This window comes from Pseudodesulfovibrio halophilus DSM 5663 (genome assembly GCF_059568665.1).
In genome coordinates this window covers 346,923-404,593 of record NZ_JCANTV010000008.1, presented here as the reverse complement: position 1 = coordinate 404,593, position 57,671 = coordinate 346,923, and the positions used below count along the sequence as shown (strand labels likewise).

Annotated in this window: 52 protein-coding genes, 1 tRNA gene and 1 riboswitch (1 of these 54 only partly in view); of the genes, 35 read left to right on the top strand and 18 right to left on the bottom strand. The window is 59.6% G+C overall.

Going from position 1 to position 57,671, the window contains the following annotated elements; translation table 11 throughout:
- The 9 genes in view from BR24_RS04030 to BR24_RS03990 are tightly spaced (at most 15 nt apart) and all read left to right on the top strand, a layout consistent with a single transcriptional unit that may run on beyond the window.
- Positions 1-989, top strand: partial view of an MBOAT family O-acyltransferase gene (locus BR24_RS04030; protein ID WP_496540216.1) — the 3' portion only. 421 nt of this gene lie to the left of the window's left edge; 989 of the gene's 1,410 nt are visible here — the last part of the coding sequence; its start codon lies beyond the left edge, outside the window; its stop codon occupies positions 987-989.
- 13 nt (positions 990-1,002) lie between these two features.
- Positions 1,003-1,926 (top strand): hypothetical protein, encoded by a 924-nt coding sequence (locus tag BR24_RS04025; protein WP_496540215.1) that lies wholly within the window; start codon positions 1,003-1,005, stop codon positions 1,924-1,926.
- An 11-nt stretch (positions 1,927-1,937) separates the two neighbouring features.
- Positions 1,938-3,395, top strand: coding sequence for an MBOAT family O-acyltransferase (locus BR24_RS04020; RefSeq protein ID WP_496540214.1), 1,458 nt, complete (start codon positions 1,938-1,940; stop codon positions 3,393-3,395).
- A 4-nt stretch (positions 3,396-3,399) separates the two neighbouring features.
- Complete coding sequence (locus tag BR24_RS04015) at positions 3,400-4,578, top strand: hypothetical protein (protein WP_496540213.1); 1,179 nt, start codon at positions 3,400-3,402, stop codon at positions 4,576-4,578.
- Positions 4,579-4,583: 5 nt separating this feature from the next.
- Positions 4,584-5,708, top strand: coding sequence for a glycosyltransferase family protein (locus tag BR24_RS04010; RefSeq protein ID WP_496540212.1), 1,125 nt, complete (start codon positions 4,584-4,586; stop codon positions 5,706-5,708).
- Between the two features lie 9 nt (positions 5,709-5,717).
- The gene (locus tag BR24_RS04005; protein WP_496540211.1) at positions 5,718-6,527 is read left to right on the top strand and encodes a class I SAM-dependent methyltransferase; all 810 of its coding nucleotides are present in this window, start codon (positions 5,718-5,720) and stop codon (positions 6,525-6,527) included.
- Positions 6,528-6,530: 3 nt separating this feature from the next.
- Complete coding sequence (asnB, locus tag BR24_RS04000) at positions 6,531-8,438, top strand: asparagine synthase (glutamine-hydrolyzing) (protein ID WP_496540210.1); 1,908 nt, start codon at positions 6,531-6,533, stop codon at positions 8,436-8,438.
- Positions 8,439-8,442: 4 nt separating this feature from the next.
- Positions 8,443-9,546 carry a glycosyltransferase gene (locus tag BR24_RS03995; RefSeq protein ID WP_496540209.1) on the top strand — a complete coding sequence of 368 codons (1,104 nt, stop codon included), beginning with the start codon at positions 8,443-8,445 and terminating at the stop codon, positions 9,544-9,546.
- A gap of 15 nt (positions 9,547-9,561) precedes the next feature.
- A complete protein-coding gene (locus tag BR24_RS03990) occupies positions 9,562-10,848 on the top strand; it encodes an HAD-IIIA family hydrolase (RefSeq protein WP_496540208.1) in 1,287 nt (428 codons plus the stop codon).
- Positions 10,849-10,893: 45 nt separating this feature from the next.
- Here BR24_RS03990 and BR24_RS03985 read toward each other — a convergent pair whose 3' ends face one another.
- Complete coding sequence (locus BR24_RS03985) at positions 10,894-12,852, bottom strand: acyltransferase family protein (RefSeq protein ID WP_496540207.1); 1,959 nt, start codon at positions 12,850-12,852, stop codon at positions 10,894-10,896.
- Positions 12,853-13,570: 718 nt separating this feature from the next.
- Between BR24_RS03985 and BR24_RS03980 the strand changes: the two genes are divergently transcribed.
- Positions 13,571-14,188: a D-sedoheptulose-7-phosphate isomerase gene (locus tag BR24_RS03980; protein WP_496540206.1), complete on the top strand. Its 618-nt coding sequence runs from the start codon at positions 13,571-13,573 to the stop codon at positions 14,186-14,188.
- Between the two features lie 219 nt (positions 14,189-14,407).
- Here BR24_RS03980 and BR24_RS03975 read toward each other — a convergent pair whose 3' ends face one another.
- Positions 14,408-15,052 (bottom strand): cysteine hydrolase family protein, encoded by a 645-nt coding sequence (locus tag BR24_RS03975; protein WP_496540205.1) that lies wholly within the window; start codon positions 15,050-15,052, stop codon positions 14,408-14,410.
- Between the two features lie 95 nt (positions 15,053-15,147).
- On the opposite strand from BR24_RS03975, the gene BR24_RS03970 reads away from it, so the two are divergent.
- From BR24_RS03970 to BR24_RS03955, 4 genes are all read left to right on the top strand, one after another.
- A complete protein-coding gene (locus BR24_RS03970) occupies positions 15,148-16,113 on the top strand; it encodes a D-2-hydroxyacid dehydrogenase (protein WP_496540204.1) in 966 nt (321 codons plus the stop codon).
- An 86-nt stretch (positions 16,114-16,199) separates the two neighbouring features.
- Complete coding sequence (locus BR24_RS03965; protein WP_496540203.1) at positions 16,200-16,565, top strand: SpoIIAA family protein; 366 nt, start codon at positions 16,200-16,202, stop codon at positions 16,563-16,565.
- Between the two features lie 119 nt (positions 16,566-16,684).
- On the top strand, positions 16,685-17,569 hold the full coding sequence (locus BR24_RS03960) for a universal stress protein (protein WP_496540202.1): 885 nt from the start codon (positions 16,685-16,687) through the stop codon (positions 17,567-17,569).
- A gap of 78 nt (positions 17,570-17,647) precedes the next feature.
- Positions 17,648-18,217 carry a manganese efflux pump MntP gene (locus tag BR24_RS03955; protein WP_496540201.1) on the top strand — a complete coding sequence of 190 codons (570 nt, stop codon included), beginning with the start codon at positions 17,648-17,650 and terminating at the stop codon, positions 18,215-18,217.
- A 166-nt stretch (positions 18,218-18,383) separates the two neighbouring features.
- On the opposite strand, the gene BR24_RS03950 is transcribed toward BR24_RS03955, so the two are convergent.
- The 3 genes from BR24_RS03950 to BR24_RS03940 are packed head-to-tail and all read right to left on the bottom strand — an operon-like array spanning position 18,384 to position 20,815.
- The gene (locus BR24_RS03950; protein WP_496540200.1) at positions 18,384-20,240 is read right to left on the bottom strand and encodes a carbamoyltransferase family protein; all 1,857 of its coding nucleotides are present in this window, start codon (positions 20,238-20,240) and stop codon (positions 18,384-18,386) included.
- Between the two features lie 8 nt (positions 20,241-20,248).
- Positions 20,249-20,398 (bottom strand): DUF5989 family protein, encoded by a 150-nt coding sequence (locus tag BR24_RS03945; RefSeq protein WP_496540199.1) that lies wholly within the window; start codon positions 20,396-20,398, stop codon positions 20,249-20,251.
- Between the two features lie 9 nt (positions 20,399-20,407).
- Positions 20,408-20,815: an SxtJ family membrane protein gene (locus tag BR24_RS03940; protein ID WP_496540198.1), complete on the bottom strand. Its 408-nt coding sequence runs from the start codon at positions 20,813-20,815 to the stop codon at positions 20,408-20,410.
- A gap of 422 nt (positions 20,816-21,237) precedes the next feature.
- On the opposite strand from BR24_RS03940, the gene BR24_RS03935 reads away from it, so the two are divergent.
- Genes BR24_RS03935 through BR24_RS03905 form a run of 7 tightly spaced genes read left to right on the top strand, consistent with a single transcriptional unit; the run spans position 21,238 to position 28,376 of the window.
- Positions 21,238-21,849, top strand: coding sequence for a TetR/AcrR family transcriptional regulator (locus BR24_RS03935; RefSeq protein WP_496540197.1), 612 nt, complete (start codon positions 21,238-21,240; stop codon positions 21,847-21,849).
- Positions 21,843-23,966 (top strand): SulP family inorganic anion transporter, encoded by a 2,124-nt coding sequence (locus tag BR24_RS03930; RefSeq protein ID WP_496540196.1) that lies wholly within the window; start codon positions 21,843-21,845, stop codon positions 23,964-23,966. Before BR24_RS03935 ends, BR24_RS03930 begins: the two co-directional genes overlap by 7 nt.
- Positions 23,967-23,981: 15 nt before the next feature.
- Positions 23,982-25,184, top strand: coding sequence for a cytidylate kinase-like family protein (locus tag BR24_RS03925; RefSeq protein ID WP_496540195.1), 1,203 nt, complete (start codon positions 23,982-23,984; stop codon positions 25,182-25,184).
- Between the two features lie 21 nt (positions 25,185-25,205).
- Positions 25,206-26,942, top strand: coding sequence for a sensor histidine kinase (locus BR24_RS03920; RefSeq protein ID WP_496540194.1), 1,737 nt, complete (start codon positions 25,206-25,208; stop codon positions 26,940-26,942).
- A complete protein-coding gene (locus BR24_RS03915) occupies positions 26,939-27,283 on the top strand; it encodes a response regulator (protein ID WP_496540193.1) in 345 nt (114 codons plus the stop codon). The genes BR24_RS03920 and BR24_RS03915 overlap by 4 nt, the downstream gene beginning before the upstream one ends.
- 19 nt (positions 27,284-27,302) lie before the next feature.
- Positions 27,303-27,920, top strand: a complete 618-nt coding sequence (locus BR24_RS03910; protein ID WP_496540192.1) for a sensor histidine kinase — start codon at positions 27,303-27,305, stop codon at positions 27,918-27,920.
- Positions 27,921-27,947: 27 nt separating this feature from the next.
- Positions 27,948-28,376, top strand: a complete 429-nt coding sequence (locus BR24_RS03905) for a response regulator (protein WP_496540191.1) — start codon at positions 27,948-27,950, stop codon at positions 28,374-28,376.
- Between the two features lie 123 nt (positions 28,377-28,499).
- Here the strand turns inward: BR24_RS03905 and BR24_RS03900 are convergent, their stop codons facing one another.
- From BR24_RS03900 to BR24_RS03890, 3 genes are all read right to left on the bottom strand, one after another.
- Positions 28,500-29,222: an HD-GYP domain-containing protein gene (locus tag BR24_RS03900; RefSeq protein WP_496540190.1), complete on the bottom strand. Its 723-nt coding sequence runs from the start codon at positions 29,220-29,222 to the stop codon at positions 28,500-28,502.
- 70 nt (positions 29,223-29,292) lie between these two features.
- Positions 29,293-29,973 carry a queuosine precursor transporter gene (locus BR24_RS03895; RefSeq protein WP_496540355.1) on the bottom strand — a complete coding sequence of 227 codons (681 nt, stop codon included), beginning with the start codon at positions 29,971-29,973 and terminating at the stop codon, positions 29,293-29,295.
- A gap of 179 nt (positions 29,974-30,152) precedes the next feature.
- Positions 30,153-30,470, bottom strand: coding sequence for a hypothetical protein (locus BR24_RS03890; protein ID WP_496540189.1), 318 nt, complete (start codon positions 30,468-30,470; stop codon positions 30,153-30,155).
- 34 nt (positions 30,471-30,504) lie between these two features.
- Between BR24_RS03890 and rlmD the strand changes: the two genes are divergently transcribed.
- The 4 genes from rlmD to rpsI all read left to right on the top strand — a co-directional run bounded on the left by rlmD (position 30,505) and on the right by rpsI (position 34,377).
- Entirely contained in the window at positions 30,505-31,884 is a 1,380-nt protein-coding gene (rlmD, locus tag BR24_RS03885; protein ID WP_496540188.1) for a 23S rRNA (uracil(1939)-C(5))-methyltransferase RlmD, read from the top strand.
- An 83-nt stretch (positions 31,885-31,967) separates the two neighbouring features.
- Entirely contained in the window at positions 31,968-33,212 is a 1,245-nt protein-coding gene (locus tag BR24_RS03880; RefSeq protein ID WP_496540187.1) for an HD domain-containing protein, read from the top strand.
- 334 nt (positions 33,213-33,546) lie between these two features.
- The gene (gene rplM, locus BR24_RS03875; RefSeq protein WP_496540186.1) at positions 33,547-33,975 is read left to right on the top strand and encodes a 50S ribosomal protein L13; all 429 of its coding nucleotides are present in this window, start codon (positions 33,547-33,549) and stop codon (positions 33,973-33,975) included.
- Between the two features lie 9 nt (positions 33,976-33,984).
- On the top strand, positions 33,985-34,377 hold the full coding sequence (rpsI, locus tag BR24_RS03870) for a 30S ribosomal protein S9 (protein WP_211208186.1): 393 nt from the start codon (positions 33,985-33,987) through the stop codon (positions 34,375-34,377).
- A 422-nt stretch (positions 34,378-34,799) separates the two neighbouring features.
- Here the strand turns inward: rpsI and BR24_RS03865 are convergent, their stop codons facing one another.
- A complete protein-coding gene (locus BR24_RS03865) occupies positions 34,800-35,201 on the bottom strand; it encodes a hypothetical protein (protein ID WP_496540185.1) in 402 nt (133 codons plus the stop codon).
- Between the two features lie 53 nt (positions 35,202-35,254).
- On the bottom strand, positions 35,255-36,337 hold the full coding sequence (locus BR24_RS03860; protein WP_496540184.1) for a class I SAM-dependent methyltransferase: 1,083 nt from the start codon (positions 36,335-36,337) through the stop codon (positions 35,255-35,257).
- A 226-nt stretch (positions 36,338-36,563) separates the two neighbouring features.
- Between BR24_RS03860 and infA the strand changes: the two genes are divergently transcribed.
- Complete coding sequence (gene infA / locus BR24_RS03855; RefSeq protein WP_018125019.1) at positions 36,564-36,782, top strand: translation initiation factor IF-1; 219 nt, start codon at positions 36,564-36,566, stop codon at positions 36,780-36,782.
- Positions 36,783-36,928: 146 nt separating this feature from the next.
- On the opposite strand, the gene BR24_RS03850 is transcribed toward infA, so the two are convergent.
- The gene (locus tag BR24_RS03850) at positions 36,929-37,216 is read right to left on the bottom strand and encodes a hypothetical protein (protein ID WP_496540183.1); all 288 of its coding nucleotides are present in this window, start codon (positions 37,214-37,216) and stop codon (positions 36,929-36,931) included.
- 181 nt (positions 37,217-37,397) lie between these two features.
- Between BR24_RS03850 and BR24_RS03845 the strand changes: the two genes are divergently transcribed.
- Positions 37,398-37,491, top strand: a tRNA-Sec gene (locus tag BR24_RS03845).
- A gap of 62 nt (positions 37,492-37,553) precedes the next feature.
- Here the strand turns inward: BR24_RS03845 and BR24_RS03840 are convergent.
- On the bottom strand, positions 37,554-38,258 hold the full coding sequence (locus BR24_RS03840; RefSeq protein ID WP_496540182.1) for a substrate-binding periplasmic protein: 705 nt from the start codon (positions 38,256-38,258) through the stop codon (positions 37,554-37,556).
- Between the two features lie 243 nt (positions 38,259-38,501).
- Between BR24_RS03840 and BR24_RS03835 the strand changes: the two genes are divergently transcribed.
- The 3 genes from BR24_RS03835 to fsa all read left to right on the top strand — a co-directional run bounded on the left by BR24_RS03835 (position 38,502) and on the right by fsa (position 42,472).
- A complete protein-coding gene (locus tag BR24_RS03835; protein WP_496540181.1) occupies positions 38,502-39,707 on the top strand; it encodes an ABC transporter substrate-binding protein in 1,206 nt (401 codons plus the stop codon).
- The gene (locus tag BR24_RS03830; protein WP_496540180.1) at positions 39,679-41,742 is read left to right on the top strand and encodes an ATP-binding protein; all 2,064 of its coding nucleotides are present in this window, start codon (positions 39,679-39,681) and stop codon (positions 41,740-41,742) included. The genes BR24_RS03835 and BR24_RS03830 overlap by 29 nt, the downstream gene beginning before the upstream one ends.
- 85 nt (positions 41,743-41,827) lie before the next feature.
- Complete coding sequence (fsa, locus tag BR24_RS03825; RefSeq protein ID WP_496540179.1) at positions 41,828-42,472, top strand: fructose-6-phosphate aldolase; 645 nt, start codon at positions 41,828-41,830, stop codon at positions 42,470-42,472.
- A gap of 1,110 nt (positions 42,473-43,582) precedes the next feature.
- On the opposite strand, the gene BR24_RS03820 is transcribed toward fsa, so the two are convergent.
- The 6 genes from BR24_RS03820 to BR24_RS03795 form a co-directional block, all read right to left on the bottom strand.
- The gene (locus BR24_RS03820) at positions 43,583-44,086 is read right to left on the bottom strand and encodes a hydrogenase maturation protease (protein WP_496540178.1); all 504 of its coding nucleotides are present in this window, start codon (positions 44,084-44,086) and stop codon (positions 43,583-43,585) included.
- A 150-nt stretch (positions 44,087-44,236) separates the two neighbouring features.
- Positions 44,237-45,685, bottom strand: coding sequence for a Ni/Fe hydrogenase subunit alpha (locus BR24_RS03815; RefSeq protein ID WP_496540177.1), 1,449 nt, complete (start codon positions 45,683-45,685; stop codon positions 44,237-44,239).
- A 9-nt stretch (positions 45,686-45,694) separates the two neighbouring features.
- Complete coding sequence (locus BR24_RS03810; RefSeq protein WP_018125010.1) at positions 45,695-46,630, bottom strand: NADH-quinone oxidoreductase subunit B family protein; 936 nt, start codon at positions 46,628-46,630, stop codon at positions 45,695-45,697.
- A gap of 12 nt (positions 46,631-46,642) precedes the next feature.
- Entirely contained in the window at positions 46,643-47,068 is a 426-nt protein-coding gene (locus tag BR24_RS03805) for a hydrogenase iron-sulfur subunit (RefSeq protein ID WP_156816797.1), read from the bottom strand.
- A 15-nt stretch (positions 47,069-47,083) separates the two neighbouring features.
- The gene (locus BR24_RS03800) at positions 47,084-50,125 is read right to left on the bottom strand and encodes an FAD-dependent oxidoreductase (RefSeq protein ID WP_496540176.1); all 3,042 of its coding nucleotides are present in this window, start codon (positions 50,123-50,125) and stop codon (positions 47,084-47,086) included.
- Positions 50,126-50,162: 37 nt separating this feature from the next.
- Positions 50,163-51,461, bottom strand: a complete 1,299-nt coding sequence (locus BR24_RS03795) for a (Fe-S)-binding protein (RefSeq protein ID WP_496540175.1) — start codon at positions 51,459-51,461, stop codon at positions 50,163-50,165.
- 830 nt (positions 51,462-52,291) lie between these two features.
- Positions 52,292-52,396: riboswitch (TPP riboswitch) on the top strand.
- Between the two features lie 86 nt (positions 52,397-52,482).
- On the opposite strand from BR24_RS03795, the gene thiC reads away from it, so the two are divergent.
- From thiC to BR24_RS03770, 5 genes are all read left to right on the top strand, one after another.
- Positions 52,483-53,766, top strand: coding sequence for a phosphomethylpyrimidine synthase ThiC (thiC, locus tag BR24_RS03790; RefSeq protein ID WP_496540174.1), 1,284 nt, complete (start codon positions 52,483-52,485; stop codon positions 53,764-53,766).
- Positions 53,767-53,917: 151 nt separating this feature from the next.
- Positions 53,918-55,246 carry a sigma-54 interaction domain-containing protein gene (locus tag BR24_RS03785; protein ID WP_496540173.1) on the top strand — a complete coding sequence of 443 codons (1,329 nt, stop codon included), beginning with the start codon at positions 53,918-53,920 and terminating at the stop codon, positions 55,244-55,246.
- Between the two features lie 130 nt (positions 55,247-55,376).
- A complete protein-coding gene (locus tag BR24_RS03780) occupies positions 55,377-55,790 on the top strand; it encodes a NifB/NifX family molybdenum-iron cluster-binding protein (RefSeq protein WP_496540172.1) in 414 nt (137 codons plus the stop codon).
- Positions 55,787-56,146, top strand: coding sequence for a NifB/NifX family molybdenum-iron cluster-binding protein (locus BR24_RS03775; RefSeq protein WP_496540171.1), 360 nt, complete (start codon positions 55,787-55,789; stop codon positions 56,144-56,146). The genes BR24_RS03780 and BR24_RS03775 overlap by 4 nt, the downstream gene beginning before the upstream one ends.
- Positions 56,147-56,243: 97 nt before the next feature.
- Complete coding sequence (locus tag BR24_RS03770) at positions 56,244-57,503, top strand: iron-sulfur cluster carrier protein MrpORP (protein ID WP_496540170.1); 1,260 nt, start codon at positions 56,244-56,246, stop codon at positions 57,501-57,503.
- The last annotated feature ends 168 nt before the right edge of the window (positions 57,504-57,671 follow it).

Sequence of the window (57,671 nt, the reverse complement as noted above, 5' to 3'; positions counted from 1 at the left end):
TCGTCTCCTTCTTCCCACAGCTTGTCGCAGGACCTATCGAGCGTTCAAAGGATATCCTGCCCCAGCTCGACCTCAGCCGCGATTTCGACTTTGACAGGGTACTCTCAGGGCTTCGCCGCATCGGCTGGGGCTTTTTCAAGAAAGTTGTCATCGCCGACAGACTCTCCGTCATCGTCGATGCTGTCTATTCTGCCCCTGATGAACAGAAGGGGCCTCTTTTGGTATTTGCAACCCTATGTTTCTCGTTCCAGATATACTGCGATTTTTCCGGATACTGCGATATCGCCATTGGCGCGGCCAGGATACTTGGCATAAGACTGACCGAGAACTTCGCGCACCCTTACTTCTCCGAGTCGGTCTCGGAGTTTTGGCGACGCTGGCACATCACCCTGATGTCCTGGTTCCGTGATTATGTTTACATCCCACTGGGCGGGAACAGGGTTTCTCTTTTCCATCAGGTCAAGAACATTGCGATAGTATTCACTCTGAGCGGGCTCTGGCACGGAGCCAACATGACATTTGTCGTCTGGGGCGCCCTTCACGCGCTGTATCTTGCCTGCTCGCTGGTCTATAATAGAGCGCGCGGCGGAAAACCTCGCAAAGACGTCTCGCAGACATTCAGATTGCTCCGAATAGTGCGCACGTTCCTGTTGGTCAGCTTTGCATGGATATTCTTCAGGGCAGACACTCTTGATCAGGCAATGACGATCCTGCAGAACCTGACCTCAGGGTGGGCAGTGGCCACTTCTCCAGCAGTGTTCATGGAACTGATCATGGACGCGGGGTTGAATAAAATTGCCACATCCATAACCGTGTGCCTCACGGTGACGCTGCTGGCCATTCAGCTGTACCGTGGAACCAGAGATCTGGCCGACTTTGTCGAGAGCCAAACCGGATGGATACGAATCGCAACCGATACGTTCGTCATTTTCGGCACCATTCTTCTCGGTCAGTTCGGCCATAACGAATTCATATACTTTCAATTCTAAGGCAAGCTAGACTGTGCGAAACCACGTAAGATACGTCCTGATACTCGCCGGGCTATTCATACCGTTGCATTTGTTCTTCCACAGCCTTGGGACATGGGCAACTGGCATTACCAATCCAGTTGCGCGTCATGTGGAGAACCTTCTCTCGCTCTCCCCAGCCCCAAAGGTTTTGATACTGGGAGACTCGCACCCGACGTATGCCGTGGATACACGCCAGTTTGACCAATGGTTCAATGCCGCCTCGCCGGGAGAGAACGCAATCCAAACATACTACAAGGCAAAACACCTCCTCGATGCCGGTCTGGCTCCGCCCGAGGTCGTTTTACTGCCTCTCGATCCCCATACGAGAATGGATTACCGTGCTGACAGATTCGATCCCGAAGCCATCTGGGGGCGATATGTTGACTACATCGATCTGGGACTGCAAACCGGTAGTTACCTTGAGTATTTCGAAAAATTCATTCGGGGGGATGTCTTCTCGTACGCGGGAAGCGCCAACGACATAATCACGGCTCTGCGCATGCGCTCCCTCGGCACCAAGCCATCCGAGAAAGACGGGTACAGAAAGGATTCCTCATCCTTTGCCTCACTCTCTCCGAAACTACGTCTCAAGACCGCACGCAGGAAGGTTCAAAGGCATTTGACAGACGAGTCGAGCATCCTGGACGAATACATAGCCAAAACCGTCGCTCTCTTTCGTCGATCCGGCGCAAAGCCCGTCTTCATCCGCTATCCGCTAACTTCCGAATATCTGGAATATGCAAACGAGTCTGAGAGCGAGGGGCGCGACTTCCTTCTCGGAGCCCCCGTAATCGACTTCAGAAGACACTATCAGAACGCACAAGACCTTTTCAGGGACGCCGACCACATGAACACCAAGGGAGCCGAAATCTTCACCCGGGCTCTCAGCCGTGCCCTGAAAGACACTCTGCGCTAGGGAAAAGCTGCATGCTCTTCAATACATATATATACCTGCTCATTTTTCTGCCTACTGTCGTCGCGATCTTCTTTCTACTGGGGCGGCGGGTCGGCGCAAGGGCGCAGAGAGTGTGGCTGGTATGCGCGTCACTTTTCTTTTATGGCTGGTGGGAGCCTTCGTACCTGATCCTGCTGACAGCCTCCATCGTCGCCAACTTCCTGCTCGGCAAAGCCATTTCCCAAAACCCATCGAGCAACTCACGAAAAACGCTCTACCTGGCCGGGGGCGTAGTATTCAACGTGTCCCTGCTCGCGTTTTTCAAATACACCGATTTTCTGGTCGAAAACGTAAACATGCTTGCAGGCACCTCCATCACACAACCTCACATCATCCTGCCACTCGCTATCAGCTTCTTCACATTCCAACAGATCGCATACATCGTTGACATCTCGAAAAAACAGGCCAGAGAGGCTTCTTTCTCGCGGTATTGCCTGTTCGTCTGCTTTTTTCCGCAACTCATAGCAGGCCCCATCGTCCACCACACAGAGATGATGCCTCAATTCAACAAAAGGAACACATGCAGCCCCGACCCGGTCAAAACGGCTCAGGGGCTGGCGTTGATCGGCATGGGCCTCATGAAGAAAATCCTCATAGCCGATAATCTCTCCCATTGGGTCGCCATCGGATTCAATGCACCTGAAAGCCTGACTTTCGCCGGAGCATGGACAACCGCGCTCAGCTACACTTTTCAGCTGTATTTCGATTTTTGCGGCTACATGGACATGGCAACCGGGTCGGCGCTTCTGCTGAACATCCGACTGCCCCGCAACTTCCGCTCACCTTACAAGGCCCGCAGCATTCAAGAGTTCTGGAGACGCTGGCACATAACGCTGTCCCGCTTTCTTCGCGACTACATTTACATCCCTCTGGGAGGAAACCGGAAGACCTTCCCCCGGACGCTGGGCAACGTCTTCATCACGTTCCTGATAGGCGGCATCTGGCATGGTGCGGCATGGACGTTCGTTGTCTGGGGCGCGCTTCACGGAGCAGGTCTTGTTGTCCAGCGCCTGTGGGAGAGGTCCAGATTTCAGTTGCCCGGGTTTCTGGCATGGCTTCTCACATTTGTTTTCGTGGTCTTTTGCTGGGTGTTCTTCAGAGCCGACTCGATTACCGATGCCATGACGCTTATAGCGCGCATGACAGGTATCCACGGAATAAACCTTCCCTCGGCGCTCATCAGCCACCCTGTGACTGTGGGCCCGCTCACGTTACTCCCCGGAGGGACATTCCGCTCACTCGGCATCGACACGACGCTGATGCTGCTGCTTGCCGTCTCCTTTGTGGTGACGCTTTTCATGCCCGACTCCCGGACGATAGTGAACACATGGAAGCCGACCAGAGTGAAGGCCATATTGGTCGGCTGCATGTTCGCCGCAGCGTTGATTCTGCTCAACCAGCCTTCCGAATTCATATATTTCCAATTCTAGTACCATGACAAAATACACCTCATTCAATCGTACGGTACTCGTCACCCTGGTCATCTGCCTGATACCTTCGCTGCTCAATCTGCTTTTCGTAGCCCGGGTTGGCGAGATGATGCCCATCAAAGAAGCCGCAGCCCTGCAGAACAAGCGAGGTGGGCTCTACGGCCCCGCATTCTACCAGAACGCCTATGCCTACAAGCTGGCCCTCCACGAAATCAGAAAGCCGGATATCCTTGTCATGGGGTCATCGCGTACCATGCAGTTCCGCAACTTCTTCTTCACCCGACCCATGACAAATGCGGGCGGGGCGATACACTACATTGAAGAAGCAGAGCAGTTCCTTGAGGATGCCCTCCCACTGCATACCCCAAAACTTGTGCTGCTCGGGTTGGATTTCTGGTGGTTTCATCCAGAGCGAACCCCTTCGAACTTCGTTCATCACAGGCTAAAGGGAGACGAGGTGACCACCAAGAAACTCACGCTCCCAACTCGTCTCGTGTTGCAAGGGAAGATTTCCCCCGCATACTATGCCGAACATCTGGTTTCCGCTCCCGGCCCCTCCCCTTTCATCAACTCTCGCAGCATTGGGCTCAACGCCATAATGCATGCCAACGGTTTCAGGCAGGACGGCTCCTACTTTTACGGCGCCACCATCTTCGATGCAGAGTACGACTTTAAAGATGTACGCTTTAAAAATACCCGAAAAAGAATCGAAACAGGGGACGGGCGTTTCGCACACGCAGCAGATTTCGACAGCTCAAGGCTGGAGACCCTTCGATCGGTGGCAAGGCTCTGCAAAGAGCAAGGGATACGCCTTGTCCTCTTCATTCCTCCAATGGCACCCGCATGCCTGGAAACTATGAAAGAGACAAATGGATACGGATACGTTACAAAACTCATCAGCGCACTCAAGGGAGAAGGCTTTTCCGCGTTCGACTTCCACGACCCCTCGGCCCTGAATTCAAACCCATGCGAATTTATTGACGGCTTTCACCCCGGCGAGGTCATGGTGCAACGCATGCTGTTGACAATGGCCTTGCAAAGCGACGCCTTCGACGGTTTCGTTTCCACCAAGGCGCTGGAAGAATCCATCAAATCCAATGCCGGAAGAGTTCTTGTCCGGCGACCGGGTGACGAGTACCCGGCAAAAGAGCTGGACTTTCTGGACCTCGGCTGCACACGCTAACCACAATGCGAACACTTTATATATCACAATCAGTCATCCCCTCGCCAACCGTAGACTCCATCCATGTCATGCGGATGGCGGACGCAATGGCCTCGCAAGGACATGCCATCACGCTCGCGGCCCTTGACTGGGAGGGGCCCGGCCGGGCCGCTCAGGAGCCACGCGACTACTACGGCGTGTCCAACGATTTCGAGTTGGTTCAGCTCCCCTACACCCCTCCGCGAGGAAGCAGACTCCGGTACCTGCACTCCGCATGGCAGCTCTACCGGCAATGCAAAAAACTCATCAGAGCCACCGAACCGGATCTGGTCTACGGCCGCAACCTTATGGGCTGTCTGGCTTCGGCCAAGTGCGGCATCCCCACTGTTTACGAATCTCACATGCCCGTCTGGCAAGGACGACTCGAGTCCGTGCTTTTTGCAAGGCTGGTGGCTTCCCCTCACTTTCGGAGGCTGGTGGTAATCTCCGAACGGCTCAGAAAAATGTATCTGGAGCGCGGTATTCTCTCCGAAAGCGCGATCACGGTTGCCCATGACGCAGCAGACATATATGATGATGCACCCCCGACAGAACCGTGGCCGGGAAGACGCTCTGCCCTTCAGGTCGGGTACACCGGGAGCCTGTTTCCGGGACGCGGGATTTCAATTGTCATGGAGATGGCCAACCGAATGCCCGAAGTGGACTTTCATCTTATCGGGGGGCTCAGAAAAGACCTCGAGAACTGGCAGTCCAAACCGACCCCGGTCAACGTACATTTTCACGGCTATATCGCCCCTGCTGAAGTAGTCAGGTATCGCGCTGCATGCGACGTCTTGCTGGCTCCCTACCAGAGGCGGGTTACAATTGACGGAACAGGCAACACAGTCGACTACATGTCACCCTTGAAGATATTCGAATACATGTCGAGCAGGCGTGCCATCATTGCATCAGACCTGCCGGTCTTGCGTGAGATTCTGTCAGATGACTCTGCTGTTCTGGTGGCCCCGGACACCCCGCAAGAGTGGATCCGCGCACTGGAGAGTCTCAAGGATGCCCCGAAGAGGCAGCAGCTTGCCGACAGAGCGTACGAAGACTTTACTCGGGAATACACATGGCAAAAGCGGGCTCACAATGTTTTGGATGGGCTATAAGGCACGAAAATGAGCAGCAACAGATTTTCATTTGGCAAGAACTGGAAAGACTTCAGCCGCCTTCTAGATGATGCGCAGATACATGAGGCCGAGAAAGGCTTGACGTCTCTCCTCGGTGCCGAAGGGCTCAAGGGCAGGAGTTTTCTCGATATCGGCTGCGGAAGCGGCTTGTCCTCGCTTGCCGCAATTCGCCTCGGTGCCGCCAGCGTCACTTCATTTGATTTCGATCAGGACTCCGTTGAATGCACGCTGTCGTTAAAAGACCGCTTTTACCCTGACAATGACAGCTGGACAGCAACGAAAGGCGACGCGCTCGATGAGAACTACATCCGCTCTCTGGGCAGCTTCGACATCGTCTACTCATGGGGCGTTCTGCACCACACCGGGGACATGTGGACCGGGCTCGCAAATGCCGCTCCGGCAGTCAGGCCCGGCGGCCGACTGTTGGTTGCCATTTACAACGATCAAGGGTGGCCATCCTCTTTGTGGAAAAAAATAAAGAGCTTATACAACAGGCTCCCCGCCGCAGTTCGTCCTGTTCTCGTTTTTCTTTGCGCGACACGGCTCTGGGGCCCTACCATGATCCGGGACCTCCTTAGAGGAAAGCCGATGCACACCTGGCGAAACTATTCTTCCCACCGCGGCATGTCCGCAATGCACGACCTGATTGACTGGGTTGGAGGGTGGCCTTTTGAAGTAGCCACCCCCGGAGAGGTCTTCGAATTCTACCGGCAGCGAGGATTCAGCCTCGAACGCCTCGTCAGCACCAATGGAATTGGATGCAATGAGTTCCTCTTCCGAAAAGACGGGGCTGAGTAGCCAATGTGCGGAATAGCCGGCTACTGGTCACGCGCCGTCGCGGCGAGCGATTCCGGCAGGGAAATCCTCGAACGAATGACCCGCTCCCTGCGCCACCGGGGCCCAGATGCCTCCGGGCACTGGGTTGACCGGGCGCAAGGCATTGCCCTCGGGCACCGACGCCTTTCAATTCTCGATCTCTCTGATGGCGGACGGCAGCCAATGGAATCTTCCTGCGGCAGATTTGTCATCAGCTACAACGGAGAGGTATACAATTTCTCCGACCTCAGGAAGGAACTCGAGCAGAGCGGGCACAGCTTCAGAAGCGGAACCGACACTGAAGTGATTCTCGAGGCGGTCTCGCTCTGGGGGCTCGAAAAGGCGGTCAAGCGCTTCATTGGCATGTTCGCCTTCGGTTTATGGGACAAGCGGGAAAGGACCCTTTCCCTTTGCCGGGACAGGCTGGGCATCAAGCCGCTTTTCTACAGCATGACCGGGGACGCCTTCGTGTTCGGTTCTGAACTCAAGGCCATGCTCGCCTACCCGGAGATGAAGCCCGAGATCAATCCCGACGCGCTGGCAGCGTACTTTCGTCATAACTATGTCCCGCAGCCACATTGCATCTTCAGGGACTATCACAAGGTGTCTCCGGGGACCATTGTCACCTTTGATACGAACACGTCACGGGTCGACACTGCTGCCTATTGGAATCTTGAAGACATCTGGACGCGGCCGTCTTCAGGGCAACGCTTCCACCTTGATCCAGAGGATGCGGCCGACCACCTTGAGGCCCTGCTGAACGACGCCGTAGGCCGTCGCATGATCGCAGACGTTCCTCTTGGCGCCTTCCTCTCCGGTGGCATAGACTCCTCGACTGTCGCCGCACTCATGCAGGCTCAGAGTTCCACCCCGATCAAAACATTCTGCATCGGCTTTGAAGACAGCAGGTTCAACGAAGCAGATCACGCCCGAGCTATTGCCAACCACCTGGGGACGGACCATACGGAGCTTGTCGTCACTCCCGACGACCTCCTGGAGTCCGTCAGGCTCGTGCCGGAATACTGGGACGAGCCCTTTGCAGACTCATCCCAAATTCCCACGCTGGCAGTATGCGCCATGGCCAGAAAAGACGTCACCGTCTCACTGAGCGGCGACGGCGGTGACGAGCTGTTCCTCGGTTATGAAAGATACAACTGGATCAGGCTCTGGAACAAGCTGTCGACGATCCCGCTTGGAGCCCGCAAACTCCTCTCCCGAGCAGGATCCCGACTCCCTGCGTGGGCTTGGCAGCTTATAGGCTCGAAAGGCCTCAAGTACCGGTGGCGGCTGAGCGGAGTGGAGTCGCGGGATTTCAAGGCATTCTATCAATACCTCGTGTCCCACCACAAGACGCCTGAAGACTTCGTGATAGGAGCGAAAGAGCCCGGGACAGCCTTCAACGCCCCGTTCAACATGAATGGGAGCATACGTCATCAGGCAGCGTATCTGGACCTGAAACAGTATATTCCGGACGACATCCTCACGAAGCTGGACCGGACGAGCATGGCTGTCAGCCTTGAAGCACGAGTCCCGCTGCTTGATCACCGCGTTGTGGAGTTTGCCGCCTCCCTGCCCGACGATTATAAAATCCGAGACGGGGAAAACAAGTGGCTTCTGCGAAAGGTTCTGGAACGCCATGTTCCCCGACAGCTGTTCGAAAGAGAGAAGAAAGGCTTTGCTGTCCCCATTGAACACTGGCTCAAGAAGGAGTTGCGCGACTGGTGCGAGAGCCTTCTCGACCCTGTACGCCTCAAGAACCACGGACTGCTCGACGTCCGACAAGTCAGGCGCATGTGGAATGAGTATCTGGATGGGGAGCGCAACTGGCACTATTATATATGGGACGTTCTCATGTTTCAGGCTTGGTATGAACGGTGGATGAACGGCCGGTAGGACCATGAAGATTCTTTTCTTGATACGATCGCTTGAAGTTGGCGGCGCCGAGCGCCAGCTTGCAACTCTCGCCAACGGCCTCGTCCGGGATGGCCACGAAGTGTTGGTAGCCGTTTTCTACGGAGGGGGAAGTCTGGAAGCGGACCTCGTGGACGTCCCTCTTTGCGACCTTGAGAAGAAGGGGCGTTGGGACCTGCCGGGTTTTTTGCTCAGACTGCGAGGCCTCATCGCCGACTTTCGTCCGGATCTGCTCCACAGCTATCTGGGCACTGCCAACCTTTTCTCCACCCTTTTTAAAAGAATGATCCCAGACGGAAACGTCATTTGGGGGCTTCGGGCCTCGGACATGGATTTGTCCCGGTACGGGAGAATCAACAGTCTTCACTGGCGCATTGAATGCGCCCTGTCGTCCCTGCCGAAACGTATCATCGCGAACTCCCGGGCAGGACTCGACTATGCGGCGAAGTGCGGCTTCCCGCGAGAGCGCATGACCGTCATCCCAAACGGCATCGACACGGACCGCTTCAAGCCAGCACCGGAAGCGGGGATGAGCCTTCGCACTCAGTGGGGGATCCCTTCGGAGGGGCGCCTTGTCGGACATGTGGGGCGACTGGACCCGATGAAGGACCACACGACCCTGCTGCAAGCCTTTGCTCGTATCACCCAAGAGGATAACAATGTTTTTCTCGCCTGTGCGGGCGACGGCCCGGCAGGCGCTCTCGACAGACTCAGGCAAGTAGCCACGGATCTGGGAGTCGGGGAAAAAGTTCTTTGGCTCGGACAGCGGCAGGATCTTCCGGAGGTCTATAATGCTTTCGACCTGCTCTGCCTCAGTTCCGCATACGGAGAGGGATTTCCCAATGTACTGGGTGAAGCCATGGCATGCGGCGTCCCTTGCGTGGCAACAGCCGTGGGCGACTCTGAGGCCATAATCGGCCCCACAGGGGAATGTGTTCCCCCCGGTCGCCCCGTCGAGCTTGCCCATGCAGTCGCAAGGACACTCCAAGCCCCACCCCAAGCAGCGACACTGCGAACTCGCATAGTCGAAAACTACAACAACGAAGCGTTGATTCGAAGAACCGAGGAGACGCTTGCAACGTTGTCGTAATATCCGGAGGAGACGATGAAACTCGTCATCATCGCCGGGGGCAAAGGAACCCGGCTCGGTCTGCAGGACATCCCGAAACCCATGGTTCCCGTCTGTGGCAAACCACTTCTCGAGCATCATGTTCGCCTCGCCGCAGCCTCCGGCATGGAGGAAGTTCTCATACTGAGCGGGCACCTTTCACATGTCATCCGCGACCACTTCGGCAACGGTGAAAACTTTGGGATCCCGATCACACACATAGAAGAAAGCACCCCACTCGGAACGGCCGGCTCCATCAATCAGCTCAAAAACAGTATCGACGAACGGTTCATGGTTCTCTATGGCGACATTTATGCCGACTTCGCCATGGAACGGATGATTGCGTACGACAGCAGAGAAGACAGCCTTGCCACCCTTTTAGTCCACCCCAACGATCACCCCTACGACAGTGACCTCGTGGAAGTCGACCGGAACGGAAGAGTCACCGCCTTCCTGCCAAAGCCACACCCGGAAGGGTTGATTTACAGAAATCTCGTCAATGCGGCGGTCTACATCCTTTCCCCCGATATCTTCTCCTTCATCCCCACGGTGGGAGCTTCGGATTTCGGGAGAGACGTTTTTCCGATGGCCGTGAACCATCCCGCCGGATTCAGAGCCTACCAGACTTCGGAGTACATCAAGGACATAGGCACTCCCGACAGGCTGGCAAAGGTCGAAGGCGCTCTGGAGACGGGGCTGCCTCCTATGCTCAACATGAAGAACAGGCAAAAAGCCATCTTTCTGGACCGCGACGGCGTACTCAACGAGGAAATCGGCGATCTGTCGTCGCCCGGCGATTTTCGTCTTCTTCCGGGGGCCGCGGAAGCCGTGGCAAGAATCAACGGCTCAGGCTATCTCGCAGTTGTCGTGACGAACCAGCCGGCCGTTGCCAAAGGATTCATGAGCCGCGAAACACTCGATTCCATTCACAAGACCATGGAAACACAGCTGGGAGAGAGGGGCGCCTACCTTGACGCCATATACTATTGCCCCCACCACCCCGAAAAAGGATTCAAGGGGGAAGTCCCGGAGCTGAAAAGACCATGCAACTGCCGCAAACCGGCTCCCGGGATGCTCCAACAGGCTGCCAAGGCCATGAATATCGACCTCTCGCAATCCTACATCATCGGCGACCGGCATGTCGATGTGGCGGCGGGCAAACAGTGCGGCACCCGAACAGTTCTTGTGAAAACCGGCTTCGGCGGCAGCGATGGTCAAAACGGATTCCACAAACCCGACCACATCGCGAACAACATCCTTCAGGCAACCGAGTACATCCTGTAACCATGGATGGAGCTCGCTGCCGCTCAGAAGGGACACCGACTTCGCCTACTGCCATATCTTGTTCAGCAGGAAGGACTGCAGGCGCTCATACTCATCCGATCTGACAAACTGCTCGGCCAGCAAGGAAGCACCGGTTGCGCTCAGGTGGTTGCTGTCCTTGTAAAGCATGACGCCACCCTGCCGTCTGGCGCACTCACCGTCAGAGCAAAGCGTTGAATCAAAATCCACATAGAGCACATGGTCGCTTGCGTCAGCGAGCCGCCTGACCCTCACATTGGCCTCACGATAGTCAGGGTCAAGTCGGTCATTAAGTACCGGCCACCACGGATAGCGCTCCCTGTAACGAAGGTAGTTGGCATGAGACACTTCGAATTTGGGAATCTGGCCCAGCAGGACGACCTTTTTGCCCTTCTCTACAAGGCGCGACACAAAGCTCTCGAGTTCGTAAAGATAAGTCTGGCTGCAATGCTCCGGATTCGGGGTGGTGTCGCAAATGAAGAACTCGTAACGACTCGCGATGAAGACGACATCGGCCCTTTCAACAACTCGACTCTCGAGTTTCCGGAGCTTGGTGGCGAATGCCGGATTATCCACCATGGAGTCCTCAACGTCCTGCGCCGCCGGGAGTCCACTCACCGCAAGGCTTACAAACCGTATTTCCGGCTTCTGCATTACGGGGAGGGCGTGAAGAAAATCCGTAAAGTGCATGGCATGGGAATCTCCTGTCAGCACAATGCCAACACTGCCGACGTCCTTCAGAAGAGGTCTGGCCTGGGCATTGTACTCCGCCATGTCCTCGTTGTAGAGATAGTCGAACGTGGTGACTTTCCTGCTCCCCGGATCCAAGTCTGCAAAACGTCCTTCAAGTCCGTCCGCCTGCCGGATAAACAGGCAGACACCCACCAGAACTACAGCCGGCAGTATCGCATACCGCACAGCAGTCCCCCAGAAGGAAAACCGCATGCAGCGAAAAGGCTGCTCGATAAACCGCCAGGACAGGACGGACGCGACTCCCGTCAGCAGTACCGCCATACCAATGAAGGGTAGCGAGAGCCTCTCTGATTCGCTGATTATCCGCATCGTTGCAAGTACAGGCCAATGCCACATGTACAATGAGTACGAGATCAGGCCTATAAAAACGACGCCCCTGAGAGCTAGAATACGCCCTGCCCACGAGTCCCTGCCCCCAAGGATGACGCACCCTGCCCCCAGACATGGGAGAAGGGAACTCACCCCGGGAAAAGGAGTCGCCCTGTCGAATGTCGTCACAGCCAGCACCAGCGCCGACACCCCGGCGACACTGAGAAGATTCCGTGCAGCGCGCCCCGAGGCAACGCCTCTTCCGAGCCCGAGATAACAGCCGACCAACAGACCCAAGGCCCGAGTTGGCAAAAGGTAATAGCTCCACTGTGCCAGAGCCGGATCCCGTCCCATCAATGAAGCAGCCGCCACAGACAGACACGCGCAAACAAGAATCCCACCCTTGACACTCCCGGAAGAGACCCCTTTGCCGAAGACGCCCCAGAGGATCAGCGGGTAAATGAAATAATACTGCTCCTCGACACTCAGCGACCACGTATGCAGCAACGGGAGAAACGAGCTCGGAAGCGCGAAGTATCCGCCATCAACCATGGCAAACCGTATGTTCGCGAGGCTGAAGATACTTGCTATCGAGGAGTTTGCCGCGGCTTCCATGTGAGGCGGGAAGTAGAGAAAATAGCCTGCGCCAAGCGTTGCGACAATCACCGTAAACAGTAAAGGGAGTATCCGCTTCATTCGCCGTGCGTAGAAGCTGAACAAAGAGAACCTGCCACCGGACATTTCCCTGCGGATGATGGTGGTAATCAAGTACCCGGATATGACGAAAAAGACGTCAACACCGACATACCCGCCCTGCAACCAACGCGAATCCAGATGGTGTACGATGACAGAAAGGACGGCGAATGCCCTCAGACCGTCAATCTCTGGACGATACTCGATTCTCTGCCTGCACTCGCTGCCCATTGAAACCTTTCACCCGCAGTAATAGCTGATACAGACCAGTCATCGTCTCAGCGACAATATCACCTGCTTTCCATGACGAAAGCCGAACACATATCAGGCTTCGACAGAGCAACGCAACAAGTATGACTGTACATTCATGCCGCATGGAGATCAGGAGCCACGCCCCCCTACCAACTCTTCCACCCTACAACATATCAATTTCAATGAGCTAATTATCAAACCAATCACACTATTCATGTCCACTTCTGCCCGAGATGCACTCTTGACAACATGGACTTGGACCTTCTCCCAAGGCGCAGACACTTCGTCACAGGTCTCTTCACATCATCACCAAACAATTTACCATACCCTCCAAACTCACCCGCTTTTCCAGCTTGAGGGCCAAACCATGCGAGAGGCAACGCCATGATTGCATTCCGGGCTTTTTTTTGGCACTGAGAAACGTTGCTGTAGTCACCTTCAAAGCCTCCGACCCAACCGGAACACGACATCCGGAGCATAGCGGGTTCTCCTGTCGTAAAGTGACAAGCAAACCTATCGCTTCAAAAACCGGGCCCACTTCTTCATGTGGCTTCGCTCAGAAATCCGGCCGACACAGAAGCGCGAAGCGAGCCCGCCCCCGGTCATCAATCACGGATGACTTTAACAGCAGCGAATTGATACGAGTTGGGCCGGTATCCGGCAGGTACAGCCCAAACCAAAAGGAGAGGCCATAGCAATGGCGACACTTCGAGAAGCCTACAGTGACGGTATGAGTGCTTCAGCTTTTGCCGCTGAATACATGCGCTATATCGCCAAGCTCGCAACATCTTGTGATTTTGATCAAATAGGCAGAATAGCTGAGACCCTGATGGAAGCCCGGGACACTGGCAAAACCGTTTTCTTCGTCGGCAACGGCGGAAGCGCATCGTCGGCGAGCCACTTCGCAAACGACCTTTCCGTTGGTGCTTCACGCATAGCGAACAAACCCGCGTTCAAGGCAATGAGCCTCACTGACAACATGGCCATCATCAGCGCTGTCGCCAACGACACTTCTTATGACGAAGTATACGCAAGCCAGCTTGAGCCGCTCATTGGCAGGGGAGATGTACTGATTGCGCTCTCGGTCAGCGGCAATTCTCCCAACATAGTCCGGGCCGTGGAGGTCGCAAGCCAGAAGGGAGCCATTGTTATCGGCTGCACCGGGTTCGACGGAGGGGCCCTGCGGAATGCGGCGGACCTGAGCTTTCACATCCCCACAGAAAAGGGCGAGTACGGCCCTGTCGAGGACATGTTTTCCATCCTCGATCACTGCGTTACAGCCTATTGCCTTCTTTCCGGGAAAGGGGACCTCTAGGAGGACAGCAGTCCTCTGGCCACAGCGCCGACAAAAAGTGCCATCGCTTTTCGAGCAGCTCTATTGCCTTCCCGCCAGTCAGAAACTGAAAGACCTCTTGTCCCTTTTAGAGAATCTGGGCCGAGCCGGGCGAGCCCCCGGTCCGGCAAGGAAACCCGTTTCTCAACGGCTCCGGGAAGTTGGAAGGGTCACTGAAGAAGCGCCACTCAAGGCCGGACGCTATCCGACCTCAGCCGCCACCTCGTCCGCCGTCAGGACAGAACAGCCGACCTTGACGAGGTCGTCGCAGTCCTTGTCCGTGATGCCCGCAATGCAGTCGCGCACGGCGACAACGCGGTAGTCGAGGCTGATGGCGTCGTAGATGGTCTGGCGAATGCAGTTGGGAAACCACGTGCCGGTGATGATGACCGTTTCGGCCAGCGTGTCGAGGATTCGCCACTCAAGCTGGGTCTTGAAGAAGGCGCTCCAGGAAGGCTTGTAGAGGATGCTTTCGTTCGGACCGAGGGGGAGAGGCTCACCGTAGATGAGCTCGGCGTCGTCCACCTGCGCGTCTTCGGGCAAAAGTCCGGCAGCGACCTGCGCCCCCCAAGTGTCCGGGACCACCAGCTGTCCTCCGGAACGAAGGAAGGTCCGGCGGCCGCGCTCGGCGTTGCTCCCGTCAGGATGATACAGCCGCACCACATGCGCCACCGGCATCTGCGCCTCGCGAAAGGAGCGCACCAGCCGGACGGTTCCCGGCAGAATCTCAAGGGCCTGCTCGGAGGACGCAGCGCCTTCCGGTTGCACGAAGTCGTTCTGCATATCCACCACTACCAGTACGCAGGATGAGAAATCCGGCCTTGTATATTCATCCTTCAAAAGCATCTCGATTCAATAGCACCGCCTCCCGAGAACCGCAATGGTCTGGCCTTCACATTGCTCCAATGATACGCTCCGGCTCCAAAACAAGGAGCACCGCCATGAAAATAGTCGTACTTGACGGATATACGTTGAACCCCGGAGACAACCCCTGGGACGAGATCGAAACCCACGGGACGCTGGAGGTGCACGACCGCACCCCCGAAAGCGATATCGTTCCGCGCGCCGCCGGAGCGGACGTGATCCTGACCAACAAAACGAAACTGCCTGCCGAGGTCATCGGCGAACTGCCGGACCTGAAATACATCAGCGTGCTTGCCACCGGATACGATGTCGTGGACATCAAGGCCGCCGCTGCCCGGGGGATTCCTGTCTCCAATGTTCCGGGCTACTCCACTCCCGCGGTGGCCCAGCATGTCATGGCCCTTCTGCTGGAGCTCGCCTCCCGCACCGGCGCCTATGACGCGTCCACCAAAAACGGAGGCTGGTCCGACCAGCCAGACTTCTGCAACATCGCCTTCGGGCAGACGGAACTGGCCGGAAAGACCCTCGGCATCATCGGATTTGGCGGCATCGGACAGGAGGCCGCGCGCCTCGGACACGCCTTCGGCATGAAGATTCTGGCCCACGCCCCGCGTCCCAAGCCGCAACCGGAGTGGGGAACCGTGGAGTTCGCGGACCTCGACACGGTCTTCGCCAACTCCGACGCCATCTCCCTGCACTGCCCCCAGACATCGGACAACAAGGAGTTCGTGAACGCCGACCTGTTGGGCCGCATGAAAGCCTCAGCGTTCCTCATCAACACGGCGCGCGGAACACTCGTCAATGAAGAGGATCTCGCTCGCGCCCTGGAGGCCGGAACCATCGCCGGAGCCGGACTGGACGTACTGGCGCAGGAACCGCCCGCAAAGGACAACCCGCTGATGCACGCGCCCAACTGCCTAATCACCCCGCACGTGGCGTGGGCCACGCTGGAGTCCAGACAGCGGCTCATGAAGATGACCGCCGAGAACATCCGCGCCTTTGCGCAGGGCGCCCCGGTCAACGTGGTCAACGACGCTTCCTAAGCACGGTGAAGCCTTGCACGCAGTGCCTCCCCGTGTCATACAATCGGACGAAACCGAAACGTCCGACCCATGACACGGGGGCAGGCATGATACGCATAATGGAACGCTCCGGAGAACGAACCATCGGCCTCGACTGTGACGGCACCATCTCCCTTTCGCGCTTCAACGAGGTCCTTCCCGTCATCGAGAAGGCCGTCGAAAGGCACGGTACCATCAACATGCTTTTCGTCATCAAGAACATCCGCGGCTACGGCTTCAGGGAATTCGCCGCCGACGTGAGCTTCTGCCTCAGACACTGGAACGACATCGAGCGGCTGGCCGTTGTCAGCAACCGCGACTGGTGGAAAGCAGCCACGAGCGTCGAAAACCTCCTCACCCCTTGGGAGGAACGCTACTTCGACCTTCACGAGCTCGACAGTGCGTGGCGCTGGATCGAAGGTGAAGACGGCTGACCCTGCCCAGCGCCCGCCCCCCTTGCGCTCAACAACGCATCGCCGCAGCAGCAGGAATCGCTTTCTATTTCCGGACACTTGTGTATCATGAAGGGTAGTACATCATCCTGGAGGCACCCTTGAAAAAGAACATCCTTGTCACCATTTCGGACGACGCCAGCGCGTCCTACTCCCTGCGCTTCGTCCGCAGTATATTCGACGACTTCTGCGACGTGGAGCTGACCCTCATGTACGTCACGCCCATGTCGGCGTCCTGGCAGGCCACCGACCCCGGCGCGGTGCCGGACGCTTCAGAGCTGCAGAAGATGAACCGCGTCAAGAAGAGCAAGGGGCAGGCGACCCTGAACAGTGCCAGCGAATGGATGCGCGACATCGCCGGGTGCAGCCTCGACAACGTCAAGACCAAGATCGTCCCCAGCCGCAAGGGCACCGTGCGCGAGATCATCGACGAATCCCGCAAGGGGCTCTACGATTGCACGGTCCTCGGCCGCAAGGCGTATACATGGTTCGAGGAGCTCTTCGAGGACAGCGTCTCCCACGGCCTGCTCTGGCGCGACATCGACTTCCCCATCTGGATATGCAAGCGCCCGCCCCACGAACCGCGAAAGGACGTCCTGCTCTGCGTGGACGGCTCCGAACCTTCGCTGCGCATGGCAGATCACGTCGGCTACATGCTTCAGGGGCAGGAGCGGCACTCCATCACGCTTGCGCACGTGGCGGAGAAGCGTCTGGATTTCGGGGGCGAAGTGGACAAAATGTTCTCCCGCGCCACCGACCTGCTGCGCGAAAACGGCATCTCGGAAGAGCGCATAGAGTACAAGGTGATGCGCTCCGACAACGTGGCGCGCGCCATCATGCGGGAAAACGGAGACGGACGGTACGCCGCCATAGCGCTCGGCAAGCGCGGCAACAAGCCGGGCGCCATGGACACCTTCTTTCCCAGCTCTCTCTCCATCCGCCTGCTGCGGCTGCTGGACGAGACGGCCCTCTGGATCAGCAAGTAGCGAGGCCACTGCCCCATACGGTGTTGTCGGTTCCACGTGCTTGCAAACCGGAGTGCTCCGTTCTATGAAGTGGCCCTCATGAGCAACACGGAACTCATCATTATTGCCATCGCGCTGGCCATGGACGCCTTTGCCGTGGCCGTGGCCACCGGGGTGGCTCTCAAGCGCGTCAGCCCCCGGCAGACTTTCCGCCTTTCATGGCACTTTGGTCTGTTTCAGGGCCTCATGCCCATCATAGGGTGGGTGCTCGGGGTGAAAGTTCGGGCGTTCATCGAGGCGTTCGACCACTGGATCGCCTTCGCCCTGCTCGGCTACATCGGCATCAAGATGATACACGAAGCCTTCGAGGACGAGGCCGAGGAACTCAAGGACCCCACCAAGGGCATGAGCCTGATCATGCTTTCCGTGGCCACCAGCATCGACGCGCTGGCGGTGGGCCTGAGCCTGTCGGTCCTCGGCGTTTCCGTGTGGTGGCCGGCGCTGGTCATCGGCCTTGTGGCGCTCGGCTTCACCTTCATGGGTTTGCAGATAGGCAAACGCGCCGCCCGCGCCCGGCTTCTCAGCACCTCGGCGGAAGTGATCGGCGGCATGGTCCTGCTCGCCATCGGCTTCAAGATTCTCTGGGATCACGGCGCGACACCCTTCTGACAGGCAACCACCGCCTCTCTTCCGAATCCCCACCTCACGACGCAAACATAATCGCCACGCTCTTGCATTCACAAGACCGTGGCGATCAAAAAGCTCCTGATACGAGCGGCTGCCCCGCCTGCACCCACCCTGTCGGCGCGGCTACGAAAAGAGCGGTACCCTCAAATCAATCCAGTTCGAAGTGTTCTCGCCAGTCGTCATGCTCCGTCCACTCCGGCTGCTCATGCTTGAGAAACAGGCAGTCGCCCAGCACGAGACAGTCCATTTCCGTGCGCATGAAACACCGGTAGGCATCTTCGGGGGTGCAGACGATGGGCTCGCCGCGCACATTGAAGCTGGTATTGACCACCATCGCGCACCCCTGTTCACGCCGGAAGGTATCGATCAGCCCCCAGTAACGGGGGTTGGTCCGAGCGGAGACGCTCTGGATTCTGGCAGAGTAGTCCACATGAGTCACCGCGGGCACGTCCGAACGCAAGACGTAGAGGCGCTCGTACATTGGCATCTCTTCGTAGCCGTCGGGCAGCGGCTTGCGCCGTGACTCTGCGACCGGAGCCACGACCAGCATGTATGGGGAAGGGCGGTCAAGCTCGAAATAGCTCGCGATCTCCTCTTCCATCACGGACGGCGCAAAGGGTCGAAATCCTTCACGGTACTTGATCTTGAGATTGAGCTTGCGCTGCATCTCCGGATGGCGGGGGTCACCGAGGATGCTGCGGTCGCCCAGGGCGCGGGGGCCGTATTCCATGCGCCCCTGAAACCAGCCGACGCACTTGCCTTCGGCCAGAAGGTCGGAAACATTTGAACAGAGCGAGTCGAAATCCTCAAAGCGTTCAAACGGCGCCCGGTAGCGCCTTGCGGTCCGTTCGATGCTTACGGGCCCGAACTCGGGGCCGAGGTAGCATCCCTGCATGGCATCGTGTTCATCCACCTGCCGCTCCGCTCCCTGCCAGATATGCCATCCGGCCATGGCTGCCCCGAGCGCACCGCCGGCGTCGCCCGCAGCGGGCTGGATCCACACGTCCTTGAATATCCCGCGCCTGATGAGCTTGCCGTTGGCTACGCAGTTGAGCGCCACGCCGCCTGCCATGACAAGGTTTTCGCAACCGGTGAGGTCACGGGCCGTCTCGGCCAGCGCGAAGACAGCTTCTTCGGTCACCTGCTGAATGACCAGGGCAAGGTCCATGTACTCCTGCCCTATCTCGCTTTCGGGTTGCCGTGCGGGAATACCGAAGAGCCTTTCCCACCGGTCGTTGCGGCACATGGTCAGGCCCGTGGCGTAGTTGAAATAGTCCATATTCAGCAGCATGGACCCGTCGGGGCGTAGATCGAGAAGCTCCTCGCGAACCAACTCCTTCCAGCGCCGGACTCGATCGGACTCGGCATTGCCGTATGGCGCGAGCCCCATGAGCTTATATTCTCCCGAGTTCACCCTGAACCCGCAAAAGGCCGTAAAGGCCGAATAAAGGAGACCGAGGGAATGGGGAAAATGCAGCTCCCTGAGAATGGATATATCCTTGCCGGACCCCTTGCCGATGGTCGTGGTAGCCCACTCGCCAACGCCGTCCACGGTGAGGATGGCGGCTTCCTCGAACGGGGAAGGGTAAAATGCGCTCGCCGCGTGTGACAGGTGGTGCTCAGGGAAAAGAATTCTCGGCCTGCCTTCGCCGAGCTTGTCCAACTCTTCGTTCAGCATACGGCGCATGAACAGCTTTTCCTTGATCCATACCGGGATGGCGGAAAGAAAGCTGCGGAGCCCTTTCGGGGCAAATCCGTTGTAAGTCTCGAGCAGTCTTTCGAACTTCAGATAGGGTTTGTCGTAAAAGGCCACTGCCTTCAGGTCCCCAAGCCGAAAGCCGCCCTCCTCCAGAACGAAAGCAGCCGCATTGGCGGGAAAACCGGAGTCGTGCTTCTTGCGCGTGAAGCGCTCTTCCTGAGCGGCGGCCACGATTTGTCCGTCGACGAGCAAAACCGCTGCCGAATCGTGGTAATAGGCGGATATCCCCAGAATGGCCTCGGGCAAGGGTCCTCCTAGAATACGGTATAGATGAACGGAGCGATGGCGGAACCGCTGGTCAACACGACGAGCGTCCCAAACAGCAGCAGCACGATAATGATCGGCAGCAGCCAGAACTTTTTGCGCTCTCTAAGGAAACCCCAGAGATCCTTAATAAAATCCATCTACTTCTCCTAGAAAGGATTTTGAATTTCTTTTGCGGTGAAGCGGTGCTCACGCACGACGAAGACGGAATCATTTCCTTTCTTCCATTTCCGCAGCGCCATCGGATCGTGTCCGAGCACCCTGCGCAGCAGGGCCAGCGGTGTCACGAGTCCAAAGAAGATCAGCGAGAGAATGACCTTGGACATGATGGTCCCGAGAAGATGGGAAAACGCGAACCAGCCCCGCGCGGGCAGGCGGAAAAGCCCGGGGGCGGCCATGGTCAGAACCAGCAACGCGGTCGCTGCGACAAACCACGCCTCCACCTCGGTTACGAAGCCGATGATGAGGCAGACGAGCGTCAACGCCATTCCGGTATCGACAGCCTGCCGTCTGCCCATGCGGGCGCTGTTTTCGCCATGGTCCTTGGTATCGATCATTTCACCCCCTGAAATATACCCGCACTTCATGCCTCATCCTCGGTGAAAAAACAACTCCCCGGGCGCCGCCCGCCTGCATTCCAGCAACACCTCGGTTTCTCCCGACAACTGACCGGAAAAGTCTCGAACAGGGGAAGCAGGCGCTTCGGCAGACGACCATTTCAATATATATGCCCGCTGCCCGAACTCCTTACGGCCGATCCCATCACCTAACAGGCTTAAATAATGCGGCATTTATTCATGCCCCAGCGTAGACCCTTCATATCGTTCAACGCCAACCAACTTTTCTGTATTCACAACACCCTCAATTCATTAACAATCGCACAAGACTTTGAGAAAATCGTCACATGCGCTTGACAAACAATTTGCCGTTTCATAAACCGACTGAGTGCTCAGTCGGTTTTTTACGAGGAGAATATTTGATGTCGAAGATGCCGAAGAAGAAGGAAGCCATCCTTAAGGCCGCCACGATGCTGTTCGCGAATAAGGGGTTCTCGGACACGTCCATGCATGAGCTCTCCGAGCTCACCGGTGCGGCGGAAGGCACCATCTTCTACCACTTCAAAAACAAAGAGCATCTCTTGCTCACGATACTGGAGGACACCAACGACAGTATCGTGGAGGCGTTCGACAGGTTTTTCGACGGACGGGAGTTCGAGGACGGCATGCACATGGTGAAGGAAATGATCTCCTTCTATCTGTACCTAGCCGGGCTCATGGAATTCCAGTTCCTGCTGCTGCAGAGGCATTTCCTTTATCGTTTCGCGCTGGAGAACAAGGACTTCCGGGAAAACCTGGAAGCCATCTACAACTGCATCGCGGACATGTTCGAAAAAGGAATCCTCAGGGGGCAGGAGGACGGCTCCGTCGGCGACGTGCATCCGCGAAAGACCGCGCTGATGCTGTTCACCATGGTGGACGGCATGGTACGGTTCAAGAGCTTCAATCTCTACGACGCGGGAGCCCTGTTCAACGACCTGATGACCTCATGCGAACGAATGCTCAAGCCTGATGGAGAAAATGCACCATGTTGAGCCGCATACTCCCATTCCTCGAGTGGTTCAAGGGGTATTCCCTGAGCGACCTGAGGACGGACGTTCTGGCGGGTGTGACCGTCGCACTTGTCCTGATCCCGCAGTCCATGGCTTACGCACAGCTGGCCGGACTGCCCGCATACTACGGACTCTACGCCTCCTTCCTGCCGCCGCTCGTCGCCGCTCTGTTCGGCTCCAGCCGCCAGCTGGCAACCGGCCCGGTGGCAGTGGTCTCACTCATGACAGCCGCATCGCTGGAACCGCTGGCCACCGCAGGCAGTGAAGGGTTCATCGCCTATGCGGTCATGCTCGCCTTCCTCGTGGGCCTGTTTCAGTTCCTGCTCGGCGTGCTCAGGCTCGGCCTTGTGGTGAACTTCCTGTCCCACCCGGTCGTCAACGGCTTCACCAACGCCGCGGCCATCATCATCGCCTCCTCCCAGCTTTCCAAGCTCTTCGGGGTGTACGTGGACAAGGCGGCCCACCACTATGAAACCATCATCCGCGTGGTGGAAAGCGCCTTCCATTACACCCACTGGCCCACACTGGCCATGGGCGTGCTGTCCATCGCCATCATGGTGGGACTCAAGAAGATCAACCCGCGCATTCCCAACGTGCTGGTTGCGGTGGTCATAACCACCGTTCTCTCGTGGTCGCTGGGCTTCAACCACGACGCGCGCGTTGACGTCAGCTCCATCAAGTACCCAGAGTTCCGTGAGAAGGTCGTGGCATTCAACCAGACCGTCACCTCCATCCACCAGCTCGGCGAACAGCGCGCCGGCATCAACGAACAGATCGACGACGCCAAGGAAAACAACGACGCCATCGCCGTCATCGACGCCGAACACGACCTGAACGTCATCGCCACCAACATCGCCCGCCAGAAGCAGCACCAGCACGAAATTCGCAGCTGGCTTCGCGACCAGCTCTTCACCGGCGTCGAGACCGGCGGCGGACTGGTCTTCTACCCGCAGGACAGGCTGCCCTCGAGCGCAGAGGGCGACGGCCGCACCTGGCGCCTGAAGATCGGCAACAGCCAGGTGGACACATCCAACCTGAAGATGATGGGCGGCGGCGCGGTCGTCGGCACCATCCCGTCCGGCCTGCCCAAGCTGGCCATGCCGACCTTCGACTTCAAGATCATGCTGCGCCTGCTGCCGTTCGCCGCGATCATTTCGCTGCTCGGCTTCATGGAGGCCATCTCCATCGCCAAGGCCATGGCGGCCAAGACAGGTCAGCGTCTTGACCCGAACCAGGAGCTCATCGGTCAGGGCCTCGCCAACATGGCGGGCGCATGCGGACAGAGCTACCCGACCTCCGGCTCCTTCTCCCGCTCCGCAGTCAACCTGCAGGCAGGCGCGGTGTCAGGGCTCTCCAGCGTCGTGACCTCCCTCATGGTGGTCATCGTGCTGATGTTCTTCACCCCGCTGCTCTACCACCTCCCGCAGGCAGTGCTGGCATCCATCATCATGATGGCGGTCATCGGCCTCGTGAACGCCTCCGGCTTCATCCACGCATGGAAGGCCCAGTGGTACGACGGCGCCATCTCCGTTATCTCCTTCGTCTGCACGCTGGCCTTTGCGCCGCATCTGGACAAGGGGATCATGGTCGGCGTCGTGCTCTCTCTCGGCGTGTTCCTCTACAAGAACATGCGTCCGCGCGTCGCCACCCTCTCCCGGGCGGAAGACGAACACCTGCGCGACGCCACCGCCTATGGCCTCAAGGAATGCACCCACGTGGCCGTGGTCCGCTTCGACGGTCCGCTCTTCTTCGCCAACGCGAGCTTCCTGGAAGACCAGATCACTGCACGCATGATGGAGATGCCCGAACTCAAGCACATCATCATCGCCGCGGAAGGCATCAACGACATGGACGCCTCCGGCGAGGAAGCCCTGTCGCTGATCGTGGACCGCGTGCGCAGCGCCGGCATGGACGTGTCCCTCTCCGGCGTCAACGAATCGGTCATGGCCGTGCTGGAGCGCACCCACCTGCTGGAAAAAATCGGCGAGGACCATGTCTTCGCGAACACCGAGATGGCAGTCTGCGCAACGCATGAAACCGCACACAAGGACGGCGGCGAGAACGCCTGCCCCCTGACAACCGTGTGCCGACTCACGTAAAAAAGGAGTAGTTCCATGAGCATTGCATGCCTCTTCAGCGGCCTGTACTGCGAGGCCGACGAGATCGCCTCCATCGTACTGGACCGCACCGGCGCCCGCTCCGTGTCCGACCGTGAAGTCGTTGCCCGCGCAGCGTCCCTTTCCGGCATGGACGAAGACCGCATTGCCAAGGCGTTCTTCGCGGGAACGTCCATCTTCAACCGCTTCAGCCACGAGAAGGAGCGCTCCGTCTCCTGGCTCAGGCTCGCCGCGGCCGAGATACTCGCCGAAGGCGGCCCCATGGTGATGCACGGCTTCTCGGCCCAGCTTCCGCCCGATTCCGTGAGCCACGTGCTGCGCACCTGCATCATCGCAGGGCTGCAGCACCGCGCGGACGTGGCGGAAAAGGCCGGAGTCACTCAGGCCGAAGCCAAGCGCCACATCCACAAGGGCGACGAAGACCGCGCCGCATGGACCGAGGAAATTCGCGGTTCCAAGGACCCGTGGGACACCTCGCTCTATGATCTGGTCATCCCCGTGGACAAGACCGGCGTCGCCGACGCGGCCGAGCAGATCCTCACCCAGCTGGCCAACCCCGCGGTGAAACCCACGGCCGCCTCCGAGCGGGCCGTGCAGGACTTCCTGCTCGCGTCTCGCGTCGAGACCTTCCTCGGTTCCAACGGCCACCATGTGGAGGTGCACGCCAAGAATCAGGAAGTGACCATCGTCATCCACAAGAACGTGCTCATGCTGGAGCGCCTCGAACGCGAACTCAAGGAGCTCGCCGAAAAGGTCGAAGGGGTGAAATCGGTGGAGACCAAGGTCGGCCCGGACTTCCACAAGTCCGACATCTACCGCAAGGTGGACTTCGAGGTGCCGAGCAAGGTGCTTCTCGTCGATGACGAACGCGAATTCGTCCAGACTCTCTCCGAACGCCTGCTCCTGCGTGACATGGGTTCCGCGGTGGCGTATGATGGGGAATCGGCTCTGGATATCGTCTCCAACGACGACCCGGAAGTCATCGTGCTGGATCTCAAGATGCCCGGCATCGACGGCATCGAGGTGCTGCGCCGCATCAAGGAGAACCGTCCCGAGGTGCAGGTGATCATCCTGACCGGCCACGGCTCCGAAGAGGACCGCGACGTGTGCATGAAGCTGGGCGCCTTCGCCTACCTGCACAAGCCGGTGGATATCGAGACCCTGAGCGAGACCATCAAGAAGGCCAACGAGGCCCGATAAAACGATACTGCAGAGGTTTTCGTGAAGTCCCTGAAAAACATGCTCATCCCCAAGTTCTGGCACGCCGAGACGGAAGGCGTGGGCACGGGACGCTGGTTCCTGAACTATCGCCGCGCCTGGGCGATAGCCGTGGGGCTGCTGGCATGCGTGGCGATCATCCCGCTGCTCTTCGTGGCTTCCATGGACTATCGCGCCACCCGCAACGCGATCATGAGCGAAAACCTCCTGCGGACCACCAGGACCACATCCAACACGCGCCGCGCGGTGAGCTTCTTCCTTGAAGAGCGCCGCGCGGCGCTTGCCCTGGTGACGCGGACCGTGCCGGGCAGCGACCTGATGAGCGGAAAAGGGCTTTCCAACATCCTCTCCGGACTGCGCGAAGCCTTCGGCGGGTTCACGGACATCGGCCTCATCGACAACACCGGAACGCAGGTCGCCTACGTGGGCCCCTTCGACCTTGAAGGAAAGGACTACAGCGACCAGCCATGGTTCAAGGAGACCCTGCAGCAGGGGTCCTACATCAGCGACGTATTTCTCGGGTACCGGGATCTGCCCCACTTTGTCCTCGCCGTGCGGTTCACCATGGACAACGGCCGGGAAGCCATCCTGCGTACCACCATCGACATCAGCCTTTTCAAGAACCTGCTCTCCGGACTCAACCTCTCCGGCGACGGCGACGCGTTCATCGTCAACCGACAGGGCGTCCTGCAGGTCCCCTCGCGATATCACGGCGAGGTTCTGGAGCGCATGGACCTCCCCATTCCCGAGTACGCCTCCCACACCCGGTCCCTTGTACTCCAGAAGAGCTCGGGCGATCCGCTCATCACCGGCTATGCCTATGTCGAGGGCACGCCGTTCATCGTGATGATCGTCAAGCGGCAGGCCATGCTCATGAACTCCATGCACGAGGCCGTGGAGGAGATTCTCTGGATTTCCGGCCTGAGCGGGGTGACCATCATCGTGGTCATTCTGGCAGTGGCCACCTTCATGGTCGGACGCATCTACGAGGCCGAGCTGACGCGGGTCAAGGCGCAGCGCCAGATGGAGCACGCCAACCGGATGGCCTCCATCGGCCGGCTCGCCGCGGGCGTGGCCCACGAGATCAACAACCCGCTTGCAATCATCAACGAAAAGGCCGGCCTGCTGCGCGACCTCTTCACCTTCCGGGAAGAGTACAAGGGCGACGACAGGCTGGTGCGCATGGTGGACTCCATCATCTCCTCAGTGGAGCGGTGCGGCACCATCACCAAGCGCCTTCTGGGCTTCGCCCGGCAGGTGGACACCTTCATGGCTCCGCTGAACCTTGTCGGGGTCATCCGCGAAGTGTTGAGCTTCGTGCAGAAGGAAGCGGAATACCGCAGCATCGAGGTGCAGATTCACACGGAGAACGAGCTGCCCACCGTGATCTCGGACCGGGGCAAGCTGCAGCAGATATTCTTGAACCTGATCAACAACGCGTTTCAGGCCATGGATGACGGCGGCAGCCTCGACATCACCGTGCGCAGTCTCGGCAAGGACACGGCAGAACTGGTTTTCTCCGACGACGGGTGCGGCATCTCCCGCGAGAACCTGGAACGGGTATTCGAACCGTTCTTCTCCACCAAGAAGCAGACCAGCGGCACCGGACTGGGGCTGTCCATCACTTACGGGCTGGTCAACGAACTCGGCGGGGAGATGGAAGTTGTGAGCGAAGTGGGAACGGGGACGACCTTCATCATCCGGCTCCCGCTCAAAGACCAAGGCAAGGAACAGACGTGAAAATTCTTCTGGTAGACGACGAAGTCGAACTCATCTCGGCGCTGGCCGAGAGACTCTCCTTCCGGGGCATCGACGCGGACTGGGCGGACAATGGCGAGGACGCCATCGAGCTGGCCCGGAACAATGAATACGTAGTGGCGGTGCTGGACGTGAAGATGCCCGGCATGAGCGGACTCGAGCTGCAGGAGCGCCTGCAGAAGATCCGGCCCGGAATGCGTTACGTGTTCCTGTCCGGCCACGGGTCCCAGCAAGATTTCCGCGAGGGGTCCGCCAAGGCCTCCTCGTACCTCATGAAGCCGATCAACATCGATGAACTCATCGAACGGGTCAAGCAGGCCTAGATCGGGAGGATGTGAGAATATGGATACAGTGAATTCCGAGCGTGAACGGCTGCGTTTTTTCGGCCGGATCACGGCAGCGGCAACCCACGACCTCAAGAACGTCCTGGCAATCGTGAACGAAAACGCCGGACTGCTCGAAGACCTCTGCGCCCTCGCCGAACGCGGGCAACTTACCCCTGACCGACTGACACACGCCAGCGGGAGGATTAGGGAGCAGGTACAACGAGGCGACGGCATAATGCGCCGCCTCAACGACTTCGCGCACAGCACGGATCACGACGCGTCCCAGGTCGATCTCGGGGAGGCCGCGCTTCTGGCGTCGGGCCTGTGCAACCGGGTGGCCAAGCTGCACGAGACCTCGATCAAGGTCGAAGCCGAAACGAGCACTTCGGTGACGGCCTCGCGATTCGAGGTGATCCGGCTGGTCTGCGGGCTCATCGAGGCCGCCGTGAAAGCGACCGGGACAGCGGGAGGTGTATCCGTAACCACCCAAGCCGAGCCGCCTTCGGTGGCCGTTGCGGCCCCCGGGGGCACGACTGTGGAAACGGGGCCTCTGGCCCCCCTCGCGGAGAGCGTCGGAGCCGAGATCGTCAGCTCCGATCCCCATCACGTCGCTGTTCGGTTCAGCGGCGCGTAACCACAACTCAAGTAAAAGGAGCCTGATATGTCAGAAAAGGTCCTTCTCATAGACGACGAACCGGAATTCCTGGAAACCATGAGCGAGCGTCTGCGCCTGCGCGGCATGGACGTGGAGACCTGCACCAGCATCTCCGAAGCGCTGGACATCATGGCCGACGACCAGTTCGACGCCATCTTCCTCGACCTGCAGATGCCCGGCACCAACGGCATCGACAGCCTCAAGATGATCAAGAAGCTGCACCCGAGCCTGCAGGTCATCCTGCTGACCGGGCACGCCTCCGTGGAAAAGGGCATCGAAGCCATGAAGCTCGGTGCCATGGACTTCATCGAAAAGCCCGCGGACATCGACGTGCTCAGCGAAAAGGTCAGAAAGGCGCAGGCCAAGAAGATGCTGTTGGTCGAAGAGGCCACCGAGGAGCGCATCCACGACATCCTTCACGGACGCGGCTGGTAGCTTGGACTTTTGCCGTCCGGCTTCGCGGAGCCCCATTCGGCTCCGCGAAACCGGACGCGAAAAACTGTGCTCGCCTCGTGCGGTCTGTTGCGGCCAAATGACGTCTTGCGCGCACCAGACCAGCTACGCCCCTTCGCGACGTCGCCCCCTGACGGCGAACGAACGCACGCCGCTCTCCTCCACGCTCATGATCGCATCGAACACCGCACTCCTGTTCGCCAGCAGGCACGAAACGACCATGGGATCATATTGCGTGCCTGAGCACCGCCGAACCTCCCGACAGGCATCGACATAGCTCATCCCCTTGCGGTAGGGCCTGTCCTGCATCATGGCGGAAAGACCGTCAGCCACCGCGATGATCCTCGCTCCCGACGGGATCGCCTTGCCGGAGAGCCCGTCCGGATATCCACCCCCGTCCCAGCGCTCGTGATGCGCGCGGATCATATCCGCAACGCCGCCCTTGGCCGCAAACTCCGGCACAGGACGAACGATGTCCGCCCCTCGTCCGGGGTGCTCACGCACCATGGCCCACTCCTCTTCGCTCAGAGCGCCGGGCTTGTTCAACACGACATCGGGCAGGGCCAGCTTTCCGATATCGTGCAGATGCCCGGCAATATGAATAAGCTGCCGTTGCACGGATGAAGCCCCCATGCACTGCGCCAGCACCAGCGACACCTCCGCCACCTCGTCCGAGTGCGCCCATGTCCCGTGATCCCGCGCGTCGATCGCGTTACCCAGCGACTCCGCGAATTCGTGTAGCGTCACCCGGACATGGTCGCACCCCGACCCGAACAGCTTCTCTTCCAACGTGTACATGAGCCGCCTTTTATTGAATTTGAAACTCATTTTCAAGAAATTTCTACAAGAAAGCCCGCGCCGGCCAGACTGCCGACGCGGGCGTGTCATCAACGTTGAATCAGGCGTGAACGCCCTTCGGAAAGAGCCTCTTCGCGAGGTAGATGAACGGGGTGTCGAGCACCGCCACGGCGACCTTGATAACGTAGGTGGAGACCATGATCTCCATGAACACTCCCATGGGGAACAGCCCGTAGAAGGCGATGGTGCAGAAGATGGCGGAGTCCAGAAGCTGGCTCACGAGCGTGCTGGCGTTGTTGCGCAGCCAGAGATGCTTGCCGCCGGTGCTGGCCTTGATGCGGTGGAAGGCCCACACATCGTGCATTTGAGAAATGAGATAGGCCGCGAGGCTCGCCAGCGCGATGCGCGGCATGAACCCGAACAGCGCCTCCAGATGCGGGTGCGCGAAATCTTCCGCCCCGGGGATGAACTGCAACGCTAGCTGCATGTAGCCCGTCATGAGCAGCAGCGTCACGAAGCCCAGAAGGACCGCTTTCTTCGCGTCCTCCTTGCCGTGCAGCTCCCCGAGCATGTCGGTGGAAAGAAAGACGCTGGCGTACAGAATGTTGCCCAACGTTGTAGTCAGGCCGAACATTTCCACGGTCTTGAGGACCTGAAGATTGCATAGCAGCAGGTTGAAAACCACAAGGCCAAACAGGCCGGTGCGGCCGAAGAAACGGTACACGACAAGGACCATGGTCAGGTCCAGAAGGGCGAATCCAATCCAGAGCAGTTCGTTCATGGGCGGTGCCATGCACCTTTTTCCGGGTTGGGTCAAGCTTTTGCCCGATCGCAATCCGCGCGCCCCGCACCGCTTGTCGCAGGCCGAAATCGTCCGGGCCGCAATACAGCCGCGCTCTTTTTCGCCCCGGTCCCCTCACTGCCATCTGAAAGACCGTTCAAATCGGTCAAAACGTCGTCTCAGAGAATCTTCCTTGGCAAATGGGTTTCCGCGTTCTCCCCTTCCAGCGTGTACAGCCTGATCTTGGTGCTTCGCGGAAACTCTTTCTTGAGCAGCGTCTTCAAGAGCTTCTTCATCTTCTTGCGGGTGCTTTCAAACCGGTTCTGTTCGTAGCCGTTCTGAATGACTTCGAACAGATCGTCCTCCACACGCCGGATGAGCACGGAGCGGTTTCGCTTGTATGTGCGCATATCCAATGCGTGGCCATGCGGCAGTTTCTTGAGCCGCTCCATGACGGTTTCTATGGCAGTGGCCTTGTCGATCATGGATAAAGTCATAGACAGCGCCGGGGAAAGCTGTCAAACCCCGCTCATGAGCATAAAAAGAGGCGAAATAATAGAAGTGGCGATCCGCGATCTGGCATCAACCGGCAACGGAGTAGCGCGTCTGCCCGACGGCATGACGGTCTTTGTGGAGGGCGCACTGCCCGGTTCCCGCGTCAAGGCCAGCGTGCAGCGCGTAAAGAAACGGTATGCCGAAGCCCTCGCGGCCGAGGTGGTGGAACGCTCCCCTGTCGAAGTGAAGCCGGAATGTCCGCATTTTCCCGAGTGCGGCGGCTGCCTGCTGCAACACATGGCCCCGGCCGAACAGCTTGCGTGGAAGACCCGCCGCGTCTCCGACGCGCTCAAGCGCATCGGCGGCCTTGAAGATGTCCCGGCGCTGGACCCCATCGGCTCCCCCGGCATCTGGCGCTACCGCAACAAGATGGAATTCGTCTATGACGCCATGGAAGGGCAGCCCGTGGCCGGACTGCGCCGCAGAACCGATGCCTCCGTCATGCCGGTGCCGGAATGCCGCATCTGCACGGAAAAGACGGCCGCCATCCTGCGCCGCGCCAACGAACTGGGTCCCTCGCTCGGACGCATCGCCTACAACCCGAAGACGGGCAAAGGCTACCTGCGCCGCCTCGTCATCCGGCACCACGGCACCACCTCCGGCGAAGGCGAGCTGATGGTGCACCTCATCACCGCCACCGCGCGCGACCACTCCCCGGCGGAAAAACTTGGTCGCGCGCTACAAGCCGATTTCCCGGAGATAACCTCCTTCGTTCACTCCACCCGCAAGAGCCGCCGCGATCTGGCCTTCGGCGAGCGCATTCAGCAGGTCATGGGGCAGGACTCGGTGGAGGAGCGCCTCCGTCTTCCGGACGCCGAGGTTCGCTACCGGATATCACCCAACGCATTCTTCCAGCCCAACAGCGCGGCCGCAGAGCTCCTCTACGGCGCGGTCCGTCAGGCGGCCGATCCCGGCCCGGACGATACGGTCATGGACCTCTACTGCGGCACAGGCGGGCTGGCGCTGGCCCTCGCCGACAAGGCAAAGAAGGTGCTCGGATTCGAGCTTTCCAAAGACTCCGTGCGCGATGCCGTGCGCAACGCCGAGATCAACGGCTTCTCCAACTGCGAATTCCACGCCGGAACGTTGGAGCACGGCCTCGGACAGGTGAAAGGCGTGCCAGATCCGGACATCATCGTCACCGACCCGCCCCGCTCCGGTATGCACGAGACCATGGTGCGCGGCATCCTCGACATGCTGCCCCGCAAGGTCGTGGCGGTCTCCTGCGATCCGGCGACGCTGGCGCGCGACCTCGGCAGGCTCTCGCACGCCTACGCCGTGGAGAGCGTACAGCCCGTGGACCAGTTTCCGCATACCACCCATGTCGAGGCGGTCGCAGTGCTCAGGCGCAAATAGGCCGTCCGGATTTCGGGCATTCACAAACCGGGCCGCACCGTCTATGGTGAACGGATGAACCGGAAACCGCAGGATAACGCACCATGTCCGTGATCATTCGCAAGAGCCTTCTGGAACTGGTTTTCTCCGGCGCGTTCATGAAACGCTGGAACGACAAGCTGCGCCCCATGGAACTGGTGGAGGTGGACAAGCAGGCCCACAAGATGATCGTGGCGTGGGTCCTGTTCGTCATCAACTCCCGGGATATGGACGTTGCCAGACGGCGCGCACTCGGCGAGAGCATCGTGGAAGGCGGCATCTTCGACTACCTTTACCGGCTGGTCATCACGGACATCAAGCCGCCAGTGTTCTACCGCATCAAGGAGAACCGGGAGGACTACCGCAAGCTCACCTCGTGGGTCGTCTCGGAGCTGGCCCCGCGCCTTCAGCCACTGGGAGAGGGATTCCTGCGCCGCATGGGCGAGTTCCTCATGGAGCCGGAGGAGAAAGGGCTGGCCAGACGCATCCTGCGGGCCGCGCACCTCTACGCCAGCTGGTCCGAATTCAAGCTGCTCAAGAGCATCAACACCATGGACCACGAGCTCATGGAGATCGAACAGAGCTTCGTGGATCGCCTCAAGGACCTCCGCGACATCAGAGGCGTGGACGAGCTGCTGGACGACGAGAACACCACGCTGGGACGCTTCGCCAGAATGTGCGGGCGACTGCGCTTCCAGAAACGCTGGTCCCAGACCCCACGCGTGCCCGAGACCTCGGTGCTCGGTCACATGTTCATCGTGGCTGCCTACGGATGGTTCTTCAGTCAGGAAGTGGGCGCCTGCCGAGCGCGACAGCAGAACAACTTTTTCGCCGGGCTTGTGCACGACCTGCCCGAGCTGCTGACCCGGGACATCATCTCCCCGGTCAAGCAGTCGGCACCGGAAATTGCGGAGCTTATCCGTCAATATGAATTGTACGAGCTGGAAAAGGTCGTGCTGGCCCCGCTGCGGGACGGCGGGTACGAGGATGTTTCCGAGCGGATGGCCTACTTCCTCGGCCTCGACGTGGGCAGCGAATTCCAAGCCACCATCGTGCGCGACGGCAAGGTTCTGGCGGTGGCTGCTGACGAGCTGGCCGACAACAATCAGGACACGCTGGACCCCAAGGACGGGGAACTGCTCAAGATGTGCGACCGGCTGGCCGCGTTCATCGAGGCGCACACCGCCCTCAAGAACGGCATCTCCTCGGACCAGCTGCACCAGGCGCTGTTTCGCATACGCAACCATTACAAGGGCCGCACCACGGTTGCGGGCGTGCAGATAAACGCCCTGCTGGCAGACTTCGACTGACAAGCAGTCCCTTTACGACATGCAACGATTCCGGTGGCGCGAGCGCCGTCGGAGCGGGAGCGCAGTAAATTTTCCGGGTCCGCACGAAAAAAGGTTTTGCTTTTTGTCGCCAAACGATGTACTTGCACCGTCCGGACCCGAGAGGTTCATTTATCCGCAAGTCGGATTCTGACGCGAAGAAAGGCCCGGCATCGGCCGCATCCCGAATTTCCCCACCCCGTTACGGTCGGCACCGGGACATCGTTTCAACGCGTCGGGATATCGTCTTGTCGCTTGACATGCGGAGACAAACACCGTAACTGTCCCGTTCCCAGTTTGTGCAAGGAGCATTTTTATGAAGACATATAGTCCGACTCCGGAAGACGTGAAGAACGATTGGATCGTCGTGGACGCCACCGACAAGGTTCTCGGTCGCCTGGCCACCGAAATCGCCAATCGCCTGCGCGGCAAGCACAAGCCCGAATACTCCCACCACATGGACATGGGAGACTTCGTGGTTGTGATCAATGCCGAAAAGATCAAGGTCACCGGCGCGAAGCTGGATGACAAGATGTACTACAAGCACACCGGCTACCCGGGCGGCATCCGCGGCAAGAATCTGCGCGAGATGCTCGAGATCAAGCCGGAAAACGTCATCACCGCTGCGGTGAAGGGCATGCTGCCCAACAACCGTCTGGCCCGCCAGCAGCTGAAAAAGCTCAAGGTCTACGCCGGTTCCGAACACCCGCATGCGGCCCAGCAGCCCCAAACCCTGGAACTGTAATCGGGAGACATCATGAGCGATTTTAATTACGGCACCGGCAAGAGAAAGAATGCCATCGCCCGTACCCGCATTTACGCCGGTTCCGGGCAGATTCAGGTCAACGGAAAAGACTTCACCGAGTACTTTCCCCGCAAGACCCTCCAGATGGTCGTGCAGCAGCCGCTGCGCCTGACCAAGAAACTCGACAGCGTGGACGTCAAGATCCGCTGCTGTGGCGGCGGCGTCGCCGGACAGGCTCAGGCCGTCCGTCACGGCATCGCACGCGCCCTTTGCGAGCTCGACCCGGAACTCCGCGGCGTGCTCAAGAAGGCCGGATTCCTCACTCGCGACGCTCGTAAGAAAGAGCGTAAGAAGTACGGTCTCCGCGGCGCACGCGCCAGCTTCCAGTTCTCCAAGCGTTAAGCCGCTGGACATACGAAGCCTATTCAAAAGGCCGGAGCATCTGCTCCGGCCTTTTTTCATGCCCTCGGCACCTCCCGCTGTCCCCTCTGGTTTCCAGTAGGTAAAAAGCGCAGACCTTGTGCCTCCTCAAGAAAACCTCTCCGTGAGCGCATTTGGCGCCCCAGCCACGCCACGACGCCTGCAGGCGGACCGGGGAAGGCCACAGCAGCCACTCCACCGCTGCCGTTTCGCAGAGTCGTCGTTTCCGATTCTGCACACCACAGCTCATTATGCACATGCGGCTTGGCGACTTGAGGGACGCACTGCTCTCTCATGAGAGAAGCGCACGAGGCGGAAAGTCAGTAAAAAAAAGACCGGACCGCAGAGGCGGTCCGGTCACAAGAGCGAAATCGGGTCGTCAGTGAGTTCTGCCGAGAGGGAGGCTAGTCAGCCTTGCCGTAGGCCTCGTCGAGCTTGGACAATACAAACTCAACGCTTTCGGGCGCGTCCTCGTCAACGTCAAAACAGATCGCGTCCTGTCCCATGAGCCCTTCAGGGACGAAGTCACCCTGCTCATCCGGGTCGCTGACGAAATCCGCGTAGGAACAGACGGAGAGCCAGCGGCCGGAGGGATCGTCCACCACATCCACCAGCGCAAAAAGCGGCCGCTCCTGTCCAGCCTTGCGCGGCCGCAGAGAGTAGCTCACCCCCGGGCGCGCCACGAATTCACATTCCACGCCTTCCATGGCCTCCAGCGCGGCGCGGAAGCGTTCGAAACTGTCGCGGGAGAAACCCGGTTCCCAGCCGTCGAGAAATTCCTGAAGAGTCATCTTGGATTCGGTCATCGTTCTTTCCGTATGGTTGCGGTTTGGCGGTTTGGCGGTTCAGCCCCGCCGGATCATGCCCGGCAGCAGTAATGCAGGTTGAACGGGTCGTCGGGAATCGGGGATGTTCGTACATCGGAAAAGCCTGCTTCGGCAAGCATGGCCTCAGCCCGCTGCCTGCCCCACATCATGCCGAGTCCCGCGCCGCCCCCTTGGAGACCGACGGGCATGCAGTGCATCAGACTCACGGTATACAGAAACGCACCCATGGGGTGGTCGGCATTGCCACCAATGGAGCTTTCGGCAGCGATGTCCACCATGGAGAACACGCCACCCGGAGCGAGCAGCGAATGGATCGCAGCAAGCGCCCGAGCGGGTCGAGTCTGGTCGTGAATCGAATCAAAGGCGGTGATCCAATCGAACTTCCCGTCCGTCGCCGGTGCCATGCGCGTCACATCACGCAGGTCGTAGGCAACGTTCGCAAGTCCGGCCTCAGCAGCTTTCCACCCAGCGCGCCGGACCGAATCCCCGGAGACATCCACCCCGAGGAATTCGCTCCGGGGAAAGGCTCCGGCGAGTAAACGAAGCGCGGTTCCTTCGGAGCACCCGACATCCAGCACGCGAATACCTTTTTTCAGTCGTTCCACCATGGCACCTCGCTCAACAGAGGGAACGAACACATCCACAAGGGTCTGACGATGCTTCGCGACCGCCAGCTCATCCATGAACCTGTGAAAACGCGGATAGCGGTCATAGCCGACCCCCTCGCCGCTGCGAAACCCCTCGGCCACGTCGTCGTACACGCTGGCAGTCAGCAAGGGAATCTCCTGCATGTAGACCCCCATGTTTTCCGCCCCGGCCCGCTCAGTCAACAGGTCGGCGTGCGCTCCGGGCAGCAGGAAGCGCTCGGGGGCGCCTTCGGCCAGCTCCACCACGCCCCCCGAGACCATAACGCCAAGCCATTCGCGCACGTACCGCTCGTGAAGCCCGGCTGCCTCGGCAATGACCGAAGCCTCAGCTGGCTCACTCAGCTCATCCATCGCTTCGAACAGCCCCGCCCTATAGCCGAGCGCCATGGCCAGCGTGAGCGAAGACTCATTGAGCAGACCGACCAGGCGCCTGGAAAACGCATCTTTTCTTGCAGCCCTGTCGTGCATGATTCCTCCTTGCGCGTACCGGCGCAAACTACCATGATGCCCATGCGAACAACAGCCGTTTTCAGGCTCATGGCGCATTAGGATTGGACAATCCCGGCAATTTCTTATATGGGAAACTGGCCCTCAACGCACGGGGGCAACGACCAACAGCATTGTGCGCCGTATGCGCACTGGGTGACCCGGACGGGTGTCCGGTCGCCGTGAGAAACACAAACAGGGAGTCTCAATGGCCAAGGAAGAAGGAATCAAGGTTCAGGGAACCGTGGAAGAGGCACTGCCGAACGCAATGTTCAGGGTGGCCCTCGAAAACGGTCACGAAGTGCTCGCACACATCTCCGGCAAAATGCGCAAGTTCCGCATCCGCGTCATGCCCGGCGACACCGTCACCGTCGAGCTCAGCCCGTACGACCTGACCCGCGGACGCATCACCTTCCGTCCCCGTTAGCCGCCGGCGCGGCATTCCGGCCATATACACGATCCCCAGGGTCGCGGTACACAGTTTTCGGTAGCCCCTTCCGCCCGGCGGCGTGAAGGGGTCTTTTGCCGTGCCCGGCCTCAGAGGCGACAGGCACGCATCATCAGAAACCGAGACTATTCGCAGAACGGCCCCGTCCCCGGCGCAAGCCCGTTCAAATACGCGGCGGCCTCGTCGATTCTGCTCTCCGAAAGGTCGGCGCCGTTGCCGATCATGCGTTCCACGGTCTCCTTCCATGCCTCGGCATCCTTGATGCCCTGGAAGCGGCATATCCGCTTGGTGGAGTGACAGCTGCTGCAAGTGCTTCCGAGCTCTTCGCCGAGATCCGAAGAAGCACAGGCGCCAGCGCTGAACAAGCTGACGCAGAGGACCGCGCCCGCCATGGTTGCGATACTTCGTTTCATCAATTCCTCCGCCTGCTGTTTAGGTTGCCAGCCGAACCGATGTCCGACATTACCTCGTCATAGCAGAATCCAGCCTCTGTGGAAATGCTTCACGCAACCTTCGCAACGCTCGACCCATCGACGCATTCGCTCTTTTCCCTTGAACGCAATCCTCAAACCTGATAGCTAATTACCTCCGCTCGGAAGCGTTTCGTCACCGGTGTGGCGCCTGGACTTCAAATCCAGTGGACGGGCTAACCCTCGTCGGTAGGTTCGACTCCTATACGCTTCCGCCAATCACAAACAAAGCCCTTCGTCTTCGGACGAAGGGCTTCTTTCGTTCATGATCTTTTGGGATTCACGGGGTGATCGGCGACGCTGCATTCCCGTCCAGACGGTTCATTGCCTCCCTGAGCAGGCGGAGGCGGGCTGTCGTCCCCGGGAGATCACGCAACGCCAGGACCAGAGGCCGGTGGCCCAGAACCCTCAGCACTCTGATGGTTGCCACGCCCGATCGCGATGCTATGTGGAGCATCACCTTGGGGTCGGTTATGGCGGCGTCGATGCGTCCCTCGGACAGTTTCTTGAAGAGCAGCTCCTCGTTCGGAGTGCGGTCCACATTGTGCGGCCGCCGCGCGGCCTGTGCCGTGACCGTCGCCGGATAGTCGTACGTCTTTACCAGACCGACGCGGTGCCTGAAGACCTCCTGCAACTCGTCGGCCCTTATGTTGCTGTCTTTGCGGACCATTACCGCAACGCTCGACCACTCCACGGGAACCGACGCAATGAAGCCGTCATCGACCTCTTCCGGCCACGCAGGAAAATACCCGACATAGTCGCCTGTGCGCGCGACCATTCTGGCACGCGCCCAAGGGAGAAACGTCACCTCTAGCTTCACACCGAACGGCTTCAAGGCGTCCCGCAGCCGCTGGACAGAAGCACCGCCCTCAGCCAGTTCACCGCCACTGTAGGGCGGCCAGTACAACGAGGCGATCTTCCATATTTCGGCAGCACAGGCGGGCTTCGGCCACAGGAGTGCGGCCGACAGAGTGATCAGCAGCAAGACGTAACGCATAGACCCCCAATTTATTGAAGTATTCGGGACAGGGTTTCCATTCAAACAATTGTTACACGCAGTGCGCTACGCACTGCAAACGAAGCTGTAACACCCCTGCCGCAGAATACAGCCATAAACGACAGCCCGAAATGATATGGTTCCGTTATCTGCCAATTACGCTGAAATGAACTCACTTCTTGCGCAACCGCCACGTTTCAACGTATGTTTCCTAGAATGGAGAGAATGCCAATGCCACCAAGACTTGTCAGTTTATTCCATAAGGTGCTGCTGGGAATCACTCTCCCGCTGCTCCTCCTTCCCCTTCTCGGCCAAGCTCCCCCGGCAGCGGCGGATGAAGGCCCCGTCCTCATTGCCAGCATCTTTGCCCACTCCGGTCCGGCCGGAGAGGAAAACACGCCTAATTATCGCATGGTGCAGCTCGCCGTGAACAAAATCAACGAGTCCGGCGGACTGCTCGGAAGACGCGTGGAGCTGCTGGAGATTGACAACCAGAGTACCGCCCTCGGCTCGCGGGAAGCTGCAAGGGATGCTGTCAAGGCAGGCGTCGCAGCCGTCATCGGCCCCTCATGGAGTTCACACGCAATGGCCATGGCGCCGGTGCTGCAGAAGGCGGGCATCCCCATGATCGGCGCAACGACCACCGCCCCGGAGGTCACGCAGGTCGGGGATTACATTTTTCGAGTCTGCTACACCAATCGCCAGCAGGCGCTGGCATTGGCCCGCTTCGCCGCGCGGGACCTCAAGGCCGAATCCGCAGCGGTGCTGAGCATAGCAGGAGACGTCTACAGCGAGGGCCTTGCAGAGGCCTTTTCCCTAGAGTTCGAGAGGCTCGACGGCAATACCGTTGTCGAGCGGTCATACCTGCAAAGCTCGATGGACTTCTCAAGTCAGCTCGACGATGTGAAGGAGGCAAACCCGGACGTTGTCTTCGTTCCGGGGTTCGCCCGCGATTCAGGGCTTATTCTGAAGCAGGCCCGCAACATGGGCATGCAGATGCCTTTTCTCGGCGGTGACGGCTGGACCGCTCTGGAGCAGTATCCGTACCTTGATCCGGCCAACGGCGACAACTACTACACCTCGCACTGGCATCACAGCTCGGAGCATCCGCAAAGCCGCGACTTCGTCCGCATGCTGAAAAAAGAGCTGGGGCCGGACGCCCTCTCCCTCGTGGATTCGGGAAACCCCTGCGCCTACGACGCCATGATGGTCGTGGCGGACGCCATACGCCGGGCCGGCGACGCTTCATCCGAGTCGATACGCGATACGCTCCTTGCCACAAAAGAATATGCCGCCGTGACGGGAGCCATATCCTTCGACGGCTCACGCGATCCCCTCAAACCCCTCGTCATTCTGCAGATAACCCGAAGCGGAACCCGCTACATAAAAACGGACACCCCATCAGGATATGAAGAGTCTCTCCCGCAAGGTAACTGAATCCATCCTCCTGACCTTTCTGGGCATCAGCGCCCTGTTCGTGCTCGCCGCCGTGCCGGTTCAGCTGCACTGGACGCAGCAGAACATCGAGTCGGCCTGCTTCCTGCTCGACACACTGCTGACCCGCGATCAGGACAGCATTGCCAACGAGCTTTTCGAAAAGCGCATAAAGGCCCTGAAAATGCGCCTGGAGCAGATCGAGCGGGTGAAGAACATCCATCACATCACCCTTTATGACGACAGGGGCAAAGCGATCGCCACGGCGGGCAGCACAGACGAGCAAGCCGCTTTGCAAAGCACCATCACCCCTCCGACGCTTCCTTCGGGCGAACGTTTTCTCTATGAACGGCACGGAAGAACAATGGTCTTCACCAAGCCGGTGCGCGCCGTGGGCGAAACGTTGGGCTGGATCAGGCTCTCATACGACCTCGGCCCCGTCCTCTCCCAGACCACGACCTTCTATCTCTTCTTCGGATGCCTGCTGCTGATCACGCTGCTTTGCATGCTGACGCTGCTGCGCAAAAGGATCAACACTTCAGTCGTGCTGCCCGTACTGCGGCTGCGCGACTCCATGACCTCGCTCTACGCCGGAGAGGAAAAGCCGGACCTGCCCGAGAACATAGGGGACAAGGAGATTGCGGACCTCGTCCAGTCCTTCGGCGACATGGCCGAACGCCTCCACGCATCCTATCACGCAGTGGACGAAAAGAACCTGCAGCTCAGCCATGCGCTGGAGCAATCCGCACGGGTCGCCGACGCGCTCAGGGAAAGCGAGGCAAAATTCCGGGGCATCGTCACGCAGGCCCCGGTGGGCATCATGATGTTCGACAACAAAAGCACCGTCTCCAGCTGCAACCGCTATTTTGCCACCATAATGGGAGCAGGTGGACCGGAGCAGATCACAGGAATCAACATTCTCCGCGACATACGCAATGAAGCCGTGAAGGAGGCCGTGAGCAAGGCCATCACCGAGGGCAGAGCCAGCTACGAAGACTACTACACCTCCCTCACCGGTCAGCGTCGAGTCTACGTCCGCGCCAGACTCATCCGCATCACCGAAAGCACCCTGCTTGGCGTCTTCGAGGACCTGACCGAATACAAGGAGATTCTCAACGCTCTGAGCGAGAGCGAACACAACAAGCGACTCGCCGCGGAGAACCTCGCCGAGCTCAACAAGAACCTCGAGGAGACCGTGGCCGAGCGCACCCGCGATCTCCAACACAAAGCCGAGGAGCTGGAGGCCGCCAACCAGCGCCTGCGCGAGCTGGACGCCCTCAAGAGCACGTTCCTGTCATCCGTCTCTCACGAACTGCGCACCCCGCTGACCTCCATCCTCGGGTTCGCCAAAGTCACTCGCAAGAGCTTCACCCGCCACTTCTGGAGCCCCGAGCCGGACAGCTCCCTCAAGGCGGCAAGAGCCGCCACCATCGACGACAACCTGAGCATCATCATCGGGGAGGGGGAGCGCCTTTCCAGACTGGTGAACGACGTGCTCGACCTCACTCGCATCGAGTCAGGCAAGATGCTGTGGAACGACCGCACGATACACCCCCAGCGAGTCCTGTCCCACGCACTGGCCGTGACCAGAAACGAATTCAACGAGAACGTTCAGGTCAACGAACGCTTCGCCAAAGACCTCCCTCACGTCACCGTGGACCCGGACAAGCTGACACAGGTTGTCGTAAATCTCCTGCACAACGCCGCAAAATTCACGAATCAGGGGCAGGTGGAACTCATCGCCGACCGCGCGGAAACGAACGCAGGAACCATGCTGACCGTAACCGTCTCCGACACCGGCCCCGGCATCCCCGCAAACGAGCTTGGCGCGGTCTTCGAACGCTTTCATCAGGCAAGGAACTCCGCCGACGGACACAAACCTACAGGCTCCGGCCTCGGGCTGGCCATCTGCCGCCAGATAGTACTGCACTACGGCGGCGACATCCGGGCCGACTCCAGGCCCGGCCAAGGTACCAGTATCTCATTTATGCTCCCCGCCACCCCTGAGACCGAACTCCCGGAAGCAGACGCAACTTGACGCACACTCCCCCTACCCTTCGTCACGCATCTGTGGCAGAGTGTCAGGCAAAGTCGAAAATACTCACGACCATCGGAGGACCATCATGGAATTCTTTCTGGACACGGCAAGCCTCGACGAAATCGCTTCCGCCCGCAAACAGGGCCTTATAGACGGCGTCACCACGAACCCCACCCTGCTCTCCCGCGAAGGCGGCGACTGGCAGGAACAGGCCAAGAAAATCTGCGACACCGTCGACGGCCCGGTCAGCCTCGAAGTCGTCGGCACTACCGCTGAGGCCATGGTCCGCGAGGCCGAACACCTCGTCTCCTTCGGCGACAACGTGGTGGTCAAGATTCCCATGATCGCCGAAGGCCTCACCGCCACACGGGAACTCGAATCCCGAGGCATCCGCACCAACGTGACCCTCGTCTTCTCCGCCATGCAGGCCCTGCTCGCAGCCAAGGCCGGCGCCACCTACGTCAGCCCCTTCGTCGGCAGACTCGACGGCATAGGCCAGAACGGCATGGAAGTCGTCTCCCAGATACGCACCATCTTCGACAACTACGGCATGAATACCAAAATCCTCGTAGCCAGCGTGCGCTCCCCGAACCACGTGCTGGAAGGAGCACTGCTCGGGGCAGACGTCGCCACCGTGCCGTACAAGGTTATCACCCAACTCACCAAGCACCCGCTCACGGATTCAGGACTCGATTCGTTCCTGAACGATTGGAAGAAGCTCACGGAGTAGACAACCGAAAGGGCCTCCGGCGGGCCCTTCAGGCGGACCAAAGGGGCGGGCCCCCTTTGGAAACCCTGTGTTGTCAACGGCCTTGCAGCGGCAGGATTCACGGCGACGCCCGGTCCGCGACGATACGCCGCAACGCCGCTGACGAGTGATGAGGGGTGGGAGTCTTGGCTGACGAACTCTCTTAACCAAATTCAGTTCCAAGCAACTCCCTCAGCCAGAACACTCGCCCTCAGAACTCCCACCGAAATACCCTCTCTCGTCAAACAAGTACCGCAGCAATTGCCGGTCGAGGCATAGAGGATATTTTGACCGGTCACGCAGGTAACGGGTGGTGTTTGTAGCCACAAACGTTTCACCCGTAGCAGTGACCGCGTCATAGAGCCTCTCGCCGAGGGCGGCGGCGCACCCCAAAAGCGCAGTTTTTGCCTTCTTTTTTCTGCGCAAGCAAAAAAGAAGGTCGGCCGACAGGCCGAAGCCTGTAACCCATGCGGCAAACGATGCCTCCGGCGGGCCCTTCAGGCAGACCAAAGGGGCGGGCCCCCTTTGGAAACCCAGTGTTGTCAGCGGCCTTGCAGCGGCAGGATTCACGGCGACGCCCGGTCCGCGACGATACGCCGCAACGCCGCTGACGAGTGATGAGGGGTGGGGGTCTTGGCTGACGAACTCTCTTAACCAAATTCAGTTCCAAGCAACTCCCTCAGCCAAAACACTCCCCCTCAGAACTCCCACCGAAAAACCCTCTCCCGCCAAACAAGTACCGCAGCAATTGCCGGTAGAGGCATAGAGGATCTTTTGACCGGTCACGCAGGTACGGGTGGTGTTTGTAGCCACAAACGTTTCACCCGTAGCAGTGACCGCGTCATAGAGCCTCTCGCCGAGGGCGGCGGCGCACCCCAAAAGCGCAGTTTTTGCCTTCTTTTTTTCTGCGCAAGCAAAAAAGAAGGTCGGCCAAAAGGCCGAAACCTGCAACCCATGCGGCAAACGATGCCTCCCCACGAGCCGCACGGCCCGTTGACCAGTTTTCGACCCTTTTCTCCTCACAACAATATGAAAGCCCGGATTCCCCTGCGGGAATCCGGGCTTCTCAAATTCTTGCCGAGCTAGCAGCAATCAGCCGTTTTCAGGCATACACCACTGTTTTACCTTTTCGGCCATGGCCGGAAGCACGCCTTCGACTTCAGGGCTCATGGTCTCGTCCAGCTCGTCGGGGACGTAGCCGGTCTGGACCACGAGAATCTTCACGTCGATGCCCGTGTTCTCCTTCAGGTCCTTGAGCAGATTCACCGTGGGGAACATGTGCAGGGAGAAGTCGTTGACCTTTTTGGGGTCCATGCCGTCGATACTGATTTCCCAGAATTCTCCGGGCTCGCGGCCCTGTTCTTCGGTGGTGGCATCGATGACCACGACCCGTTCGGGCGGCGTGGGGGCCACGATGAGGTCGAAGAGGATGGTTCTGATGGAGGTGCCCACATCGAGCAGCCCCACGTCATCGGGGATCTCGGAGTCCTTTTCAAGCAATTCTACCACTCTCGGTCCGGCGGCGTCGTCGCCGATGAGAATGTTTCCGCAGCCGAACACCACCACGCGGGAGGTAAACATTTTTGACCAGTCCATGCGCTTTCTCACAGGTCGTGTGGCCGGAGCCACGTTAGCAGGTGCACGTCAGTAGCATAAATCAGTTTGAACCGCAGCCGTCGCCTGCGCGGAAAAAACAAGGGGGACCGACGTATCGGCCCCCCTGTCTGTCAGACGGGAAACCCGTCCTTACTTGTTGAAGGTGTCAAGGACGTTGCCCTGAGCGTCGACGATCTTCAGTTCCATGGCCATACCGCCATCCAGGCGGTGGGTAGCGCAGGACATTCACGGATCGTAGGCGCGTACCGCCATTTCGATGAGGTTCATGACCTCCTCGTCATACTGGCCGTCCTTGATGACCGCCTTGGCGGCCTGCTTGATGGACAGGTTCATGCCGGCGTTGTTGTGGGTGGTGCCCACAATCAGGTTGGCCTGCTCGACCATGCCGTCGCTGTCCGTCTTGTAGTGATGGATCAGGGTGCCGCGCGGGGCTTCCACGCAGCCGACGCCTTCCCCGGCCTGCGGCTTGATGCCTTCGGCGCGGATTTCGCGTCCCGTGATCTTGGGATCGTTGAGCAGTTCTTCCGCACGCTCGCAGCACTGCACCAGCTCGATGAGGCGGGCCCAGTGATACAGCAGGGTCAGGTGCGCGGGACGACCGAACTCCTTGCGGAATATCTCCAGTTCCTCCTGCGCCAGCGGCGTCTTCATCTGGTCGCAGACGTTGACGCGTGCAAGGCAGTTGGAGCGGTAGACGCCCACGGGGTCGTTTTCGTCCAGCTTAATGCCCCCGGCCTTCTTGATGTACGGGAACTTCAGGTAGGACCAGTCCTCGACGTGCTCCGCGATGTAGTCCTGATACTCGGAGTAGTCGAACTGATCGTAGGAGCCGTCGATGTTCATCAGGCGCAGCTGGCCGTCGTACAGCTCAAGAGAGCCGTTGCCGTCCACGGTTCCGATGTAGCCGGAGGGGAAGACGCCAAGCGTCTTCACGGCTTCCAGATACTTGGGGAACACGTTTTCGCGTGCGAACTTGATGGTGAACAGACAGAAGTCCTTGGCTTCCTTGACGACTTCCAGCAGTTCCTTGCGCTCGTCTTCCAGCAGCGGCTTGGAGAAGCCGCCGACAACCGCGGCGATGGGGTGGATAACCTTTCCGGCGAACTTTTCGAGCGCCATTTGGGTCTTGTAGCGCATGTGCACGACCTGTTTTGCCAGATCGGGCACGGCGCCGACCACGCCGACCACGTTGCGGACCGAGTAGTCCGCGTCAGGACCCATGACGAAGTCCGGGGCCGCGAGGAAGTAGAAGTGCAGGATCTTGTCCGGGATGTAGGCCAGCATCTGGCACAGTTCGCGGAGTTTCCTGCCGGTTTCGGGCACTTCGGCTCCGAGGCAGAGGTCGGCGGCCTTGTTGGACGCCAGGTGGTGCTGCCACGGGCATATACCGCAGATGCGGTTGACGATGCGGGAGACCTCTTCCACGGGTCTGCCCACAACGAACTTCTCGAATCCCCGCAGAGACATGACCTGCATCCGGGCATCGGCAACGTTTCCGTTGTCGTCGAGCATGATCTCGAACCCGGCGTGGCCCTCAATGCGGGTGATGGGAGCTACTCTCAGCGTTTTGCTCATCATTTACTCCTGTTAACCCAGTTTTTTCAGGACGCCGTGCCCGCCGTTGAAGCGGCAGAGATAGCCGCGACGGTCCGGCATGCGGGACGGGTCGTAGCCCACCGTCGCCAGTGCGCCGACGTAGTCCACGAGGGGAATGCGGTCGTCACGAACGGGACCGTAGCAGCCGCGGCAGGGCACGCGCGCGCTGATGCAGCGCGGCGCCTCGCCGGTCATGCCGGAACAGCCGGCCTTGGTGACCGGGCCGAGGCACATGAAGCCCTGCTCCAGCAGACAGCGCATCTCGCTGATGGGCTTTTCCGGGTCGTAGTCCGGGGTCTCAAGCATGCGCCTGATGTCGCCCATGCTCTTCTTGCGTTCCCTCTGGGTCGGACAGGTGTCGCAAACCGACTTTTCCGGGAGCTCCAGCACGTTCTTCTCGTCCAGCAGGGACAGAATGGCGGCGGCGATCCAGTCGGGATGCGGGGGACAACCGGGCAGCTTCAGGTCCACCTTGACGTGTTCGTCGAGGGCGGAGCAGCTTTCAAGCATGTCCGGGATATGGTTTCCTTTGACGTCCGGGTTCGGACCGGCTTCCGTGGTCGGAGAGTCGCGGTACACGAAGTCGCGGATTTCGTCGTTGGAATACATGTTGGCCAGCGCGGGGATGCCGCCGTCGGTGGCGCAGGTGCCCAGGGCGATCAGAATCTGCACGCGTTCGCGCATCTTCTTGAGCACCTCGAGGTGCTCTTCGTTCTTCACGCCGCCGGAGACGATGCCGACAACCGCTTCGGGGATGTCCAGCTCCGTGCCTTCACCGGTCTGGCCGTAGTATTTCTTGTCGATCAGCACGGGGATGTGCACGAACTCCAGCGAGGGGAGCAGGTCCACAAGCACGTCGCCGATGTTCAGTATGGCGATTTCGCAGCCCGAACAGGAGTTCAGCCACTCTTCTGCAATCTTGACCATTGCGAGTCCTCCTTAGGCTGCAGCCTTTTTGCTTTTCGCGGGGTTGGGACCAAGTTCCTTGATCTTCTCGGTGAACTTGGTGACCACTTCCGCAAAACGGGGAGCTTCCGCGGAGGAGACCCATTCGATGGCGAACCTTTCGGGATCGACGCCGAGGTCTTCCAGCAGCAGTTCGGTAGCTCCGGCCCTTGCCAATGCTTTATGATTACCATCCAGGTAATGACACTCTCCGAGGTGTCAGCCCATGACGATGACGCCGTCGGCGCCACCTTTGAGGGCGTCCACCACAAGGTCCGGATGGACCATGCCGGAGCACATCACCCGCACGGCTTTCATGTTCGGAGGATATTTCAACCTGGAAACACCGGCCAGGTCGCCACCGGCATATGCGCACCAGTTGCACAGAAAGCCGATGATTTTCGGTTCGAAGTCAGCCATTTTCAACTCCTTCGATTAGAGTCCTGCCAAGGCGGAGGTGACCTGCGCCTTGAGCTGGGCCATGGTGAAGCCGTTCACTTCCACGCCGCCCTTCGGGCAGGTGGCCATGCACACGCCGCATCCCTTGCACAGAGCCTTGTCGGTGGCGATCCTGCGGTGTTCCTTACCCTTCTCGTCCTCGAACGCTTCGAGGCTGATGGCGTTGTAGGGGCAGGTATCCACGCACAGGGCGCAGCCGTCGCACTGCTCGGTGACCTCGCTCTTGATGGAGTCGAGAGGCATCTCGGTGCGTGCCAGAATGACTCCGGCGCGGCTGCTGGCCGCCTGGGCCTGACCGATGGCTTCGTCGATGGGCTTGGGATAGTGACACAGACCGGCGACGAACAGGCCGTCGACGGACAGGTCCACGGGGCGGAGCTTCGGGTGAGCCTCGGTGAGGAACCCGTCGTCGCCCGTAGCGCATTTGTACAGCTCGACCAGTTCTCTCGTCTCGTTGGGCACGATGGCCGTGGCGAGGACGAGGTAGTCGGCCCTGATGTCCAGATCGCGACCCAGCATGGGATCGTTGACCTTCACGGAGACGGAGTCGCCGGAAGCGTCCACCTGCGGCAGGCTGCCCAGCGTGTACTTGATGAAGATCACGCCGAGCTTGCGGGCCTTGGTGTACAGGTCTTCACGCAGGCCGTAGGTGCGGATGTCGCGATTGAGCACGTAGACGTTCATCTCCGGCTTCTGTTCCTTGAGGCGAATGGCGCTCTCCACCGAGTGGGTGCAGCACACGCGGCTGCAGTAGGGGCGCTCTTCGTTGCGGGAACCGACGCACTGGATGAAGACCACGGAGTCGGCCTTGGCGGAGTCGCCGGAATCGAGCATCTTGTCGAATTCCAGATGCGTCTTCACGCGGTCGGACTGTCCGTAGCCGTATTCGTCCGGCTTGTATTCCTTGCCGCCGGTGGCGACCACGGCAACGCCGTACTTGACGGCCTTGGTCTCGCCGTCCACTTCCACCTCGCTCACGAAGTTGCCGACGGAACCGACGGCGGTCTTGAGCATAGCGTTTTTGAGCACGGTGATGTTCTCGTGGTTATCCACCTTGGCCGCCAGCTTCTCCACCTCGGGGCGAATCTCTTCGCCGCGCCAGGTCTGGGAGAGCGACCAGGCGTTGCCGCCGAGCATGTTGCTCTTTTCGAGCAGCACCACTTCGTAGCCCATGTCGGCGATGCCGAGGGCGGAAGTCATGCCGGACATGCCGCCGCCGACCACCAGCGCCTTCTGCGTGACGTCCACGGACATCTTGCTCAGGGGCTGGAGCAGGGCGGCCTTGGCAACGGCCATGCGGACCTGGTCCTTGGCCTTTTCGGTGGCTTTCTCGGGCTCGTTCTGGTGGACCCAGCTGTTCTGGTTGCGGATGTTCGCCATTTCAACGAGGTATTCGTTGAGGCCCGCTTCCTTCAGCGTCTCCTTGAACAGCGGCTCGTGGGTGCGCGGCGTACACGCGGCAACCACGATGCGGTTCAGGTTGTTGTCCTTGATCTTCTTGGAGATCAGCTCCTGCGTGTCGGTGGAACAGGTGAACATGTTGTTCTCCACCATCTGCACGCCGGGCAGGCTCGCGGCATATTCGGATACGGCCTTGACGTCCACGGTGCCCGCGATGTTGGTACCGCAGGAGCAGACGAACACGCCGATGCGCGGCTCCTCGCCGGAGATGTCGCGCTCTTCGGGCCAGACCTTTTCTTCGGTCATGGTGCCGCGCACTTCCGCCAGCCGCTTGGCCGCGGTGGCCGCTGCGGAGGAAGCATCGGTGACCGCCTGCGGGATGTCCATGGGAGCGTTGAACGCGCCCGAGGAGTAGATTCCCGCTCTGGAGGTGGACACCGGCTCGAAGGAGTTCGTTTCCACGAACCCGTACTTGTTCAGCTCGAAACCGGCGGTTTCGGACAGCTGCCTGGCGTCCTTGGGCGCTTCCATGCCGATGGACAGCACGACGAGGTCGTAGACGTCCTCGACCATGTTGCCGGACTTGTCGGCATACTGGATGACGGCACCCACGCCGTCGGGACCGGGCAGGATCGTATGCGGCCGTGCCTGCACGAAGTTGATCCCGTTGGTCTTGGCGCTTTCGTAGTATTTGTCGAATTCCTTACCGTGGCTGCGGATGTCCATGTACAGGATGGTCTGGTCAATGTCGCCGGTGGTGTGCTCGGCGGTGATGACAGACTGCTTGATGGCGTACATGCAGCACACGCTGGAGCAGAATCCGTTGCCGCAGCGATTGATGTCGCGCGAACCGACGCACTGCAGCCAAGCAATCTTTGCAGGCTCCTTGCCGTCCGAGGGACGGGTCAGGTGGCCGTGGCAGGGACCGGAGGAAGACAGCAGGCGCTCGTATTCGAGCGAGGTCACTACGTCGGGGAGTTCCTTGTAGTAGGTGTAATCCAGATCGGACGGGTCAAACGCCTTGAAACCGGGCGTGAGAATCACCGAACCGACGTTCAGGTCGACGATCTCTTCCTTGTCGTCGAACTTGATGGCTTCGGTGGGGCAGACCTTTTCACAGGCGCCGCACTTGCCCTTCTGGATCATGATGCAGGTTTCGCCGTCCAAAGCGTACTTCAGCGGCACGGACTGCCCGTAAGGAATGTAGGCAGCCTTTCTCTTGGAAAGACCGGCCTGATATTCGTCGTCAACTTTTTTGGGACATTTCGCGGCACACTCCCCGCACGCGATACATTTTTCCATGTCCACGTATCGGGGGGCCTTCTTTACCGTTACGGTGAAGTTGCCTTCATCGCCGGAAACGTTCTGAACCTCTGCCAGAGTATGCAACTCGATATTTAAGTGCCGACCGCACTCAACCAACTTGGGCGAGATGATTCACATCGCGCAGTCGTTGGTCGGGAAGGTCTTGTCCAGCTGCGCCATGACGCCGCCGATACCGGCACTCTTCTCGATCAAATGCACGTAATAACCGGAGTCGGCCAGATCAAGCGCCGTCTGAATACCGGCGATACCGCCGCCGACGACCATGACCGATCCAAGTTTATTCGCAGACATTGAGTCCTCCTTGGAATCTCGTTCCGTTCAGTTCCGCCTACAGGCCGACTTCCTTGAGGTCGTCGCCGAGGTACTCGCGCTCGTTCTCGCCCAGAATACCGAGCGAAAGGCAGATCAGCGTCCAGAGGTGGACCGTCTGATACTTGCCGTCGAAGTGATGCGCGAGATCGTGAACCTGGGAGTGGCAGTTGTGGCAAGGGGTGATGCAGTAGTCAGCGCCGGTGGCGATGATCTGATCGAACTTGCGCTTGCCGTAGTACCTGCGCGCTTCGGGGAATCCGCTCTGCAGGAATCCGCCCCCGCCGCCGCAACAGTAGTTGTTGGACTTGTTCGGGTGCATGTCGATGAAGTTTTCTTCACCGACAACCTGCTTCACGACGAAGCGAAGGTCCTCGGCAACGGGATCACCCAGAGACTTCCTGACCAGCTGGCAGGGGTCCTGAACGGTGAACTTGACGCCGAGTTCCTTGTTCCAGTCGGAGTTGACCGGGAGTTTTCCTTCACGGATCCACTGTGCATAGTAGCTGATGATGGATTCGAGCTCGAAAGGCACTTCCATGCCGAATTTTTGCAGTCCGGCCCGGACTGCGTAGAATTCGTGGCCTCACTCGGTGTTGAGCCAGCTCTTGACCCCGAGGTCGCTCACCGCGTCCATCTTCTTTTTGACAATGGCTTCCCAGTTCTCGTCCTCCGCTGCAAACAGGCAGTAGTTCTCAGCCGCCCAGCCAACGGTCCCGTAGGTCCAGTCGGCGCCGACGACATTGAGAATCTTCCAAAGAGGAACCATCTCGTCCGGCTCGGTGACCGGTTCGCGAGAGTTCTGGTTCAGATAGAAGTGAGCACCCTTGCGGTTGACGCTCACGTTCAGGTCCTTGCAGGACTCCTGGTCCTCGCAGACCTCTTCAAGGACGTCCTCCACGACGAACTTGAAGTCTTCCGAGCTGGCACCCATGGCGCTGGCGCCTTCGGTCCGGATGCCCTGATCGCAGGAACCGACAATGCCCTTGGGCTTGTTTTCGCGATCCTGCGCCGCGCGGGCGTTGTAGACCAGCTGCGGGATGTTGATCTGCATGGGGCATGCGTACACGCAACGCGTACACATGGTGCACATCCAGATCCATTTCGAATTGAGAATCTCCTCATCCATGCCCAACATGGCCATACGCAGGAATTTCCTGGGGTCCATTTCCTCCAGTCCGGTTGCCGGACAGCCGGAAGAACACAGACCGCACGTAAGGCACATGTTGAGGTTTCCGCCTTCCGGCAGAAGCTCCATGACCTTGTCCTTGAACGTGGATTTGACTCCACCTTCAAGAACGATTGCGGGTTCGCCCATACTCCTCACCTCATTGTTAAGGGTTTCCCACTGCATATAAAAGAACGGAATCCGTCCGAGAACATCCCTTCGGGAAAAGGGATGATTCATCCGGAAAACCGACTCGTTGCCAGCTCACTCCACTGAACTGAACAAACGAATGGATACGTCTTCATACTCAAAAAAGCCAAATCCGTAAATAGGCCGAAGATAGAAAAATGCTATCGTGACAACCCCTTGAAACCATCTATGCTCACCCATAACCCTAGGCAATGGCAGGTAAAACACGCTCCTCCAAGACCATTTGCGACTTTGACGAATCACCGCGAGGCCCTAACGTCCTTTTCGGCATAAAACCGGCTTGAGCAGTGCTTTTTTCTTGAAAAATCCTACACAACAGAGGGTTTTTCGCAATCAATGAAGGTCGACCGGGAATCCGCCGCCGCTCCCGGTGAGAGGCTCCATGACGCGGTCACTGCTCCGCGTGACCGCGCGGACCTGCGTAACCGGTCAAAAGAGCCTCTATGCCTCGACCGGCAATTGCTACGGTGCTTAATTGGCGAGAGAAGGTGCCTCTGGGAGTTCTGGAAGGAAGTGTCCGGACTGACGGCTAAGTGAATCCGCAAGCCAACAGGCACGGAACCAAAATCCCCGTCAGCGGAGTAGCAGCTTGAACACGGGCTGTGCGACCGCATGAACCCTGCGCCGCAACCCCGCTGACAACTCAGGGATTGCAAAGGGGCCCGCCCCTTTGCCGGGGCGTAGCGGCAGCCCCCACTGCCCGTCGAAGACCTCCCAGTCCGGAAGACGCGAAAACCATTGATCGCCGAATCAACTCTTGTTAGGTTTGCTTCTGACCGTAGGGGTGCCCTGTTGTGGGCTGAGAGTCGTATGATCGACAACCCTTGGAACCTGACCCGGCTTGTACCGGCGGAGGAAACGGCACTGCGAAGCGCATTCCTTCCTGTGTTCCACCTGCGGGTGGAATTTTTTTGCCTTTTTTCCGCCCATTTCTTTGAACTTGAAGAATTGGGAGTATTTCATGACACAACTGGAGATTGCCCGTTCCGGTAAGGTCTCGGACGCTTTGGCGTTTGTTGCCGAGTGGGAGGGATTGGATGTGGAGACGCTTCGGCGTTCCATGGCCGCGGGGCGGGTGAGCATTCCGCATAATCCGCTGCATGAAAAAAGCGAGCTTCGAGCCGTGGGCGAGGGGCTGAGCGTCAAGGTCAATGCGAACATTGGCGCGAGTCCGGACCATGAGGATGGTGAGCAGGAGCTGTTGAAGCTCCGTGCGGCGCTGGATGCGGGAGCTGATGCGGTGATGGACCTTTCCATTGCCGGGGAGCTGGGCAACCTGCGGCGGCAGACGCTGGAGCACTGCCCTGTTCCGGTGGGCACGGTACCCATCTATCAGGCTGCTGCGGACGTGACGGCCCGGGGCGGCGGCATCGTGGACATGACCATCGACGACCTGCTCAAGGTGGTTGAGGATCAGGCCCGTGAAGGCGTGGATTTCATGACGTTGCACACCGGATTCACGCTGGGTGCGCTGGAGCGCATGAAACAGGAAGGGCGCGTTCTGGATATTGTCAGCCGCGGCGGGTCGTTCCTTGCGTGCTGGATGGTGGCGAACGGGGCCGAGAATCCGCTGTATACGCATTTCGACAAGGTTCTGGAGATTGCGCGGGAGTATGATGTCACCCTGAGCCTGGGCGATGCGTGTCGTCCGGGCTGCCTTGCGGATGCCACTGACCGGACGCAAATCCATGAACTGATCACCCTTGGCGAGCAGACGCAGCAGGCTTGGGACGCGGGCGTACAGATCATCATCGAGGGGCCCGGACATGTGCCCATGAACCAGATTCGGGCCAACATGGAGCTTCAGAAGCGACTGTGCCACAACGCTCCCTTTTATGTGCTGGGACCGCTGGTCACGGACGTGGCCGCCGGGCGGGACCATGTGGCCTGCGCCATCGGCGGTGCCATCGCGGCGTGGTCCGGGGCAGACTTCCTCTGCTACGTCACCCCCAGCGAGCACCTCGCCCTGCCCGGTCCGGACGACGTATACGAGGGCGTGGCCGTGACCCGCATCGCCGCGCACGCCGCGGACATCGCGCGCGGCAACGAGCAGGCCGTGCAGCGCGACCGTGAAATGGCCAAGGCCCGTGCGGACATGGACTGGGAAGGCATGTACCGCCTGTGCCTTGATCCGGTCACGGCTCGCAGGATTCGAGACAGCCGCAGCCCCGAGGACGAGGACGTGTGCACCATGTGCGGCAAGTTCTGCGCCGTGAAACAGCTCAAGGAACACCTCGGTTCATAGCCTTCAGCGTCCGTTTCTCCTGAAACGGTCATTCATCGGCACTTCGGCAGGGAGTCGCCTACGGGCGGCTCCCTGAATAATTTTTACGGGAAACACGGAAAAACATATTTACGCACTTCACAGAGGACAATTTAAGGCTTATATCTCGCCCATGCCGTTTCCCAAGGACCTCCCGCTCGAGGACGTTTTTTCGTCCATCGCCGACGGCCTCTTCACGGTGGATGCAGACTGGAACATCACCTACTTCAACGAGGCCGCCGAGCGCATAACGGGCGTTCCCGCCGCAGAGGCCGTGGGCAACAAGTGCTGGGATGTTCTCCACTCAAGCCTCTGCGACGGGGACTGCGCTCTCGACTCATGCCTTGCCCACGGCGGCCGGATCACCAACAAGTCCATTTTCATCATTCGCCCCGACGGGGAAAAGCGCCCCGTGTCCATTTCGGCGTCGCCGCTGCGCAATGCCGAGGGGGAGGTTATCGGCGGCGTGGAGACTTTCCGCGACCTGACGGAAATCCACGCCATCCGGCGCGAAATGCGCGAGTCCTATTCCTTTGAGAGCATCGTGGGCAAGAGCGAGGCGCTGGATCGCATCTTCGGCATCCTGCCGCAGATCGCCAGAAGCGAATCCACGGTGCTGCTGCTGGGCGAGTCCGGCACCGGCAAGGAGCTCTTTGCACAGGCCATCCATCAACTCAGCGGACGCAAGGAAGGACCTTTCGTACCGGTCAACTGCGGCGCCCTTCCCGAAACGCTCCTCGAATCCGAACTGTTCGGCTACAAGGCCGGCGCCTTCACCGACGCACGGCGCGACAAGCCCGGCCGCTTCGAAACCGCGCAGGGCGGCACCATCTTTCTGGACGAGGTGGGCGACATGCCCGGCAAACTTCAGGTCAAGCTGCTGCGCGTGTTGCAGGAGAAGACCTTCGAGCCGCTGGGCGGCGTCACCCCGGTAAGCTCCGACGCCCGCGTCATCGCCGCCACCAACCGCGACCTCGACCTGTTGGTCAAGGAAGGGGACTTTCGGCAGGACCTGTTCTACCGGCTGAACGTGGTCACGCTGCGCCTGCCGCCCCTTCGGGAGCGTCGCGCGGACATCCCGCTGCTCGCCGACCACTTCGTGAAGCACTTCAACGCGGTGCAGGGAAAAGCTGTCGAGGGACTCTCGGAAGACGTCATGAGCATCCTCATGCGCCATGAGTTTCCCGGCAACGTTCGCGAGTTGGAGAACATCATCGAATTCGCGTTCATCCTGTGCCCGTCCGGCTTCGTTCAGGTGGAGCACCTGCCCGAACACCTTCGCCCCGAGCAGGACGCGCCTGCCGGGTCCATGCCCATGGGCACGCTTGAGGAGATCAAGTGCATGGCGGTCAAGGCCGCGCTGGAACGCAACGGCGGCAAGCGCATGGTCACCTGTCGCGAACTGGACATCTCCAAGGACACGCTCAGGCGCATGCTCGCCCGTTGCGGCGACGCTGACTGAGCGGGCGCAGAGTTCGCCCGCCCCTGCCCGTCGAGGCATTATTTTCGCCTTCCCGCCCTCCCCCAAAACACCTAAATAGCTGCAATACAAAACTTTTTAAACATGGCACGGCCTATGCTCATGCAGCGGCGTGAGTGAAAAGGAAACCAAGCTTCTCTGCCTTGCCTGTTACGGCGACCGGCTGGCGTCGGTCTTTGAAAACGCGCCCGAGCTGCGCCTCTTCACGGTGGAGAACGGTACATATAGCCCCGCAGGCCATTTATCCCTTCCCTCAAAGGACCCAACGGACAGGACATCCGCCATTTTGGCCTGCGGGGTGACGCATCTGCTCTGCGGAGCCATGTGCGGTCGCACCAGAAACCTCCTCGATGCTTCCGGGGTTGACGTCCTCTCCTGGCATGGAGGAAGCGTCGAGGAGGTTCTGGCTGCCTTCCGCAACGACACACTGGACAAACTCGCCCTGCCCGGATGCCGCAACAGGCCCGGAACGGCCATGTGCCGGGGCCGCGCCCGAGCGGGCAAAGGAAGGAGGAATCAGTCATGAAGATAGCCATCAGCAGCTCCGGCCCCGGACTGGAGAGCGCCCTGGATTCCCGCTTCGGCCGTGCGGCCGGGTTCGTGGTCTATGATACGGACAGCGGCGCGAACGACTACGTGGACAACACCCAGAACCTCAACGCGGCTCAGGGCGCGGGCATCCAGTCCGCCCAGAACGTGGCCGACACGGGCGCCGAAGTCGTCATCACCGGCCACGTGGGCCCCAAGGCCTTCCGCGCGCTGGACCACGCAGGCATCAAGATCTGCCTCGCCACCGAGGGATGCGTCGGCGATGCGGTTCACGCCTTCACCGAAGGGTCCATCAAGCCCGTGGACGGCCCGGACAAAGAAGGCCACTGGTAGCCGCGCGGCGCCCCGACGCGTTGACATCCGCGCACGAATGTCTATGTGAAGAAATCCGAACGCAGTATTCGGAAATACACACCTCAGGAGAACCACAATGAGTGAAGCCTGCAACAGCTGCAGTTCCGCCACCGAAGGCGGCTGCTCCTCCGGCGGATGCGCCGAAGGTCCCGAAGACCTCAAACTCAAGACCACCCTCTCGCGCATCAAGCACAAGATAGTCGTCATGTCCGGAAAAGGCGGCGTGGGCAAATCCACCGTCGCCACCAACATAGCCGTGGCCCTGTCACTGGCGGGCAAGAAGGTCGGCCTGCTGGACGTCGACGTCCACGGCCCCAGCATCCCCCGCCTGCTTTCGCTCGAAGGTCAGCAGCCCCACATCGGGGATCAGGTCATCGAACCCATCTCCTGGACCAAGAACCTCTGGGTCATGTCCCTCGGGTTCATGCTGCCCAGCAAGGCGGACGCCGTCATCTGGCGCGGTCCGGTGAAAATCGGCCTCATAAAGCAGTTCGTGCAGGACGTGGCCTGGGGCGATCTCGACTACCTCATCGTGGACTGCCCCCCGGGCACCGGTGACGAGCCGCTCTCCGCCCTCCAGACGCTGGGCCGCGACGCCAGCGCCGTCATCGTGACGACCCCGCAGGGCGTGGCGGTCGACGACGTGCGCCGTTCCGTGACCTTTGCCCGTCAGGTCGGCAACCCCATCCTCGGGCTGGTGGAGAACATGAGCGGCTTCGCCTGCCCGGATTGCGGCAGCGTGCACAACATATTCAATTCCGGCGGCGGCGAGGAATTATCGCGAGAAATGGGCATCCAGTTCCTCGGGCGAATCCCCCTCGATCCCGAAGTGGGCCGCTCCGCCGACGAAGGGTACCCCCTGCTCAAGGTGGACCACGACTCTCCCACCGCGCAGGCCATGAACAGCATCATCAAGCCCATGCTCGACCTGGGTGAAAGCCTTCAGGAAAACAGCCAGCTGCCCAAGGCTGAAGAGTTGCGCGACGAGCACGGCCGCATCCGCATCGCCATTCCCGTGGCTGCGGGCAGGCTCGCCCAACACTTCGGCCATTGCGAGCAGTTCGCCATGGTGGACGTCGACGCCGACACCGGCAGCATCATGTCCACCACCATGGAGACTCCGCCCCCGCACGAGCCCGGCGTCATCCCGCGCTGGGTGGCCGAACAGAAGGCCAACCTCGTGCTGGCAGGCGGTATGGGCGCCAAGGCGCAGACCCTGTTCACCGACGCCGGCGTTCGCGTCGTCACGGGCTGCCCCGCGGAGAATCCGGATGAACTGGTGAACAAGTTCATGGCCGGAGCACTGGTCACCGGCGACAACGCCTGCGATCACTAGGAGGCCCAGCCTCCGGGCGTCACAGCGACGCAGGCGGTTGACACTTTCGCGGTCCCGGCGGGCCGCGCTACCGACACCTCCTCTCACCCCGGGTCTCCCGACGGAGACCGAGGCTGGACAGAAGAAGGCCCCCGCACCGGACAATGCGGGGGCCTTCGCTGTATCAAA

Excerpts from the sequence above, each read along its gene's own strand:
- BR24_RS03970 (WP_496540204.1), top strand. The coding sequence starts at position 15,148 with ATGAAAATAGTCGTACTTGACGGATATACGTTGAACCCCGGAGACAAC.
- BR24_RS03965 (WP_496540203.1), top strand. The coding sequence starts at position 16,200 with ATGATACGCATAATGGAACGCTCCGGAGAACGAACCATCGGCCTCGAC.
- BR24_RS03820 (WP_496540178.1), bottom strand. The coding sequence starts at position 44,086 with ATGGACTGGTCAAAAATGTTTACCTCCCGCGTGGTGGTGTTCGGCTGC.
- BR24_RS04020 (WP_496540214.1), top strand. The coding sequence starts at position 1,938 with ATGCTCTTCAATACATATATATACCTGCTCATTTTTCTGCCTACTGTC.
- BR24_RS03975 (WP_496540205.1), bottom strand. The coding sequence starts at position 15,052 with ATGCTTTTGAAGGATGAATATACAAGGCCGGATTTCTCATCCTGCGTA.
- BR24_RS03910 (WP_496540192.1), top strand. The coding sequence starts at position 27,303 with ATGGATACAGTGAATTCCGAGCGTGAACGGCTGCGTTTTTTCGGCCGG.
- BR24_RS03940 (WP_496540198.1), bottom strand. The coding sequence starts at position 20,815 with ATGATCGATACCAAGGACCATGGCGAAAACAGCGCCCGCATGGGCAGA.
- infA (WP_018125019.1), top strand. The coding sequence starts at position 36,564 with ATGGCCAAGGAAGAAGGAATCAAGGTTCAGGGAACCGTGGAAGAGGCA.
- BR24_RS03770 (WP_496540170.1), top strand. The coding sequence starts at position 56,244 with ATGAGTGAAGCCTGCAACAGCTGCAGTTCCGCCACCGAAGGCGGCTGC.
- BR24_RS03935 (WP_496540197.1), top strand. The coding sequence starts at position 21,238 with ATGTCGAAGATGCCGAAGAAGAAGGAAGCCATCCTTAAGGCCGCCACG.
- BR24_RS03835 (WP_496540181.1), top strand. The coding sequence starts at position 38,502 with ATGCCACCAAGACTTGTCAGTTTATTCCATAAGGTGCTGCTGGGAATC.
- BR24_RS03775 (WP_496540171.1), top strand. The coding sequence starts at position 55,787 with ATGAAGATAGCCATCAGCAGCTCCGGCCCCGGACTGGAGAGCGCCCTG.
- BR24_RS03900 (WP_496540190.1), bottom strand. The coding sequence starts at position 29,222 with ATGAGTTTCAAATTCAATAAAAGGCGGCTCATGTACACGTTGGAAGAG.
- BR24_RS03945 (WP_496540199.1), bottom strand. The coding sequence starts at position 20,398 with ATGGATTTTATTAAGGATCTCTGGGGTTTCCTTAGAGAGCGCAAAAAG.
- BR24_RS03890 (WP_496540189.1), bottom strand. The coding sequence starts at position 30,470 with ATGACTTTATCCATGATCGACAAGGCCACTGCCATAGAAACCGTCATG.
- BR24_RS03925 (WP_496540195.1), top strand. The coding sequence starts at position 23,982 with ATGAGCATTGCATGCCTCTTCAGCGGCCTGTACTGCGAGGCCGACGAG.
- BR24_RS03995 (WP_496540209.1), top strand. The coding sequence starts at position 8,443 with ATGAAGATTCTTTTCTTGATACGATCGCTTGAAGTTGGCGGCGCCGAG.
- BR24_RS03980 (WP_496540206.1), top strand. The coding sequence starts at position 13,571 with ATGGCGACACTTCGAGAAGCCTACAGTGACGGTATGAGTGCTTCAGCT.
- BR24_RS03850 (WP_496540183.1), bottom strand. The coding sequence starts at position 37,216 with ATGAAACGAAGTATCGCAACCATGGCGGGCGCGGTCCTCTGCGTCAGC.
- BR24_RS03895 (WP_496540355.1), bottom strand. The coding sequence starts at position 29,973 with ATGAACGAACTGCTCTGGATTGGATTCGCCCTTCTGGACCTGACCATG.
- BR24_RS04005 (WP_496540211.1), top strand. The coding sequence starts at position 5,718 with ATGAGCAGCAACAGATTTTCATTTGGCAAGAACTGGAAAGACTTCAGC.
- BR24_RS03880 (WP_496540187.1), top strand. The coding sequence starts at position 31,968 with ATGTCCGTGATCATTCGCAAGAGCCTTCTGGAACTGGTTTTCTCCGGC.
- BR24_RS03990 (WP_496540208.1), top strand. The coding sequence starts at position 9,562 with ATGAAACTCGTCATCATCGCCGGGGGCAAAGGAACCCGGCTCGGTCTG.
- fsa (WP_496540179.1), top strand. The coding sequence starts at position 41,828 with ATGGAATTCTTTCTGGACACGGCAAGCCTCGACGAAATCGCTTCCGCC.
- asnB (WP_496540210.1), top strand. The coding sequence starts at position 6,531 with ATGTGCGGAATAGCCGGCTACTGGTCACGCGCCGTCGCGGCGAGCGAT.
- BR24_RS04010 (WP_496540212.1), top strand. The coding sequence starts at position 4,584 with ATGCGAACACTTTATATATCACAATCAGTCATCCCCTCGCCAACCGTA.
- BR24_RS03785 (WP_496540173.1), top strand. The coding sequence starts at position 53,918 with ATGCCGTTTCCCAAGGACCTCCCGCTCGAGGACGTTTTTTCGTCCATC.
- BR24_RS03865 (WP_496540185.1), bottom strand. The coding sequence starts at position 35,201 with ATGACCGAATCCAAGATGACTCTTCAGGAATTTCTCGACGGCTGGGAA.
- thiC (WP_496540174.1), top strand. The coding sequence starts at position 52,483 with ATGACACAACTGGAGATTGCCCGTTCCGGTAAGGTCTCGGACGCTTTG.
- BR24_RS03985 (WP_496540207.1), bottom strand. The coding sequence starts at position 12,852 with ATGGGCAGCGAGTGCAGGCAGAGAATCGAGTATCGTCCAGAGATTGAC.
- BR24_RS03955 (WP_496540201.1), top strand. The coding sequence starts at position 17,648 with ATGAGCAACACGGAACTCATCATTATTGCCATCGCGCTGGCCATGGAC.
- rlmD (WP_496540188.1), top strand. The coding sequence starts at position 30,505 with ATGAGCATAAAAAGAGGCGAAATAATAGAAGTGGCGATCCGCGATCTG.
- BR24_RS03860 (WP_496540184.1), bottom strand. The coding sequence starts at position 36,337 with ATGCACGACAGGGCTGCAAGAAAAGATGCGTTTTCCAGGCGCCTGGTC.
- BR24_RS03930 (WP_496540196.1), top strand. The coding sequence starts at position 21,843 with ATGTTGAGCCGCATACTCCCATTCCTCGAGTGGTTCAAGGGGTATTCC.
- BR24_RS03810 (WP_018125010.1), bottom strand. The coding sequence starts at position 46,630 with ATGGTCAAGATTGCAGAAGAGTGGCTGAACTCCTGTTCGGGCTGCGAA.
- rplM (WP_496540186.1), top strand. The coding sequence starts at position 33,547 with ATGAAGACATATAGTCCGACTCCGGAAGACGTGAAGAACGATTGGATC.
- BR24_RS04015 (WP_496540213.1), top strand. The coding sequence starts at position 3,400 with ATGACAAAATACACCTCATTCAATCGTACGGTACTCGTCACCCTGGTC.
- BR24_RS03830 (WP_496540180.1), top strand. The coding sequence starts at position 39,679 with ATGAAGAGTCTCTCCCGCAAGGTAACTGAATCCATCCTCCTGACCTTT.
- BR24_RS03905 (WP_496540191.1), top strand. The coding sequence starts at position 27,948 with ATGTCAGAAAAGGTCCTTCTCATAGACGACGAACCGGAATTCCTGGAA.